55 protein-coding genes, 1 tRNA gene and 1 pseudogene are annotated in these 55,564 nt (G+C 67.3%); 11 read left to right on the plus strand and 46 right to left on the minus strand.

Features of this window, described 5'->3' with window-relative positions; all coding sequences use genetic code 11:
* Positions 1–19 precede the first annotated feature (19 nt).
* The 14 genes from IEY58_RS27725 to IEY58_RS27790 form a co-directional block, all read right to left on the minus strand.
* Positions 20–946 (minus strand): histone deacetylase family protein, encoded by a 927-nt coding sequence (locus tag IEY58_RS27725; protein ID WP_189051409.1) that lies wholly within the window; start codon positions 944–946, stop codon positions 20–22.
* A 52-nt stretch (positions 947–998) separates the two neighbouring features.
* The gene (locus IEY58_RS27730) at positions 999–2,303 is read right to left on the minus strand and encodes a bifunctional folylpolyglutamate synthase/dihydrofolate synthase (RefSeq protein WP_189051410.1); all 1,305 of its coding nucleotides are present in this window, start codon (positions 2,301–2,303) and stop codon (positions 999–1,001) included.
* Positions 2,304–2,466: 163 nt separating this feature from the next.
* A complete protein-coding gene (gene accD / locus IEY58_RS27735; protein ID WP_189051411.1) occupies positions 2,467–3,327 on the minus strand; it encodes an acetyl-CoA carboxylase, carboxyltransferase subunit beta in 861 nt (286 codons plus the stop codon).
* 25 nt (positions 3,328–3,352) lie between these two features.
* Positions 3,353–4,180: a tryptophan synthase subunit alpha gene (trpA, locus tag IEY58_RS27740; protein ID WP_189051412.1), complete on the minus strand. Its 828-nt coding sequence runs from the start codon at positions 4,178–4,180 to the stop codon at positions 3,353–3,355.
* A complete protein-coding gene (gene trpB, locus IEY58_RS27745) occupies positions 4,177–5,394 on the minus strand; it encodes a tryptophan synthase subunit beta (protein WP_189051413.1) in 1,218 nt (405 codons plus the stop codon). The genes trpA and trpB overlap by 4 nt, the downstream gene beginning before the upstream one ends.
* A gap of 126 nt (positions 5,395–5,520) precedes the next feature.
* Complete coding sequence (locus IEY58_RS27750) at positions 5,521–6,168, minus strand: phosphoribosylanthranilate isomerase (RefSeq protein ID WP_189051414.1); 648 nt, start codon at positions 6,166–6,168, stop codon at positions 5,521–5,523.
* Entirely contained in the window at positions 6,165–6,863 is a 699-nt protein-coding gene (gene pyrF, locus IEY58_RS27755) for an orotidine-5'-phosphate decarboxylase (RefSeq protein WP_189051415.1), read from the minus strand. The genes IEY58_RS27750 and pyrF overlap by 4 nt, the downstream gene beginning before the upstream one ends.
* Positions 6,860–7,963 (minus strand): NAD(P)/FAD-dependent oxidoreductase, encoded by a 1,104-nt coding sequence (locus IEY58_RS27760; RefSeq protein ID WP_189051416.1) that lies wholly within the window; start codon positions 7,961–7,963, stop codon positions 6,860–6,862. Before IEY58_RS27760 ends, pyrF begins: the two co-directional genes overlap by 4 nt.
* A 130-nt stretch (positions 7,964–8,093) precedes the next feature.
* A complete protein-coding gene (gene lhpI, locus IEY58_RS27765) occupies positions 8,094–9,038 on the minus strand; it encodes a bifunctional Delta(1)-pyrroline-2-carboxylate/Delta(1)-piperideine-2-carboxylate reductase (protein ID WP_189051492.1) in 945 nt (314 codons plus the stop codon).
* A 48-nt stretch (positions 9,039–9,086) separates the two neighbouring features.
* Entirely contained in the window at positions 9,087–9,449 is a 363-nt protein-coding gene (locus IEY58_RS27770; RefSeq protein WP_189051417.1) for a lipopolysaccharide assembly protein LapA domain-containing protein, read from the minus strand.
* A gap of 120 nt (positions 9,450–9,569) precedes the next feature.
* Positions 9,570–9,857 carry an integration host factor subunit beta gene (gene ihfB, locus IEY58_RS27775; RefSeq protein WP_189051418.1) on the minus strand — a complete coding sequence of 96 codons (288 nt, stop codon included), beginning with the start codon at positions 9,855–9,857 and terminating at the stop codon, positions 9,570–9,572.
* Between the two features lie 215 nt (positions 9,858–10,072).
* Entirely contained in the window at positions 10,073–11,791 is a 1,719-nt protein-coding gene (rpsA, locus tag IEY58_RS27780; protein WP_189051419.1) for a 30S ribosomal protein S1, read from the minus strand.
* Positions 11,792–12,086: 295 nt separating this feature from the next.
* Positions 12,087–12,752 carry a (d)CMP kinase gene (cmk, locus tag IEY58_RS27785; RefSeq protein ID WP_189051420.1) on the minus strand — a complete coding sequence of 222 codons (666 nt, stop codon included), beginning with the start codon at positions 12,750–12,752 and terminating at the stop codon, positions 12,087–12,089.
* On the minus strand, positions 12,752–14,080 hold the full coding sequence (locus tag IEY58_RS27790; protein ID WP_189051421.1) for a 3-phosphoshikimate 1-carboxyvinyltransferase: 1,329 nt from the start codon (positions 14,078–14,080) through the stop codon (positions 12,752–12,754). Before IEY58_RS27790 ends, cmk begins: the two co-directional genes overlap by 1 nt.
* Before the next feature lie 234 nt (positions 14,081–14,314).
* Between IEY58_RS27790 and IEY58_RS27795 the strand changes: the two genes are divergently transcribed.
* Positions 14,315–14,677, plus strand: a complete 363-nt coding sequence (locus tag IEY58_RS27795; protein WP_189051422.1) for a TIGR02300 family protein — start codon at positions 14,315–14,317, stop codon at positions 14,675–14,677.
* A gap of 200 nt (positions 14,678–14,877) precedes the next feature.
* On the opposite strand, the gene IEY58_RS27800 is transcribed toward IEY58_RS27795, so the two are convergent.
* Entirely contained in the window at positions 14,878–15,879 is a 1,002-nt protein-coding gene (locus tag IEY58_RS27800; RefSeq protein WP_189051493.1) for a cysteine synthase A, read from the minus strand.
* Between the two features lie 30 nt (positions 15,880–15,909).
* Positions 15,910–16,353 carry an Lrp/AsnC family transcriptional regulator gene (locus IEY58_RS27805; RefSeq protein ID WP_189051423.1) on the minus strand — a complete coding sequence of 148 codons (444 nt, stop codon included), beginning with the start codon at positions 16,351–16,353 and terminating at the stop codon, positions 15,910–15,912.
* Between the two features lie 114 nt (positions 16,354–16,467).
* Between IEY58_RS27805 and IEY58_RS27810 the strand changes: the two genes are divergently transcribed.
* Both IEY58_RS27810 and IEY58_RS27815 read left to right on the plus strand, forming a co-directional pair.
* Positions 16,468–17,562: a saccharopine dehydrogenase family protein gene (locus IEY58_RS27810; protein WP_189051424.1), complete on the plus strand. Its 1,095-nt coding sequence runs from the start codon at positions 16,468–16,470 to the stop codon at positions 17,560–17,562.
* Positions 17,563–17,748: 186 nt separating this feature from the next.
* Positions 17,749–17,824 (plus strand) — tRNA-Ala (locus IEY58_RS27815).
* A gap of 119 nt (positions 17,825–17,943) precedes the next feature.
* Here IEY58_RS27815 and IEY58_RS27820 read toward each other — a convergent pair.
* The 14 genes from IEY58_RS27820 to IEY58_RS27885 form a co-directional block, all read right to left on the minus strand.
* Positions 17,944–18,462 carry an NADH-quinone oxidoreductase subunit B family protein gene (locus IEY58_RS27820; protein ID WP_189051425.1) on the minus strand — a complete coding sequence of 173 codons (519 nt, stop codon included), beginning with the start codon at positions 18,460–18,462 and terminating at the stop codon, positions 17,944–17,946.
* The gene (locus IEY58_RS27825) at positions 18,463–19,932 is read right to left on the minus strand and encodes a hydrogenase large subunit (protein WP_189051426.1); all 1,470 of its coding nucleotides are present in this window, start codon (positions 19,930–19,932) and stop codon (positions 18,463–18,465) included.
* A gap of 3 nt (positions 19,933–19,935) precedes the next feature.
* Positions 19,936–21,384, minus strand: a complete 1,449-nt coding sequence (locus IEY58_RS27830) for a hydrogenase 4 subunit F (RefSeq protein WP_189051427.1) — start codon at positions 21,382–21,384, stop codon at positions 19,936–19,938.
* Positions 21,381–22,043 carry a hydrogenase-4 component E gene (locus tag IEY58_RS27835; protein WP_189051428.1) on the minus strand — a complete coding sequence of 221 codons (663 nt, stop codon included), beginning with the start codon at positions 22,041–22,043 and terminating at the stop codon, positions 21,381–21,383. Before IEY58_RS27835 ends, IEY58_RS27830 begins: the two co-directional genes overlap by 4 nt.
* Positions 22,043–22,999 carry a respiratory chain complex I subunit 1 family protein gene (locus IEY58_RS27840; RefSeq protein WP_189051429.1) on the minus strand — a complete coding sequence of 319 codons (957 nt, stop codon included), beginning with the start codon at positions 22,997–22,999 and terminating at the stop codon, positions 22,043–22,045. Before IEY58_RS27840 ends, IEY58_RS27835 begins: the two co-directional genes overlap by 1 nt.
* Positions 22,990–25,035: a hydrogenase 4 subunit B gene (hyfB, locus tag IEY58_RS27845; RefSeq protein WP_189051430.1), complete on the minus strand. Its 2,046-nt coding sequence runs from the start codon at positions 25,033–25,035 to the stop codon at positions 22,990–22,992. Before hyfB ends, IEY58_RS27840 begins: the two co-directional genes overlap by 10 nt.
* A gap of 43 nt (positions 25,036–25,078) precedes the next feature.
* On the minus strand, positions 25,079–25,306 hold the full coding sequence (locus IEY58_RS27850; protein ID WP_229743994.1) for a helix-turn-helix domain-containing protein: 228 nt from the start codon (positions 25,304–25,306) through the stop codon (positions 25,079–25,081).
* Between the two features lie 753 nt (positions 25,307–26,059).
* Positions 26,060–26,953 carry a dioxygenase family protein gene (locus IEY58_RS27855; RefSeq protein WP_189051432.1) on the minus strand — a complete coding sequence of 298 codons (894 nt, stop codon included), beginning with the start codon at positions 26,951–26,953 and terminating at the stop codon, positions 26,060–26,062.
* 37 nt (positions 26,954–26,990) lie between these two features.
* On the minus strand, positions 26,991–27,449 hold the full coding sequence (aroQ, locus tag IEY58_RS27860; protein ID WP_189051433.1) for a type II 3-dehydroquinate dehydratase: 459 nt from the start codon (positions 27,447–27,449) through the stop codon (positions 26,991–26,993).
* Between the two features lie 83 nt (positions 27,450–27,532).
* Complete coding sequence (gene aroE / locus IEY58_RS27865; RefSeq protein ID WP_189051434.1) at positions 27,533–28,357, minus strand: shikimate dehydrogenase; 825 nt, start codon at positions 28,355–28,357, stop codon at positions 27,533–27,535.
* Positions 28,354–29,586: a CaiB/BaiF CoA transferase family protein gene (locus IEY58_RS27870; RefSeq protein WP_189051435.1), complete on the minus strand. Its 1,233-nt coding sequence runs from the start codon at positions 29,584–29,586 to the stop codon at positions 28,354–28,356. Before IEY58_RS27870 ends, aroE begins: the two co-directional genes overlap by 4 nt.
* On the minus strand, positions 29,583–30,044 hold the full coding sequence (locus IEY58_RS27875; RefSeq protein ID WP_189051436.1) for a MaoC family dehydratase: 462 nt from the start codon (positions 30,042–30,044) through the stop codon (positions 29,583–29,585). The genes IEY58_RS27870 and IEY58_RS27875 overlap by 4 nt, the downstream gene beginning before the upstream one ends.
* Before the next feature lie 16 nt (positions 30,045–30,060).
* A complete protein-coding gene (locus tag IEY58_RS27880; protein WP_189051437.1) occupies positions 30,061–30,447 on the minus strand; it encodes a VOC family protein in 387 nt (128 codons plus the stop codon).
* 3 nt (positions 30,448–30,450) lie between these two features.
* Positions 30,451–31,395, minus strand: a complete 945-nt coding sequence (locus IEY58_RS27885; RefSeq protein ID WP_189051438.1) for a ketopantoate reductase family protein — start codon at positions 31,393–31,395, stop codon at positions 30,451–30,453.
* A 101-nt stretch (positions 31,396–31,496) separates the two neighbouring features.
* Here IEY58_RS27885 and IEY58_RS27890 point away from each other — a divergent pair, with 101 nt between their 5' ends.
* A complete protein-coding gene (locus IEY58_RS27890; protein ID WP_189051439.1) occupies positions 31,497–32,462 on the plus strand; it encodes a LysR family transcriptional regulator in 966 nt (321 codons plus the stop codon).
* On the opposite strand, the gene IEY58_RS27895 is transcribed toward IEY58_RS27890, so the two are convergent.
* The 3 genes from IEY58_RS27895 to IEY58_RS27905 all read right to left on the minus strand — a co-directional run bounded on the left by IEY58_RS27895 (position 32,437) and on the right by IEY58_RS27905 (position 35,365).
* Positions 32,437–33,339 (minus strand): sugar phosphate isomerase/epimerase family protein, encoded by a 903-nt coding sequence (locus IEY58_RS27895; protein WP_189051440.1) that lies wholly within the window; start codon positions 33,337–33,339, stop codon positions 32,437–32,439. The two genes, IEY58_RS27890 and IEY58_RS27895, sit on opposite strands and share 26 nt — an antisense overlap.
* Complete coding sequence (locus tag IEY58_RS27900; protein WP_189051441.1) at positions 33,282–34,022, minus strand: SDR family NAD(P)-dependent oxidoreductase; 741 nt, start codon at positions 34,020–34,022, stop codon at positions 33,282–33,284. Before IEY58_RS27900 ends, IEY58_RS27895 begins: the two co-directional genes overlap by 58 nt.
* A gap of 74 nt (positions 34,023–34,096) precedes the next feature.
* Positions 34,097–35,365, minus strand: a complete 1,269-nt coding sequence (locus IEY58_RS27905) for an MFS transporter (protein ID WP_229743995.1) — start codon at positions 35,363–35,365, stop codon at positions 34,097–34,099.
* Between the two features lie 376 nt (positions 35,366–35,741).
* Here IEY58_RS27905 and IEY58_RS27910 point away from each other — a divergent pair, with 376 nt between their 5' ends.
* From IEY58_RS27910 to IEY58_RS27920, 3 genes are all read left to right on the plus strand, one after another.
* Positions 35,742–36,410 carry a TetR/AcrR family transcriptional regulator gene (locus IEY58_RS27910; protein ID WP_189051442.1) on the plus strand — a complete coding sequence of 223 codons (669 nt, stop codon included), beginning with the start codon at positions 35,742–35,744 and terminating at the stop codon, positions 36,408–36,410.
* Between the two features lie 196 nt (positions 36,411–36,606).
* A complete protein-coding gene (locus IEY58_RS27915; protein WP_189051443.1) occupies positions 36,607–37,221 on the plus strand; it encodes a TetR/AcrR family transcriptional regulator in 615 nt (204 codons plus the stop codon).
* 54 nt (positions 37,222–37,275) lie between these two features.
* A complete protein-coding gene (locus tag IEY58_RS27920; RefSeq protein WP_229743996.1) occupies positions 37,276–38,202 on the plus strand; it encodes a DMT family transporter in 927 nt (308 codons plus the stop codon).
* A 42-nt stretch (positions 38,203–38,244) separates the two neighbouring features.
* Here the strand turns inward: IEY58_RS27920 and IEY58_RS27925 are convergent, their stop codons facing one another.
* On the minus strand, positions 38,245–39,141 hold the full coding sequence (locus IEY58_RS27925; RefSeq protein ID WP_189051496.1) for an SDR family oxidoreductase: 897 nt from the start codon (positions 39,139–39,141) through the stop codon (positions 38,245–38,247).
* 196 nt (positions 39,142–39,337) lie between these two features.
* Here IEY58_RS27925 and IEY58_RS27930 point away from each other — a divergent pair, with 196 nt between their 5' ends.
* On the plus strand, positions 39,338–40,189 hold the full coding sequence (locus IEY58_RS27930; RefSeq protein ID WP_189051444.1) for a helix-turn-helix transcriptional regulator: 852 nt from the start codon (positions 39,338–39,340) through the stop codon (positions 40,187–40,189).
* Here IEY58_RS27930 and IEY58_RS27935 read toward each other — a convergent pair whose 3' ends face one another.
* On the minus strand, positions 40,190–41,149 hold the full coding sequence (locus IEY58_RS27935) for an AraC family transcriptional regulator (RefSeq protein ID WP_189051445.1): 960 nt from the start codon (positions 41,147–41,149) through the stop codon (positions 40,190–40,192).
* Positions 41,150–41,246: 97 nt separating this feature from the next.
* Here IEY58_RS27935 and IEY58_RS27940 point away from each other — a divergent pair, with 97 nt between their 5' ends.
* Complete coding sequence (locus IEY58_RS27940; protein WP_189051446.1) at positions 41,247–41,990, plus strand: SDR family NAD(P)-dependent oxidoreductase; 744 nt, start codon at positions 41,247–41,249, stop codon at positions 41,988–41,990.
* Positions 41,991–42,107: 117 nt separating this feature from the next.
* Here IEY58_RS27940 and IEY58_RS27945 read toward each other — a convergent pair whose 3' ends face one another.
* From IEY58_RS27945 to IEY58_RS27955, 3 genes are all read right to left on the minus strand, one after another.
* A complete protein-coding gene (locus tag IEY58_RS27945; protein WP_189051447.1) occupies positions 42,108–42,962 on the minus strand; it encodes an aldo/keto reductase in 855 nt (284 codons plus the stop codon).
* A gap of 23 nt (positions 42,963–42,985) precedes the next feature.
* Positions 42,986–43,828 carry a pirin family protein gene (locus IEY58_RS27950; protein WP_189051448.1) on the minus strand — a complete coding sequence of 281 codons (843 nt, stop codon included), beginning with the start codon at positions 43,826–43,828 and terminating at the stop codon, positions 42,986–42,988.
* An 84-nt stretch (positions 43,829–43,912) separates the two neighbouring features.
* The gene (locus IEY58_RS27955) at positions 43,913–44,344 is read right to left on the minus strand and encodes a DoxX family protein (RefSeq protein ID WP_189051449.1); all 432 of its coding nucleotides are present in this window, start codon (positions 44,342–44,344) and stop codon (positions 43,913–43,915) included.
* A gap of 162 nt (positions 44,345–44,506) precedes the next feature.
* Between IEY58_RS27955 and IEY58_RS27960 the strand changes: the two genes are divergently transcribed.
* On the plus strand, positions 44,507–45,403 hold the full coding sequence (locus tag IEY58_RS27960) for a LysR family transcriptional regulator (protein ID WP_189051450.1): 897 nt from the start codon (positions 44,507–44,509) through the stop codon (positions 45,401–45,403).
* Positions 45,404–45,616: 213 nt separating this feature from the next.
* Here IEY58_RS27960 and IEY58_RS27965 read toward each other — a convergent pair.
* From IEY58_RS27965 to IEY58_RS27995, 8 genes and pseudogenes are all read right to left on the minus strand, one after another.
* A pseudogene (locus IEY58_RS27965) lies at positions 45,617–45,712 on the minus strand (IS481 family transposase); the annotation flags it as partial.
* A gap of 175 nt (positions 45,713–45,887) precedes the next feature.
* Positions 45,888–47,897, minus strand: coding sequence for a transketolase family protein (locus IEY58_RS27970; protein WP_189051451.1), 2,010 nt, complete (start codon positions 47,895–47,897; stop codon positions 45,888–45,890).
* Positions 47,898–47,966: 69 nt separating this feature from the next.
* Positions 47,967–49,835 (minus strand): TRAP transporter large permease, encoded by a 1,869-nt coding sequence (locus tag IEY58_RS27975; RefSeq protein WP_229743997.1) that lies wholly within the window; start codon positions 49,833–49,835, stop codon positions 47,967–47,969.
* A gap of 20 nt (positions 49,836–49,855) precedes the next feature.
* Positions 49,856–50,887 (minus strand): TRAP transporter substrate-binding protein, encoded by a 1,032-nt coding sequence (locus IEY58_RS27980; protein WP_189051453.1) that lies wholly within the window; start codon positions 50,885–50,887, stop codon positions 49,856–49,858.
* 67 nt (positions 50,888–50,954) lie between these two features.
* Positions 50,955–51,965, minus strand: a complete 1,011-nt coding sequence (locus IEY58_RS27985) for an NAD(P)-dependent oxidoreductase (protein WP_229744002.1) — start codon at positions 51,963–51,965, stop codon at positions 50,955–50,957.
* Positions 51,860–52,894, minus strand: coding sequence for a transketolase family protein (locus IEY58_RS34490; protein ID WP_229743998.1), 1,035 nt, complete (start codon positions 52,892–52,894; stop codon positions 51,860–51,862). The genes IEY58_RS27985 and IEY58_RS34490 overlap by 106 nt, the downstream gene beginning before the upstream one ends.
* A complete protein-coding gene (locus IEY58_RS27990; protein ID WP_189051454.1) occupies positions 52,891–53,742 on the minus strand; it encodes a transketolase in 852 nt (283 codons plus the stop codon). Before IEY58_RS27990 ends, IEY58_RS34490 begins: the two co-directional genes overlap by 4 nt.
* A gap of 9 nt (positions 53,743–53,751) precedes the next feature.
* A complete protein-coding gene (locus tag IEY58_RS27995) occupies positions 53,752–54,501 on the minus strand; it encodes an SDR family NAD(P)-dependent oxidoreductase (protein ID WP_189051455.1) in 750 nt (249 codons plus the stop codon).
* Positions 54,502–54,592: 91 nt separating this feature from the next.
* Here IEY58_RS27995 and IEY58_RS28000 point away from each other — a divergent pair, with 91 nt between their 5' ends.
* Positions 54,593–55,498, plus strand: coding sequence for a LysR substrate-binding domain-containing protein (locus tag IEY58_RS28000; RefSeq protein WP_229743999.1), 906 nt, complete (start codon positions 54,593–54,595; stop codon positions 55,496–55,498).
* The last annotated feature ends 66 nt before the right edge of the window (positions 55,499–55,564 follow it).

Here is a 55,564-nt window from a genome sequence, read left to right on the forward strand (position 1 = left end):
AACCCAGGACCGCGCGGAATCAGGCCGCCATCAGCGTCCCAACATGGGCGGCGACGGACGCGGCGAGTGCCCCCAGATCGTAGCCGCCCTCGAGCGTCGAGACGAGCCGGCCGCCGCAATAGCGCTCGGCAAAGCCCACGAGCTGCTCCGTCACCCAGACGAAATCCGCCTCCGTGAACATGAGCCCGGCCAGCGGATCGTCCGCGTGGGCGTCGAACCCGGCTGAGACGATGACGAGGTCCGGCGCGAACTGGCCCAGGGCCGGCATGATCCATTCGCCGAACGCCGTACGGAATTCGGCCCCGCCAGATCCGGCGCGCAGCGGCCGGTTGACGATGTTGCCAAGCCCGGTCTCGCGGACCGAACCGGTGCCGGGATAGAGCGGCCATTGGTGCGTCGAGGCGTAGAACAGGTCTGGATCGTGCTCCGCCACCGCCTGGCTGCCGTTGCCGTGATGCACGTCGAAATCGACGATCGCGACCCGGCGCTGGCCATGCGCCGCGCGGGCATGGAGCGCGCCGACCACGGCATTGTTGAACAGGCAGAAGCCCATGGCGGTCGAGGGCTCGGCATGGTGCCCGGGCGGCCTGACCGCACAGAACGCATTCTTCGCCTCGCCGGCCGCGACCGCGTCGACCGCCGCGACAACGGCGCCCGCGGCCCGGAGCGCCGCCTCGCCCGACCCGGGCGAGAGGACCGTGTCCCCGTCGAGCGCCACATAGCCCGCCCCCGGCACCGCGGCCAGCGTGCGGTCGATATAGGCGCGAGGATGGACGCGCTCGAGCGCCTCGATGCTCGCGCGCGGCGCCTCGCGGCGGATCAGGCCGGCGAATTCGGGCGCGTCGAGCGTCGCCCAGATGGCTTCGAGCCGGGCCGGGCATTCCGGATGATGCGGGCCGGGATCATGGCCGATGCAGGCGCGGTGGGTATAGAGCAGCGTCGTCATGGCGGCGTCGTTTCCTCCCTGGGAACGAGCCTAGCCTGTTCCGCCGCCCCGCTCAGCCATTTTCGGCAAGCACCCACCCGGCAAGGTAGAGCGTGCCGCAGATCATGACGCGCACCGGGCCGGCACCTGCTTCCGCAATGATCGCCGCCAGCGCCGCTTCGACCGAGGGTGCCGGTGCTGCCCGGATCCCGACCGCGCGGGCGCCCTCGACGATGGCGTCGGCCGTATGGCTGTTCTCGGCACCCGGGATCGCCACGCCCTGGACCGCAGCGACATGACGGGCGACCGGCCGGAGGAAGTCGGCCGGGTTGCGCGTGTTGAGCGCGCCCACGATGAGATAGGTCGGCCGGTCGGTCCATTGCGCCAGGTGATCGGCCAGCACGGCGCCGCCGCCCTCGTTATGGGCACCGTCGAGCCACAGGTCCCACCCATCCGGCAGGGCGTCGACCAGCGGCCCGTGCGAGAGGCGCTGCAGGCGCGCTGGCCATTCGACGGCACCAAGGCCCCGCGCGATCGCGTCCCGGTCGATGCGGAATTCGTCGAGCCGTTCGAGGCAGGCGACAGCGCCGCCGGCATTGATGATCTGGTGCTGGCCCGGCAAGCGCGAGAGCGGCAGGTCGAACGCCCAGCGCTGGCCCTCGAAGCGCCAACCCCCGAACCGCCCACTCTCCATCGTGGGCTCGGCCCGCCATTCCTCTCCGGCGCGATAGGCGGGTGCTTCGACCATGCGCCACTCCGCCTCCAGCACCGCCATGGCCTCGGCCGGCTGCGGGTCGATCACCACGGGCACGCCGGGCTTGATGATGCCGGCTTTGTCGCCAGCGATCAGCGTCAGCGTATCGCCGAGGTAGTTCATATGATCCATCGAGATCGGCGTGATCACTGTCGCCGCCGGCCTGGGGATGACGTTGGTCGCGTCGCGCCGGCCGCCAAGGCCGGTCTCGAGCAGCACGATGTCCGCCGGCGCGCGCGAAAAGGCAAGGAAGGCCGCCGCCGTCGTGATCTCGAAGAAGGTGATGGGCGTGCCGTCGTTCGTCCGCTCGATCTCGTCGAGCAGCGCCACCAGCGCTTCATCCTCGATGAGCCGGCCGGCCAGGCGGATGCGCTCGTTGAACCGCACCAGATGCGGCGAGGTATAGGCATGGACCCGATAGCCCGCCGCCTCGAGGATCGCGCGCAGCGTGGCCACGGTCGAGCCCTTGCCGTTGGTGCCGGCAATATGGACGACCGGCGGCAGCTGGTCCTGGGGATCACCGAGGCGCGCGAGCAGATGCTTGACCCGGTCGAGCGACAGGTCGATCGCCTTCGGATAGAGCCCGGACAGGCGCGCCAAGACGGCATCGGGGGAGCGTGTCATGGACAATGTCCTGAAGACCGTTCGCTTCTTAGTTCGTCATGCCCGGGCTTGACCCGGGCATCCACGTGCATCCATCTGAAGAAAGCCGGATGCATCGACACCTGGCCCAACCACGTGGATGGCCGGGTCAAGCCCGGCCATGACGGTTGGAGAAAAATGCTCCCTACGCTGCAATCGGCCGGCGCAGCAGGCCGATCAAGCGCCCGATCGTGTCGCGCAGCTCGTGGCGGCGGACGACCAGGTCGACCATGCCGTGGTCGAGGAGGTATTCCGCGCGCTGGAAGCCTTCCGGCAGCTTCTCGCGGATCGTCTCCTCGATGACGCGGGCACCGGCGAAGCCGATGACGGCGCCGGGCTCGGCGATCTGGATGTCGCCCAGCATGGCGAAGGACGCGGTGACGCCGCCGGTCGTGGGGTCGGTCAGGATGGTGAAATAGGGCAGGCCCGCTTCCTTGACCTCTTCGACCGCAATGGTCGTGCGCGGCATCTGCATCAGGCTCAAGATGCCCTCCTGCATGCGCGCGCCACCGGACGCGGGTACCACGATCAGGGCCGCCTGCTGCAGCACGGCAAGCCGGGCTGCAGCCACGATCGCCTCGCCGACCGCGACACCCATGGAGCCGGCCATGAAGCCGAACTCGAACACGGCCACGACCGCATCATTGCCGCCGATCTTGCCATGGGCGACGAGGATCGCGTCACGGTTCGGCCCGTGGCTCGCCTGCGCCTCCTTGAGGCGGTCGACGTAGCGCTTGCTGTCGCGGAATTTGAGCGGGTCCATGACCGGCTTCGGCAGCTCGATGCGCGTGTATTCGCCGTTGTCGAACAGCACGGCCATGCGCTGCTTGGCATCGATGCGCATGTGATGGCCGCAGGCGTGGCACACGTGCAGGTTCTGCTCGAGCTCGCGGTGGAACAGCATCTGGCCGCAGGCCGGACACTTGGTCCAGAGATTGTCCGGCACTTCGCGCTTCGAGACGACCGCGCGGATCTTGGGCAGGACGACGTTGGTAAGCCAGCTCATCGGCGGGTCTCTTCTCTACTCTCTTTCAAGCCTTGCGCGCGGCGCGCACGCCGGCGGCAAGGGCGCTCACCTGGGCGGCGATGGCTTCGACCAGGCCGGGCTTGGCCTTGCCATTGCTGTCCAGATGGCCGGCGATCGTGTCGACGATCGCGGAACCCACGACGGCCGCGTCGGCGATGCGCGCGATGGCGGCCGCCTGGTCCGGTGTCTTGATGCCGAAGCCTACCGCGACCGGCAGGTCCGTATGGCGCCGGAGCCGCGCGACCGCGCGGCCGACGTCGGCCGGATCGGCCGAGCGCGTGCCGGTGATGCCGGCGATCGCGACGTGATAGACGAAGCCGCTCGCTGCGCCTAGCACCCGCGGCAAGCGCGCGTCGTCGGTCGTAGGTGCCGTCAGCTTGATGAAGTCGAGGCCGGCGGCCTTCGCCTGCGGCGCCAGCTCGTCGGATTCCTCGGGCGGCAGGTCGACGATGATGAGCCCGTCGACACCGGCCGCGACCGCGTCCCGGACGAACCGGTCGACGCCGTAGCGGAATACCGGATTGTAATAGCCCATGAGCACGATCGGCGTCTCGGCGTCGCGCTGCCGGAAGCGCGCGACCGCGGCCAGGATCTGGGCGAGCTTGGTGCCGGCCTGAAGCGCGCGCAAGCCGGCCGCCTGGATCGCGGGGCCGTCGGCCATCGGATCGGAGAACGGCATGCCGAGCTCGATCACGTCGGCGCCGGCCTTCGGCAGCCGAGCCAACAGCGCCTCGGACGTGGCGAGATCCGGATCGCCGGCGGTGATGAAGGTGACGAGGCCGGCCCGGCCCTCGGCCTTGAGGGCCGCGAAACGACGGTCGATCCGGCTCACAGCTTCACTCCGAGATGCTGGGCGACCGAGAAGATGTCCTTGTCGCCCCGGCCCGACAGGTTGACGACCATGAGATGATCCTTGGGCAGGCCGGGCGCGATCTTCGCGACATGGGCCAGCGCGTGCGCCGATTCGAGCGCCGGGATGATGCCTTCGAGCCGGGCGCACAGCTGGAAGGACTCCAGCGCCTCATGGTCGGTGATCGAGACATAGTCCACCCGGCCCACGTCGCGGAGCCAGGAGTGCTCCGGCCCGATGCCCGGATAGTCGAGGCCGGCCGAGATCGAATGCGCGTCGGTGATCTGGCCGTCGTCGTCCTGCAGCAGGTAGGTACGGTTGCCGTGCAGCACGCCCGGGGCACCCCCGGTGAGCGAGGCCGCATGCTTGCCGGTCTCGACGCCATGACCGGCCGCCTCGACGCCGACCATCTTGACCGAGGGATCGTCGAGGAATGGATGGAACAGGCCCATGGCGTTGGAGCCGCCGCCGATCGCCGCCACCAGCGTGTCCGGCAGCCGGCCCTCGGCCTCGTGCAGCTGGGCGCGCGTCTCTTCGCCGATCACGTTCTGGAAGTCGCGCACCAGCATCGGATAGGGGTGCGGGCCCGCGACGGTGCCGATGATGTAGAACGTGTCGTCGACGTTGGCGACCCAGTCCCTGAGCGCATCGTTCATCGCGTCCTTGAGCGTGCCGGTGCCCGACGTGACGCTCTTGACCTCGGCGCCCAGGAGCCGCATGCGGAACACGTTCGGCGCCTGCCGTTCGATGTCGGTCTGGCCCATGTAGATGACGCAGGGCAGGCCGAAGAGCGCGCAGACCGTGGCGGTCGCGACGCCATGCTGGCCGGCGCCGGTCTCGGCGATGATGCGCGTCTTGCCCATGCGGCGGGCCAGCAGGATCTGGCCCATGCAGTTGTTGATCTTGTGCGCGCCGGTGTGATTGAGCTCCTCACGCTTCAGATAGATCTTGGCGCCGCCGAACTGCTCGGTCATGCGGCGGGCGTAATAGAGCGGGCTCGGCCGGCCGACGTAGTCCTTGAGGTAATAGTCGAGCTCGGCCTTGAACGCCGGGTCGTTCCTGGCCGCGTCATAGGCTTTCTCGACCTCGAGGATGAGCGGCATCAGTGTCTCGGCGACGAACCGGCCGCCAAAGGCGCCGAAATGGCCGTCCGGGTCGGGGCCAGTGCGATAGCTGTTCGGGATCGGAGGCGTCATGCCGGGATCATCTCAGGTCGAAGCGCGGGGACCCGGACCCTAGCCCCCCGGGCGCGCCGCTTCAAGCCGATCGCGCGTCAGGGCCGCCCTGGGCCTGGATCATGGCGGCTTACCCGGCCTTACCGCTCAGCCGAGCGCTCGCGCCGTCGCGATGAAGTCGCGGATCAGGTGCACGTCCTTGATGCCGGGACTGGTCTCGACGCCCGAGGAAACGTCGAGTGCCGGGGCGCGGGTGATGCGCACGGCGTCGGCGATATTCTCGATCGTGAGGCCGCCGGACAGCATCCAGGGCACGGCCCAGGACCGGTCGGCGAGCAGCGACCAATCGAACGGCTCGCCGTTGCCGCCGGGCAGCGCGTCCGGGCGCCGGGGCGGCTGGGCGTCGAACAGCAGCCGGTCGGCCGCGTCCAGATAGCGCTCGGCGACCGCCACGTCCTCAGCCGTACCGACCTTGATCGCCTTCATGACCGGGCGACGGAACCGCTCGCGGATCTGGGCGACCCGGCCCGGCGCCTCCTTGCCGTGCAGCTGGATCACGTCGAGCCCGGCCGCCGTCAGCACGCGGTCGAGCAGCGCGTCGTCCGGATCGACGAACAGACCGACCTTGGCGACGGTCTTGGGCACACCCTGGACCAGCCGCGCCGCCCGGTCCGCCGTCACGGCACGCGGGCTTGGCGGATAGAACACGAAGCCCACGAGGCCGGCGCCCGCCTCGACCGCGGCGGCGAGCGTCTCCTCGGTCGAAAGCCCGCAGATCTTGACGATGGGGCTCATGCCGCGAGCTCTGCCGCGATGGCGCGGGCCGCGGCCGCGGGATCCGGCGCCTCGGTGATCGGCCGGCCGATGACGAGCCGGCTGGCACCGGCGGCAATCGCGTCGCGCGGGCCCATGACCCGCTTCTGGTCACCGAGTGCCGCGCCCGCCGGGCGGATGCCCGGCACGACCAACTGGAAGTCGGCGCCCAGGTCCGCGCGCAGCGCCGCCACCTCCATCGGCGAGCAGATGACGCCATCGAGCCCGCTTGCCCGCGCCAGCAGCGCCAGGCGCCGGACCTGGTCGGCCGCGGGTCCGCGCTGGCCGACCGCGTCCAGATCGCCGTCGTCGAGGCTGGTCAGCACGGTGACGCCCAGGAGCTTGATACGATGGCCGGTCTGTGCCGCCGCCTCCGCCGCCGCATCGACCGCCGCGCGCATCATGGCGCTGCCGCCCGCCGTGTGGATGGTCAGGAACTCCGGCTTCAAGCCCGCGATCGCGCGGACGCCGCCCGCGACCGTGTTCGGAATGTCGTGCAGCTTGAGGTCGAGGAACAAGGGCGTCGCACCGGCGACCGCGGCCGTGTTCGCGAGCCCCTGGGCCAGAAAGAATTCGAGCCCGAGCTTGAGGCCGCCGACATGGGGTGCCACCGCCGCCGCAAGCCCGCGCGCGCAGTCGAGATCGGTCGTGTCGAGCGCGGCGAAAACGGGGTTCATTGCATGGCTCCGGCCGCCCAGGCGGCGATGTCGCCGGGCTCTCCGGCATTGATCGCCCCGGCCACGGCGCTGCCGAGCAGGGGGCCGAACTTGAAGCCGTGGCCCGAGCATGGGCTCATGACATAGGTCGAGAGGCCCACGGGCTCAATGATGAACTTCTCTTCGGGCTCGACCGTGTAGAAGCAGGCCTGCAGCCGATCGATCCGGTACTCGTCGAACCGCTTCAGGCGTCGGGCGCAGCTGGCGAGCGCTGTCGCAACTTCCGCCTCGGTGCCGGCGCGGTCGCCGTCGGGATCGCCCGAGAGGCTGAAGCGATGGTCGCTGACCTTGAGGCCGGCATCCTCGCGCGGCGGCACGGCGTAGAAGCCTTCGCTCGGATCGATGTCGAGCAGCATCGGCCCAGCTTGCCACAGCGGCATGAGATCGTCCGGCGGGTTCAGGTAGGCCACCACCTGGCGCGACGGCTTGACCCGGCGGCCCAGACCCGGCACCAGGCGCGCGACCCAGGGACCAGCCGCGACGACGAGTGCATCAGCGCCGACAACGGTGCCGTCGGCCAGCGTCACGAAGCCGCGGTCCGGGTCGATCTCGGCGACCGGCGTCTCCGGCCGGATCTCGACCCCGCGCTGGGCCAGCCGCCGGGCGAGCGCCGCCACGATGCGGTCGGCGAACAGCAGGCCGCCGCTTTCGAGGTAATAGGCGGCATCGACTTGGCCAGCGTTGACCAGCGGAAAGCGGCGCACGAGCTCGGCCTCGCTGAGCCGCTCGACCGCGTGGCCGGCCCGCTCGAGCGCCGCGATCGAGGCGCGGTGCCGCTCGGCGCCGGTCCGGGACAGGCAGAGCGTGCCGGTCGGGCGATAGAGCGTCTCGCCCAGGTCGGCCCAGACCTGGTCCCAGATCGCATAGGCGTCGGCGACCATCCGCATGTAGCCCTCGGCGGCACCGTAGGGATAGCGGATGAGACGGTGCCGATCGACCGACGAGCCCTTCGGGTTCGGCACCGGGCCCTGCTCGAACACCGTGACCTGATGCCCCAGCCGTTCCAGCGCCCAGGCGGTGCCGAGCCCCATGATGCCGGCGCCGACGATCGATACTTTCATGCTGCCTCTTGCAAGTTATTGACGTCATTCCCGCGCAGGCGGGAACCCAGGGCAACCGCGACACTGCCTGGAAGAACCTTTGCGGCAACCCTGGATCCCCGCCTCCGCGGGGATGACGGAACTTGTGTCGTCAATTCCGCAAGCTGTCGACCACCAGCTTCGCCGCGGCCAGATCCTCGAGCGCGGTGCCGACCGATTTGAAGAGCGTGATCTGGTCGTAGTAGCGCCGGCCGGCGCGGCTGCCGCGCGTCAGGTCGAACAGGTCGCCCGCGATGTCGTCCTGGGTGAGCCGGCCGTTGGCCAGCGGCTGGACGATGTCGCCCGCCTCCTTGCAGGCGCCTTCGCGCGTGTCGACGAAGACGCGGGCGCGGCTGATGCAATCGTCGTCGGCCTCGCGCATCTCCGGCGTGAAGCCGCCGACGAGATCGAGATGCACGCCCTGCGGCAGCCACTCGCCCTTGATGAGCGGTTCCTTGGAGAGCGTGGCGCAGGTCACGACATGGGCGCCGCGCACGGCGCCGGCCAGGTCGTCGGTTGCGGCGACCTTGAGATTGCGCCGGTCGAGCCGGTGGGCGAGCTTGGCCGCCTTGTCCCGATCGCGGCCCCAGACCAGCACGTTGCGGATCGGGCGGACGCGCGCATGGGCCTCGACCAGTTGCGGGGCGAGCGCGCCGGTGCCGACGACCAGCAGCCGCTCGGCATCAGGCCGTGCCAGATAGGAGGCGGCGAGCGCCGACGCCGCGGCCGTGCGCCGGATGGTGAGCGCCGGCCCGTCCATCATCGCGACCGGCGCGCCGGTCGTGCCGTCGAGCAGCAGATAGGCGCCCATCACCGCCGGCAGCGAACGCTCGCCGTTGCTCGGGAACACGGTGACGATCTTGATGCCGATGTGCCGCCCGGACTGCCAGGCCGGCATCAGCAGCAACGTCGCGTCCTCGCGGCCGCCGCCGGCCGGGACCGTGTGATGGTGGCGCAGCGGCACCGTGCAGCCGCTGCGGAACATCTGCCTGAGCGCCTCGACCAGCTGCTCGTAGTCGAGGGCCGCATGCACCTCGGACGGGCCGATGAGGCGCATGCCAGTGGGACTAGGCGGGCGGCCGCGCAGGGTATCGACCATGGCGGGTCAGCCCGCCGAGACGAGCGGCTTGCCGCCCGTGGATGTGTTGGCGGGTGCCGGGTTGGCGGGCGCCGGGTTAGCGGGCGCCGGGTTGGCGGGCGACGGCCGGCCGAGTTCCCGTTCCAGCTCGGCGATGCGACGGGCCTGCCGCCGGCGCGCGCGCCGGGCCGGCAGGCCGCCAGCCCAGCCGATGAGCCAGCCGACAAGGAAACCGATGAGCAACGCTCCCAGCACGACCAGATAGAGCTGCAGTGACACGGCGAACGGCAGGGGCCAGAACTCGAGATCGACGACCGTGCGGTTCGAGACCGCGAAGCAGGCGATCACGATTGCGACGAAAGCCGTCAGCCCCCAATAGATATAGCGCATCACCCATCCTTCTCCCGCCGCGTTACCGCGCCAGCATGGGCGAGAGATGCCGATCGTTCAACAGGGGACGCCCGGCCGCCCCGTGAAGGCCCATCCGAACGGGGGGCAGCCGGCCGAGGCTCAGGCGTCCTCGGCGTTCAAGCGGTCGCGCAGCTGCTTGCCGGTCTTGAAATAGGGCACGAATTTCTCGTCGACGCGGACGCTGTCGCCGGTCCGCGGATTGCGGCCGACGCGCGCGTCGCGGCGCTTCACCGAAAAGGCGCCGAAGCCGCGCAGCTCAACCCGGTCGCCCCGGGCGAGCGCTTCAGCGATCTCGCCGAAGATCGTCGTCACGATGCGTTCGACATCGCGCTGATAGAGGTGCGGGTTGGATTCGGCAAGACGCAGGATGAGCTCAGACTTGGTCATGGGTCCGACCTTTCCCGGGAAACTCGGCATCACCCTCGCGAGGGTGGGCGGAAAGCCTGCCAAATCGGCCGCATAAGGTCAATAACCCTTTTAGCTCAAAGGGTTTTTTGCTTCGCTCCCAACCCCTCGAGCGGGCACCAGAAAGAGAACGGGCGGCCGAAGCCGCCCGTTCCCATGCTCGTGTGCGAAATCCCGCAGGATCGGTAGCAGAACTCTTACGAGTTCTCCTTCTCCGACTTGGCGCGGTTGAACGCCGCACCCAGGATGTCGCCGAGGCTGGCGCCCGAGTCGGACGAACCGAACTCGGCCATCGCCTTCTTGTCCTCGTCCACTTCGCGCGACTTGATCGAGAGCGTGACCTTGCGGGTCGCGCGGTCGACCGCCGTCACCTTCGCATCGACCTTCTCGCCGACGGCGAAGCGGTCCGGACGCTGCTCGCTGCGCTCACGCGACAGCTCGGCCTTGCGGATGAAGCCCGGCATGCCGTCGGCCGTGGTGACCTCGAGACCGTTCTCGGTGACCTGGGTCACCGTGCAGGTCACGACGTCGCCCTTCTTGAGCTTCGCCATGCTCTCTTCGTACGGATCGTCCGAGAGCTGCTTGATGCCGAGCGAGATGCGCTCCTTCTCGACGTCGACGTCGAGCACCTTGACGCGGACCTGGTCGCCCTTCTTGTAGTCGGCAACCACTTCCTCGCCCGGGCGCGCCCAGTCGAGGTCGGACAGGTGCACCATGCCGTCGATGTCGCCGGGCAGGCCCACGAACAGACCGAACTCGGTGATGTTCTTGACCTCGCCCTCGAGCTCCGTGCCGGCCGGGTACTGCTCGACGAAGCTTTCCCACGGGTTGGCCAGCGTCTGCTTCAGGCCGAGCGAGATGCGGCGCTTCTGCGGATCGACGTCCAGCACCATGACCTCGACCTCCTGAGAGGTCGAGACGATCTTGCCCGGATGCACGTTCTTCTTCGTCCAGGACATTTCCGAGACGTGCACGAGACCCTCGACACCCGGCTCCAGCTCGACGAACGCGCCGTAGTCCGTGATGTTGGTGACGCGACCCTTGTAGCGGGCGCCCGACGGGTACTTGAGCTCGACGCCCTCCCACGGATCCGCCTCGAGCTGCTTCATGCCGAGCGAGATGCGCTGGGTTTCCGGGTTGAAGCGGATGACCTGCACCTTGACCGACTGGCCGATGTGCAGCGCTTCCGACGGATGGTTGATGCGGCGCCACGCGATGTCGGTGACGTGCAGCAGGCCGTCGACGCCGCCCAGGTCCACGAACGCACCGTAGTCGGTGATGTTCTTGACCACGCCGTTGAGGATCTGGCCTTCCTTGAGGTTGGCGACCAGCTCCGAGCGCGCTTCCGCCCGGCTCTCCTCGAGCACGGCCCGGCGCGAGACCACGATGTTGCCGCGCGAGCGGTCCATCTTCAGGATCTGGAACGGCTGCGGCGTGCCGATGAGCGGGGTGATGTCGCGCACCGGACGGATGTCGACCTGGCTGCCCGGCAGGAACGCCACGGCGCCGTTGAGGTCGACAGTGAAGCCGCCCTTGACGCGGCCGAAGATGACGCCGGTCACGCGGTCGTTGGCCGTGAAGCTCTTTTCCAGGAGCGTCCACGCCTCTTCACGGCGGGCCTTCTCACGGCTCAGCTGCGCTTCGCCGTTCTTGTCTTCCATGCGCTCGAGATAGACCTCGACGAGATCGCCGATGGCGAGCTCGGCCGGCTTGCCGGCGTTCGCGAATTCCTTGAGCGGGACGCGACCTTCGGACTTCAGCCCGACGTCGATGAGAACCATGTCGTTCTCGATCCCGATGACGTGGCCCTTGACGACCGTGCCTTCGAGGCTGGACGAGGTGCCGAGCGACGCGTCGAGGAGGGCGGCAAAGCTCTCCTTTTCAAAGGTCTCGGCGTGAGTGGTTGCAGAAGCCATCGGCTCTCCTGTGATCCCGAACAAATGTGAGGCCGGTTCTCGCCGGGGATCGAGGCGAACCGGTCTACCGCCGACTGGATCGGGCGCGGCGGTGAAGACCCGTCTTCAACGAAGCTTGGAGATGGGTCCGGGCCCGGTCGAAGACGCCTGGACCCAAGACGTAAAGGGAGCTTACATCTCGACCCTGCTCGACGCCGGGCCGGACCAAGCTCCCTCGAACATACTCAAAGCGGCGGACTCTATACTCTCGCCCGGGCGCCGAAGCAACCGACTCCACGCCCGGGCGAGACGCAGCTCAGGCCTGCGGCCGGCCGGCTGTGCGCGCCCGCGCCCGCACGATCGCGAGCGCCGCCTCGAACGCCTCGTCGGCGTCGAGTCCGCTCGTGTCAAGAACGACCGCATCATGCGCCGGCCGGAGCGGTGCCGCCGATCGCTTCGTGTCCCGCTCGTCGCGCGCCACCATGTCGGCGAGCACGGCCCCGGCGTCGACCGGACCGCCCGCCGCCTCGAGCTCGCGCACGCGCCGATCGGCGCGCGCCTCGACCGAGGCGGTGACGAACAGCTTCACCGTCGCGTCGGGACAGACGACCGTGCCGACGTCGCGGCCGTCGAGCACGGCGCCTGCGGCGCCGCCCGGCGGCCGGTGGGCGAAGTTGCGCTGATAGTCGAGCAGTGCTGCGCGCACTGACGGATGGGCCGAGACGACCGAGGCGACACGGCCGACGGCCTCGCTGCGGAGCGCCGGGTCGGCGAGGCTCGCCGGATCGAGCTTGGCCGCGATGGCGGCCGCCCCCTCGGCGTCGTTCGGTTCGATACCGGCCGCAAGCACGTCGCGCGCCGTCGCCCGATAGAGCGCGCCGGTGTCGAGATGGGCGAGGCGCAGTTCGGCAGCGAGGCGCCGGGCGAGCGTGCCCTTGCCGGCGGCGGCCGGCCCGTCGACCGCGATGACGAGGGAGGCCATCAGGCCGCCTCCTCGACGAAATTGGCCCCGAGCGTGCGCATCAGGCCTGCGAAGCCCGGCGCCACGGCGTCGAGCGCCGCGCCCTCCTCGACGACAACTGGCTTGTCGGCGCCGAGGCCTAGCATCGCAAGGGCTGCGGCTACGGACGGGTCGGCGCCGGCGGCGATCCGCGCCCCGCCCGGCACATGGGCAGGCGAGCCCTCGATGCGCAGGGCATCGTTCGCGAGGGCCACGCGCACACCGCAAGCCGCGAGGCCCTGGGCCAGCGCCGTCAGCCGGTCGCCACTGTCGGCGGCAGGCAGGATGGTCGTGCCCTCGGCACGCGCAGCGGCGACCGCGAGAAGGGGATAGTCGCCCGCGACGTGCCGCGCCCGCTCGACCGAAAGCGTCATGCCCTTGAGCCGGCTCGCCCGGACGCGCAAGTCGCCGGCCGGTATGCCGCCGTCGGTGTGGGAAGTCAGGATTTCGATCTCGGCACCCATTTCCTTGAAGATGGTGATGAGGTCGGCGCGCAACGGATTGAGCCCGACATTGAGCAGGGTCACGTCCGACCCGCCGGCGCCGGTGAGCGCCGCCACGAGCGGCAGGGCCGCGACGGCCGGGTCGGACGGCAGGTCGAGCGCCACAGGCGCGAGCTCCGGCTGGCCTTCGAGCCGGACCCGCCGGGCGCCGTCTGTGAACGGCTCGACCGTGACGGCGGCGCCGAAGCGGCGCAGCAGGCGTTCGAGATCGTCCGTCGTCGGCGCGGGTTCCATGACGCTGGTGATGCCGGGCGTATTCAGCCCGGCCAGGAGCAGCGCCGCTTTGACGAGCGGTGCTGCCGGCCCCACGTGGTGCTCGATCGGCATCGGCACCGCGGCGCCGACCGCGACGAACGGCAGCAGCGCGCCGCGCCGGCCGATGAACTGCGCGCCGACCTGCTCGAGCGGCTGGAGGAGCCGGGTCAGCGGCCGGTCGCGGAGCGGCGGCGCCGCGGTGAAGACGGCCGTCAGCGGATGGGACGCGATGAGGCCCAGGAGGAGATGCGCCGCCGTCTCGGACCGGCCCAAGTCGACGACTTGCGCGGGTTCGATGAGACCGCCGACACCGACGCCGTCGACCGTCCAGAGTCCGTCGTCATGGCGCGTGACGGGAGCGCCAAGCGCATTCAGGGCCCCGGCCAGCGCCGCGGTTTCGGCACCGTCGAACGCGCCCTTGAGACTCGTCCGTCCGACCGCGAGCGCGCCCAGGACCAGCGCCGCGGCGGTCGAGAATCGGTCGCCCGGCATCCGGACGGTCCCGGCGAGCGGGCCGCCGGAACGGGCGATCAGCGGCTTCGACGGCGGCATGGGACGGTGGCTCTCCTAAGTAGCTGATGCGGGCAGGGCGACCGAACCTTACGGTCGAAAATGATACCCCGCGCACGGGAATTGCGTCGGGCGCACGGATTTTGCTTTTGACAGGTGGCGACGATCATGGCAATTGCCGCCGACCATAGTCGAAAATCCAAACGGGAACGTTCGGCGCCGGCCACCACGACCGGTCCCCATCGATCCCGCTGCATGTAGAGACGGAGTTTCCCGGTGGCAAATCCCGAATGGGGCACCAAGCGCATCTGCCAGTCCTGCAGTGCAAAGTTCTATGACCTGAATCGCGAGCCGATCGTCTGCCCGAAGTGCCATACGGAGTTCGATCCGGAGGCGTTCCTGAAGACCCGCCGGTCGCGGCCGTCGAGCATCGTCGAGAAGGACACCGAGGTGGCACCGGGCGTCGCCGCCGATGCGGACCTCGAGGATGTCGAGGTCGGCGAGGGCGACGACGCGGGCGTGACCGAAGGCGAAGAGGAAGAAGACGAGGACATGATCGAGGACGCGTCCGAGCTGGGCGAGGACGAGGACGATCTGGCCGAAGTCATCGAGAACGTCGACGAGGAAGAGGAGCGCTAAGCGCTCGCCTTTATCCCAAAGCAATAAGGCCCGGCCGTCAGCGGTCGGGCCTTTTGCATTTCATGGCGTGGAATGCGGCGCCACCCTCACCCCGACCCTCTCCCGCACAGCGGGCGAGGGAGCTTCCTTGTTTCCCTCGCCCGCTTGCGGGAGAGGGAGGGACCCGCGAAGCGGGAGGGTGAGGGTACTCGCGGAGGGGCTCACGCCATCCAGTGCGGCACCGGCAGCTGCTTCGAGCGCAGGAAGTCCGGGTTGAACAGCTTCGACTGATAGCGGGCACCGCCGTCGGCGAGGATGGTCACGATCGTGTGGCCGGGCCCCAGCTCGCGCGCGAGCTGGATGGCGCCCGCGACATTGATGCCGCTCGAGCCGCCCAGCACAAGCCCCTCGTGCTCGACCAGGTCGAACACGACCGGCAGCGCCTCCTCGTCGGTCACCTGCAGCGCGCCATCGATCGGGGCGCCTGCGAGATTGGCGGTGATGCGGCTGTTGCCGATGCCTTCGGTGATCGAAGTGCCCTCCGCGACGAGCTCGCCCTTGGTGTAGTGGTTGTAGAAGGCCGAGCCCATCGGATCGGCCAGCAGGACGCGGACCTTGGGATTGCGTTCCTTCAAGGCCATGGCGACGCCGGCGATCGTGCCGCCGGTGCCGGCCGCACAGGTAAAGGCATCGATGCGGCCGCCGGTCTGCTCCCAGATCTCGACGCCGGTCGTGCGCCGATGGCCCTCGCGGTTCGCCACATTGTCGAACTGGTTCGCCCAGATGGCGCCCTTGTCCGACGTCTCCGCAAGCTCGGCCGCGAGCCGTTCCGACGCGCGCACGTAATTGCCCGGGTTCTTGTAGGGCACCGCCGGCACCAGCCTGAGGTCGGCGCCGATCAGGCGCAGGAAGTCCTTCTTCTCCTGGCTCTGGGTCTCCGGCATGACGATGACCGTGCGATAGCCCAGCGCATTGCCGACCAGCGCCAGGCCGATGCCGGTATTGCCGGCCGTGCCCTCGACGATCGTGCCGCCCGGCTTGAGGCGGCCAGCCGCGACCGCATCCTCGATGATGGCAAGCGCCGCGCGGTCCTTGACCGAGCCGCCGGGATTGAGGAACTCGGCCTTGCCCAGGATCTCGCAGCCCGTCGCGTCCGATGCGCGGGCGAGGCGGATCAAGGGCGTGTGGCCGATGGTGTCGATGAAGCCTTTGCGGATGGTCATGGGTGCGATGGTCATCTGTACACTGTCGCCTTATCGGTCGAACTTGGTCGAAAGGATGATCGAGGAGACGGTTCGCTCGATGCCGTCGAGCGCGCCGATCTCATCGATCAGGAAATCCATCTGCTCGACCGAGCCGGCCTCGACCACCGCGATCATATCGTGGGGTCCGCTCACAGAATAAAGGGCCGTGATCTGCGGAATCTTTCGCAGCGCCGTTTCGGCCTTGGCCGCGAACTTCGGGAGCACGGTGATCAGCACATGGGCGCGGATGAGCGCGCCCGCCGCCTCGGGCGAGAGCCGGACGGTATAGCCGGCGATGACGCCCGAGCGTTCGAGCCGTTCCAGGCGGCTCTGCACCGTCGTGCGCGACAGGCCGAGGGCACGGGCGAGATCCGCCGTCGGCCGGCGCGCGTCGGCCCGGAGCAGGCGCAACAGCGCCTCGTCCGTCGGGTCGATCGTCACTATGCCCGTCATTTCGTCGTTCCGCCGAAGGCCGCGACTCGGATCGTCGCTCTGCTGACTACAGACCGACGAGGGCGCGCTGTAAAGCTTATCCGTAACAGGACGCTTTGCCCGAAGAGGAAAATCATGAAGGACGTGCTCGTCGTCGGCGCCGGCAAGATCGGCTCGACCATCGCGGAAATGCTCGATGCGACGGGCGATTATCGGGTCGCGGTCGCCGACCGCGCGGCCGACCAGCTGGCCCGGCTCGAGACCGGCCCGAGCGTGGAAAGGCTTGCCCTCGACATCGCCGACGGGACGGCGCTGAAGCAGGCGCTCGCCGGCCGCTTCGCCGTGCTGAGTGCCGCACCCTATCACCTGACCGGCCGGGTCGCCGAGGGTGCCCGCGCCGCCGGCACGCATTATCTCGACCTGACCGAGGATGTCGCGACGACCCGGCTCGTCAAGCAGCTGGCGGCGGACGCGACGACCGCCTTCATTCCGCAATGCGGCCTCGCCCCCGGCTTCATCTCGATCGTCGCCAATAATCTCGCCGGCCATTTCGACCGGCTCGACACGGTCAAGATGCGCGTCGGCGCCCTGCCGCAATATCCGTCGAACGCACTCAACTATAACCTCACCTGGAGCACCGACGGCGTCATCAACGAATATTGCGAGCCGTGCGAGGCGATCGTGAACGGCAGCTTGCGCGAGGTGCCGCCGCTCGAGGAGCTCGAGGAATTCTCGTTGGACGGTGTCGCCTACGAGGCGTTCAACACGTCGGGCGGCCTCGGCACCCTGTGCGAGAGCCTGGCCGGCAAGGTGCGCAATCTCAACTACCGCACCATCCGCTATCCCGGCCATTGCGCGATCATGAAGGCGCTCTTGAACGACTTGCGCCTACGCGACCGGCGCGACGTGCTGAAGGACATCCTGGAGAATGCCGTGCCGGCGACGCTGCAGGACGTGGTGGTGATCCTGGTCACGGTCAGCGGCTGGCAGGGCGGCCGGTTCGTGCAGGAGACCTATGCCAACAAGGTCTACAGCCGCCCGATCGCCGGCCGGGTGCACAGCGCCATCCAGATCACGACCGCGTCGGGCATCTGCACGGTCCTGGACATGCTGGCCGACGGGCAGCTGGCACCCAAGGGCTTCGTGCGCCAGGAGGACATCCCGTTCGAGGCGTTCATCCGCAACCGCTTCGGCCGGGCCTATGCCCTGGACCTGCGCCAAGCGGCCTGAGAAGGGCAGCTTGAGAAGGGCGGCTTGACGGGCCGGAGCGCTGCTTCGGAGCCATGCCCTAGCGGCAATGCGGACCGGCTTGATCGGGGTGGGCGGCGGGTCTATTTTTTCCTTGCGCCCATCCCGGCACCTGATTAGGTTCCGGGCTCCCAGCGCTGGCGGTATCCGGCGCCGGGCCCGGAATTCGGGGTCATAGCTCAGTTGGTAGAGCGCTACAATGGCATTGTAGAGGTCTGGGGTTCGACTCCCCATGGCTCCACCAGATAGAACAAGGGGTTAGCGAGAGATCGCTGACCCCTTGTTTGTTTCAGCATGCAGACGGATTTGATCCGAACGGCACCAAAGGGACCGAGCCGCGCGCCGCGTCGCGCTGGCCAGTGCCTACCGCTGAGCGGCTTCCAGCAGCGTCAGCAATCCCCTCAGCAATTCGACCGGTCGGGGCGGGCAGCCCTTGATCCGGAGATCGGCCTTGAGGATGGCATCCACCCCGCCGAGGCAGGCCGGGCTTTCCTGGAACAACCCGCCATCGCAGGCGCAATTGCCAGCTGCGACGACCCATTTGGGCGCCGGAACGGCGGTCCAGGTGCGCTCCAGCGCTTCGCGCATATGGCGCGTTACCGGGCCGGTGACCAGCAGCAGATCGGCGTGGCGCGGCGAGGCGACGAAACGGATGCCGAAGCGCTCCAGGTCGTAGAAGGCGTTGCCGAGCGCATGGATCTCCAACTCGCAGCCGTTGCACGATCCGGCATCGACCTCGCGGATCGCGAGGCTGCGGCCGAGCCGCCGACGGGTGGCCCGCTCGAATTCGGGACCGAGCGCCGCCAGCAGCGCGTCGTCAGCGCCCGGCGAGGCTTCGGTGAGCGGCGGCAGGACCAGGCCGGCGAAGAGTTCCTTGCGCATCTATAGGTCGTGCCCCGCATAGGAACAGTTGAAGGACTTATTGCAGAGCGGGAAGTCGGCCAGGATGTTCCCCTCGATCGCGGCCTCCAGCAGCGGCCATTGGAACCAGGAAGGATCACGCAGATGGCAGCGCGCGACCCTCCCCTCGCCGTCGAGGCTGAGCCAGGCGAAGATATCGCCGCGGAAACCCTCGACCAGCGCCACGCCTTCTCGGCCGGTACCGTCGATCGCTGGCAACGAGGTGGCAACGGGCCCGTCGGGCAGGCGCTCCAGGATCCGGTCGATCAGCGCCAGACTCTGCTCGACCTCCAGGATGCGGATCCAGACCCGTGCATTGACATCGCCCTCGCCGCGTACCGGCATCTCGAAGGCGAGCCGGTCATAGGGCGGATAGGGAAGCGCGCGGCGCACATCGAACGCGCGGCACGAGGCGCGGCCGATGAAACCGCCGGCGGCGAAGCGGCGCACCAGGTCAGGCTTCGCGATGCCGGTGCCGACGGTCCGGTCCTGCAGCGAGGCGGTGCGGTCATAGAGCTGTACCAGGCCCGGGAAGTAGCGCCGCACATAGGTGGTGAGGGCGCGAATATGGCGCAGGCCGGCGCCGGTCAGGTCGGTTGCAACCCCGCCGATGGCGATCCGGTCCATCATCAGCCGATGGCCGAACACCTCATCCGCCGTGCGCAGGACGCGCTCGCGCAGGATGCCGCAATGGGCCAACATCAGGGCGAAGGCGGCATCGTTCGCGATGGCGCCGATATCCCCCAGATGATTGGCCAGACGCTCCAGTTCGGCCATGACCGCGCGGATCGACGCGGCGCGGGCCGGCGCCTCGATGCCCAAAGCCGCCTCGGCGGCGCGGGCAAAGGCCAGGGCATAGGCGACAGTGCTGTCGCCGGAGGCTCGGCCGGCCAGCCGGATCGCCCGATCGAGCGGCGCGCCGGCGAGCAGCCCTTCGAGGCCGCGATGGACATAGCCCAGCCGCTCCTCGAGCCGCACCACTGTCTCGCCGTGAACGGTGAAGCGGAAATGGCCGGGCTCGATGATGCCGGCATGGACCGGGCCGACAGGGACCTGGTGCAGGCCCGGGCCCTCGGCGCCGAGGAACCGGTAGGATGCGCCCTGCCCATGATCGAGCCACGGCCGAATATCCGGCGCGCCCGCGGGCTCCAGGCCGAAAAGGTCCCGGATGGTCCGCTCCAGCCGGATGGCCGGCGCATGATGGGCGCCGACGGAAGGGAAATGCCCCTCCGGGCAGGCGAGCGACAGGATCGCGATCTCTGCGGGGCTCGCGGCTTCATCCAGCAGCGCCAGATGGACCTGGCCTGGTTCCGCCCAGAGGCTCACCAGGCTGACCTCGCCCGATGCCAATGTCTGAGCGGCGCGCGACCAGCTCTCCCGATCGACCCGGAAGCGCGGCCACGGCGCCGTCGTGACGGGGTATTGGTCGGCAATGAGGTGGGTGAGCGGCATGGCCTACCCCAGGATCCGGGCGACATGCTGGAACCAGGCGACCAGCATGGGCGGCAGATAGAGGCCGGCCGCGAGCACGAGCGCCAGATGCCCGACCATCGGCAGATGGGATGCCTTGACCGGCGCCGTGCCGCCGGCGGCCGGCCCGAAAGCGAGCCCCTGCAGGCGCAGGAGCAGGGCGCCGAGGGCGATCAGCAGCCCGAGAACCAGGGGCAAGGCCAGGAGCGGCGCCCGGGCGAAGGTCGAGCTCACCACCAGGAACTCGCTGGTGAAGATGCCGAGCGGCGGCATGCCGGCGATGGCGACCACGCCCAGGACCAGGCCCCAGCCGAGGAAGGGGTGGCTTTCGGTGAGGCCCCGGATCTCGGAAAGCTTCTGGGTGCCCTTCACCTGCGCCACATGGCCGACCGCGAAGAAGATCGCCGATTTGGTGAGGCTGTGCATGGTCATGTGCAGCAGGCCGGCGAAATTGGCCAGCGGCCCGCCCATGCCAAAGGCGAAGGTGATGATGCCCATATGCTCGATCGAGGAATAGGCAAAGAGGCGCTTGATGTCGCGCCGCCGATAGAGCATGAGCCCGGCGAACAGGAGCGAAGCGAGGCCCATGGTCACCATCAGCGGGCCGGGTGCGATCGCGGCGCTGTTGGCCGCCAGCAACATCTTGAAGCGCAGGACCGCATAGAGCGCCACGTTGAGCAGGAGGCCGGAGAGCACGGCCGAGATCGGCGTCGGGCCTTCCGCATGGGCATCGGGCAGCCAGGCATGAAGCGGCGCCAGCCCGACCTTGGTGCCGTAGCCCAAGAGCAGGAACACGAAAGCGACATTGAGCAGCGCCGGGTCGAATTCGCCGACCCGTCGGATCAGCACGGTCCAGACCATGCCGTCCAGCCCTTCGCCGACAACCGGCTGGGCCGCCATATAGACCAGAATCGTGCCGAAGAGGGCGAAGGCGATGCCCACGCTGCCCAGGATGAAATATTTCCAGGCCGCCTCGATCGCCTCGTGAGTCCGGTAGATGCCGACCATCAGCACCGTGGTCAGCGTCGCGATCTCCACCGCCACCCACATGAGGCCGATATTGTTGGCGAGCAGCGCCAGGTTCATGGCGAACAGCAGCGCCTGGTACATGGCGTGATAGAAGCGCAGATGCGCGGGCGTCAGGCGCCCGGTCGCCACCTCGTGGCCGATATAGCTGGCGCTGAACAGGCTGGTGGTGAAGCCGACGAAGGTGTTGAGCACCACGAAGACGATATTGAGATCGTCGACCAGCAGGAAGGGCTGCGGCTCCATCCGGGCGCCGAACAAGGAGAGCGCCGCGAGGAAGCTGAGGAGGGCCGCCGCCACATTGAGCCGCGCCGAGAGTCGATAGGCGGGGATGAGCGCCAGAATTCCGGCCGACAGCGCTGGGATGGCAAGAAGGGCCGCGACCGCTTGCGTGGCCGGCAGGATCATCGCTGCTCTCCCCGGAACCGGTCGAGCGCATGGATGTCGACGGTGTCGAACCGCTCGCGGATGCGGAACAGGAAGACCCCGATCACGATGAGCGCGATCAGGACCGAGAAGGCGACGCTGATCTCGACCACCAGCGGCATGCCCTTGGCGCCGGCCGCGGCCAGGATGAGACCGTTCTCCAGAGACATGAAGCCGATCACCTGGCTCACCGCATTGCGCCTGGTCACCATCATGAGCAGCCCCAGCAGCAGGACCGAGAGCGCAAAGGCCAGGTCCTCCCGCGCCAGCGGGTCGGCGCCGGCAGTCACACGGAGCATGACCACCATGGAGAGGCCGACCAGCCCGATGCCGGCCAGCATGGTCGGGCCGATGCCGACCACGGTCTCCACCTCGCGGTGGATGCCCAGGCGCTGGACGATGCGGTAGAGCGCGTAGGGGATCAGGATCGCCTTGAAGACAAGGGCGATCGCGGCGGTCACGTAGAGATGGGGCGCCGACTGGATATAGGCCTGCCAGGCGACCGAGAGCGCCAGGATGAAGGCATGCAACCCATAGACATTGAGCAACGCATTGAGCCGGTCCTGGTAGAGCAGCACGAAGCTCATCAGCACGAGTCCGCCGGCCAGGAGATGGGCGAGGTCGAAGACGATGCCGCTCATCACATCCCCGCCGAGACGAAGCGCAGGAGCGTGGCAAGCAATCCCAACATGAGCGCCGCCCCCAGGAAATCGGGCACCCGGAAGATGCGCATCTTGGCAATGCTGGTTTCGAAGAACGCGAGCAGGAAGCCGCCCAGCGCCAGCTTGCCGAGATAGGCGCCGAATCCCACCAGGTGCGGCACCAGTCCTGCGCCGGGAGCAGCCAGGCCCCAGGGCACGAAAACGCAGGCAATGAGCGAGATGTGGAGCAGCAGCTTCAGATGCCGGGCCAGCTCGACCAGTGCCAGGTGCCGCCCGGAATATTCCAGCACCATGGCCTCGTGGATCATGGTGAGCTCCAGGTGGGTCGCCGGATTGTCGACCGGAATCCGGCCATTCTCGGCGAGCGCCACCAAGACCAGCGCCACGAGCGCGAGGCCCAGCGAGACGCGCACGCCGACGCCGGACGAGAGCATGAGGTCGGCCATGGTCGAGAGCTGGGTCGTGCCGGCGATGAGCGCCAACGTGAAGATCATCATCAGCATGGCCGGCTCGGCCAGAGTCGCTACCATCATCTCGCGGCTGGCGCCCAGCCCGCCGAAGGAGGTCCCCACATCGAGGCCGGCCAAGGCCAGAAAGAAGCGGGCGCTGCCGAGAAGTGCCGCGATGGCGATGAGGTCGGCGGTCCAGCTGAACATGAGGCCGGTACCGAAGGTCGGCACCAGGGCGGCTGCGACCCAGGTGGCGGCGAACATGAGATAGGGCGCCGTGCGGAACAGCCACGAGGCGTTCTGGGCCAGCACCACCTCCTTGCGCAGGAGGCGGAGCAGGTCGCGGTAGGGCTGGATCAGCGACGGGCCGCGCCGGCGCAGCAGCCGCGCCTTGACCTTGCGGACAAAGCCCACGAGCAGCGGCGACAGCAGCAGGACCACCAGCATCTGCGTGCCCTGGACCAGGAAGTCGAGGATCACTGCCATAGCGCCAGCACCAGGAGCAGCGCCACCAGCGCCAGGAAGACCAGGCCCAGATAGCGCCGGATGGTCAGGAATTGCAGGCGGTTCATGCGGGCCGCCAGCTGGTCCACGACTCCGGCGACGGGCTCATAGATCCGTTCCCAGACCGGGTCATGGACGACCCTGTCCAGCCGGGCCGGCGCCAGCTCGCCCGGCGGCGGCATGCGGACCTGTTCCCGGGCGCCGAACAGGCTGCCGGCGAAGACCCGAGCGATCGGCTGGCTGAAGCCGCCGGCGCTGTACTGGGTCGCCGGATCGGCATTGGGAAAGCCGCAATCCCAGGCCGGGCCCCGGCGGATCGCCCGCGAGGCCAGGCGATGGACCGCAAAGGCGGTCAGCATGGCGGAGGCCGCGATGAAGAGCAGCACCAGCAGGCCGTTGTAGGAACTGCGGCTCTCGGCAATGGGAATGAGCGACAGCCAGGGGGCGGCGGCCTGGTTCGGCATCGCTCGTCCGACAAGCCCGGCAACGACCGGCGACAGATGGTCGACCACGAGGCCGGGCAGGATGCCGGCGAGGAGGCAAAGGAGGGCGAGAAGCGCCATGGCGGCGAGCGACCAGCGGTCGGTCTCGCGCGCCGTCTCGGCAGCAAGCCCGCGCGGACGCCCCAGGAAGGCCAGGCCGAACAGCCGGACGAAACAGGCGGCGGCGAGGGCTGCGGAAAGGGCCAGCAGGGCGCCCGCCGCCGGAACCAGCAGCTTTGCCCCCCATTCCGGCATTTGCGGGCTGAGCAGCACCGACTGGAACAGCAGCCATTCGGACGCGAAGCCGTTGAGCGGCGGCAGGGCCGAGATCGCCATAGCGCCGGTGAGGAACAGAAGCGCCGTCGCCTTCATGCGGTGGATGAGCCCGCCCAGCCGGTCGAGGCCCCGTTCACCGGTCGCTCCCAGCACGGCGCCGGCGCCGAGGAACAAAAGGTTCTTGAACAGGCTGTGGTTGAAGGCGTGGAACAGGGCGGCGGTGAGCGCCAGCGCTGCGGCGGCCGGCAGCCCGTTGGCCGAGAAGCAGAGGGCCAGCCCCAGGCCGACAAAGACGATCCCGATATTTTCGATGGTCGAATAGGCGAGGATCCGCTTCACATCCTCCTGCATCAGGGCATAGAGCACACCCAGGACGGCAGTGACGCTGCCGAGCGCCACGATCGGCAGGCCCCACCACCAGATGGGCGGGCCCAGAAGGTCGAAGGCAATGCGGATGAAACCGTAGATCGCGACCTTGGTCATGATGCCGCTCATGAGGGCGGAGACATGGCTGGGGGCGGCCGGGTGGGCGAGCGGCAGCCAGACATGGAGCGGCACCAGCCCCGCCTTGGAGCCGGCGCCGAGCAGGGCAAGCCCGAGCACGAGGGCGGCCAGCGGCGGCGTTGGATGGGCAGTACGGATGGCGGCAAAACTATAGGCGCCGTCCGGCCCGGCCAGAAGGCCGAAGGCCAGCAGCAGGCAGAGCGTGCCGAAACTGGCCATCAGGAGATAGACATAGCCTGCCGTGGCAGTGCCCGCCTCGCGATGGTGCGCCAGAACGAGCGCCCAGGAGGTAAGCGACATGAATTCCCAGCTGGCCAGGAAGCTGAAAGCGTCATCCGCCAGGATCACAAGGTTCATGGCAGCAAGGAAAGCAGGGAAGAAGGGCAGCACGCGGCCGGGTGCCGCCTCGTGACGCCCGTATCCCACCGAATAGAGGCAGGCGACGGCGGCGCCGAGATCGACGATCACCAGGAACAGGGCGGATAGCGCATCGAGCCGGAAGCTGGCACCGGTCCAGGGCAGGCCGATCGGCAGGCGCAGCGTACTGACGGTTCCAGGGCCCGAGACCAGAGGGCCCGAGACCAGATGGCCCGAGACCAGATGGCCGAGCGCTGCGGCGGCCGCGCCGACCGTGACGAGGCCGGCGATGCCATAGACGGCGGCGCCTGCGGTCGTCCCCCGACGGGCGGCCCATATGCCGGCGGGAGCAAGCGCCAAGAGCCCCAGGGCGCATTCGAGAAAGAAGTCGACTGGCATCCTCTTCTTCTACCCGCCGCCAGGCATCGCTTTTCGCCCGGCCCTATCCTTTCAGCCGCACGCCGCGTCCGCCGCTCTGGCTGACGGCGCCTTCGCCGATCAGTTCGATGCCGGCCGCATCCAGCGCCGCCACCAGCTTCATCAGCGAATCCACATTGCCGCGCACGACGCCCTCGCTCGCCTCCATCCGTTGGACGGTCGGCAACGACAAGCCCGACAGTTCGGCGAGCTTGCGCTGGTCGATCGAGAGAAGCGCCCGCGCGGCGCGCATTTGAGCGGCAGTTATCATGTTAAAAACATCACTTGTAAGATTTTATATCGCTCTATTGAGGTGGTGACCAGGAATTCTTGGGGCTGGGATGGGAGGTAATCTGCTTGCTTATATGCACCAGAGAGCCGCAGGAATCCCCCTGCTCTTGCATCCCGCCACCGCCGCCGAGACGCCCCGCGACCGGTTGAGCTTGGAATGGGCACTCGATCACGTGCCGCTCCATCGGGTCGCGCTCCCGTAGCAGGCTGCCCGCTGCGTCGATACGGGCTCGAAATGACAATCGGTCATCAACCTACCGAAATTGCCGCGCGCCGCGGTTCCCGCCGTTGTCCGTCAAACGGACGAGACTGTTGAAAAACCCCGGTTGCCGGCGCCTCTCGGGCGTGCCTCCCTAGGCTATAAAACGAACCCGCGGCGCGGGAGGGCGCGCGGCATGAGGCCGTAGCAGATGAATGGCGCCTGGGTTGAGCGGCCCCGGGCGAGCGCTGAGCATTCCGGCTCCTTTCCATCAGGGGGAGCCGCGCCATGAACCAGCCGCTTTCCATGCCTGCGCGCCGCGATCTTCGCCAGCGGATGATCGAAGACATGAGCGTTCGAGGGTTTCGGGCGAAGACGCAGCACAACTAGGCGTCGGTGATCTCGATCGCTGGAAAGGTGCGGCTCAGTTGCGGGATGGTCTTGCGGTCTCGCTCCGCACCGGCGAGATCCGCGGCGTCCCGCCGGCGCTCCTCACCAGTCAGCATGGGGCTTGCCCTACTTGATAGGCGGCCGCGGTAGCCTGGCGACGCCCGGCTCCAGAGTGAAGACGTAGTCGAGGCTGTACCAGGGCGCCCCCACGTCTGGTTCGGTCGGATGCGGCTCGTCGTGACGCTCGAACCGTCCTACGAGGGCGCGCGTGACGCCGAACTGGGTGTCGCTCTCGAGGTTGGGATCGTCGTCGACATAGACCTGCGACGTCAGGACCTTGAACCCCTCCTTGAAGACGAGGGCGTGGACATGCGCTGGCCGGTAGGGATGGCGATCCTGCGCCTTCAGAAGCCGACCGACGACGCCGCCGGTCGGGATCGGATAGCCGGCGGGCTTGATCGAGCGAAACCAGAAGCGACCGTCGGGATCGGTCACAAACTTCCCACGCAGGTTCATGTCGGCCTGGGCCGGGTCCTGGTTTTCATAGAGACCGACAGGCGAGGCGTGCCAGATATCGACTTCGGCGCCTTCGACCGGGCGACCGGATTGATCCTTGACCGTCATCGACGCGAAGAGCACGGGCCCGGGCGTCGCCGATCGGACGATCGAGCCACCGTTCTCGACCCGTGGCGAATTCAGCCGCCAAAACGGGCCAAGCAGCGACTGCGAGGTCTCGGTCGTACCGTTGTCGCCGTTATTGAGCAGGCAGACGAGCGATGAAACGCCGAACGAGCCCGCCATCAACACCATCTCGTTGTGGGTGTCGGTGGTGAGCTTGCCCATCTCGTTCAAGATCGCTGTCGCTTCCCTGAATTCTTCCTCGGTCAGCCCGGTCTCCCGCACGAACGCGTGCAGGTGGGTGACCAACACCGACATGATCTCGCGCAGCCGCGGGCTCCGGGTCCTCGCCATGACGGCAAGCACCGCACCGGTGAGCTGGTCCTGGGATTGGATGATCATTGTGAGCCTCCCAACGCTAGGCGCCCTCAGCGATTCGTTACTTCTTTGGTCCAGACGCGCTTGCGAGCAGGGTCGCGAGCCGACGAAGACCGAACTGATAACCCTCGGTACCCAGGCCTGCGATCACGCCATCGGCGCGCAACGACACGAACGACCGGTGCCGAAATTCCTCGCGCTTGTGCACATTCGAGATGTGGACCTCGATCACCAGCCCCTCGAAGGTATTGAGCGCATCGAGGATTGCCACCGAGGTATGGGTGAAGGCGGCTGGGTTGATGACGATGGCCTTGGCACTCTCGCGGGCCTCATGCACCCAATCGATGATCTCATATTCGCGATTCGATTGAAGGAACCGAAGTTCGAGGCCGAGCTCCGTCGCGAGCGCGCGGCAGTCGCGCTCGACGTCGGCCAGCGTTTCGTGCCCGTAGATCTCGGGTTGCCGCTTGCCCAGGAGGTTCAGATTGGGGCCGTTGAGAAGATAAACGACGGGACGCATTCCTGCCTCGGTCTCGGTGTTGAAACATCGTGAGATGACGGTGCGGTGTCAGACGGCGTTCGGAAACCTGGCCGCCGGCTTCATCAAACCAGCGGAATGGTGAGTTCGCCGATCACGCCGGAGGTCGGCGGGCGGACGCCGCGCCACCAGGCGAAGGCCTCGGCGGCTTGCTCAACCAACATGCCGACGCCATCAGCGAGCCCGGGCACGGCCTCCTGCTTTGCCGCTCTGAGGAACGGTGTCAGCCCCTTGCCGTAGGCGAGCTCGTACGCCAGCCGGGCACCCCGAAAGGCGGCGCCCGGGATCGGCGGCATCTCGGCGCGCAGGCTCGCTGACGTGGCGTTCACGACGAGGTCGAAACCACCTCGGTCGGCCAATTCCTCGTAGCTGCACACTGTCACCGGCTCGCCGTCCGTCGCTTGCTCGGCCAGGGCGACCGCCTTGGCCACCGTTCTGTTGACCAGCGTCAACTCGGCGGGCCGTTCCCGCAGAAAGGGGAGGAAGGCTCCGCGCGCAGCGCCGCCGGCGCCGAGCAGCAGAACGCGGCGCCCCTTCATCTCGACGCCGAGATTGACCGTGATATCGCGCACCAGCCCGACGCCATCGAAGTTCTGGGCGCTGACGGTGTCGCCATCGAATTTCAGGCAGTTCGCGGCACCGGCGAGTTTTGCGCTCTCGGAGTGTTCGGTCGCATAGGCAAAGGCGTCGAGCTTGAAGGGTGCCGTGATATTCAGCCCCTTGGCTCCCGCGGCGCGGAATTCATCGATCCGCCGGGCGAAGCGGCCGATCTCGCCCTCGATCGCCTGGTAGACGATGTCCTGCCCGGTCATCTCGGCGAACCGGCCGTGGATGAAGGGGGATTTGGAAAATCCGATCGGGTTGCCGATGACGGCATAGAGGTCGCTCATCGCTCTGGCCCTCGCTCCGGCTCGCTGTAGAGAACGCCGTCTACTGCCATCGCGGCGATCTCGGCGGCGGTATAGCCGAGTGCTGCAGCGATGCGCTGATTGTCCTGCCCGAGCAGCGGCGCCGGCGTCCGCACCGTGGTATCGCAATCGGAAAACCGGAACGGCAGGTTCGGCAAGGTCACCTTGCCCAGCACCGGGTGGGTCTGCTCGACCAGCATGCCGCGAGCCCGGATCTGCGGGTCCTTGACCACCTCGTCGATCGTCTGCACCGGTGCTGCGGGGACGCCCGCTTCCTCGAGCGCCGCCAAGCAGGCGTCGCGCGAGGGCTGCGACAGGGTCCAGGTCCGGACGAGCTCGGCCGCTTCGGCATAGTGGGCATTCCGCGAGGCCGGCCGGATGAAGCGCTCATCCCGAGCCAGAGCCTCGCCGCCGATCAGGAGGGCCAGGCGCCGCCAGGCGTCGTCGACCTGGGCCGCGATGACGAGATTGCCATCCTTGGCCGGGAAGACGCCATAGACCGTCGAGTCCGGCTGGGTGCTGCCCGTCTGCTTCGGGAGGTCCGTGCCGCCCGAGAGGAAGTAGCGCTGCACGGCATAGTCATGCATCGAGACCATGCAGTCGTAGAGTGCGAGGTCGATGTGTTGGCCGCGACCAGAGGAGGTCCGGCCGAGCAGCGCCGCATTGATGGCGGCCACGCCATGGATGCCCGTGTACATGTCGGCGAGCGGCATCCGGAGCAGCGGCGGCACCTCGCCGGGATTGCCGAGCTGGGCCATCGCCCCAGACATCGCCTCGGCGATCAAGCCGAAGCCCGGCCGATCGGCATAGGGGCCGGTGTGGCCGTATGCGGAGACGGAGCAATAGACCAGCCGCGGGTTGCGCGCCGACAGGGCCTCGTATCCGAGCCCCAAGCGATTGAGCGCCCCGGGCCGATAGTTTTCGATGAACACGTCGGCAGTGTCGGCGAGCTTCAACATCAGCTCGAGGCCGCGCTTATCCCTGAGGTCGATGCACAGACCCTGCTTCCCCATGTTCTGCTGGAGGAAGTAACCGGATTGGCCGTCCTTGAAGTAGCCGTGCGCGCGGCCGGCGTCGCCCTCCCTCGGGCGCTCGACCTTGATAACCTCCGCGCCCAAGGCCGCCAGGCAGCGGCCCATGAACGGGCCGGCCAGGAAATGGCTGTAGTCGATGACGCGGATGCCAGTGAGCGGCAGATTTTTGGCGCTCATGCTGGTTCTCCCGCCGGCGGCCGCATCGGGATCATGAGCCGATGCTCGCCGGTCTGAACGACCTGCCCATGCTGGTTGATCAGCTCCGACGGCAACACCACGATGCCCCAGCCGGCGCGCTTGGTCCGGCGCATGGAGCCGACGCGAAACTTCACGTGCACCGTATCGCCGAGCTTGATCGGCAGCTTGAAATCCCAGGTCCAGCCGAGCGACATGCCAGGCAGGAAGCGGTACTCGGCTCTCGACTTCAGCCCATCGGCCAGCGAGAGGCCGAAGAGCCCGTGCGCGACGCGGGTCCCGAACGGCGTGGTCTTGGCATATTCCTCATCGACATGCACCGGGGTGAAGTCGCCGGTCAGCTCGGCATAGGCGTTCACCATCGCTTCGGTGACCGTCACGGACGGCGTGATGCATTCGTCGCCAACCTCGGCGTCGTCCCAATAGCGGTCTGCGGTCATGCTAGTTCCTCCCTCGTCAGGCCCGAGGATCGATGGCGAGGGTTGCTTCGACCGCCCCCGCGCTGGCTTGCAGGATTTCGATGTTCAGGCCGTCCGGCAGCACCAGCCAGTTCGGGCCGGCCTGCAGCGCCGTGGCGCCCCAAGCTGCAGCGCGGGCGAGCACGCCGTCATAGTCGTCGACCATGATGCCGAGATGGGCGAGACGGCCCTCGGGTGCCTCGAACGCCGGATCCTCGATGAGCTGCGGCCCGCCGAGCACCCACACCTGTCGGGGGATCTCACCGGCCGCGGGCTTCTCGTCCCGGATGCCTAGTCCGAGGACGTCCTTGAAGAAGCGGACATGCCAGTCGATGTCCCGGACGCGGATGGCGACATGCTCCACATAGGCGCGTGGCAGCGACATGGTTCAGGCCTTTCCTGGATAATCGGTGCGGGCGTATTCGATGCCCTTGACGAGAGCGGCGATCGTGGCGTTGACGGGAGTCGGGACGCCCAGCCTCTGGCCCCAGCGCACGACGGAGCCGTGGATGTAATCGACCTCGGTCGCGTTGCCGGACTGCAGGCTCTGCAGCATCGAGGTCTTGAACTCGGCAGGCAGGCCTGCTCCGGCCAGGTCCCAGGCCCGGCGCGGCTCCGTGATCGAAATCCTCACGCCGGCCTTCTGGGCGACGCCAATCGCCTCACCGATTGCCGCTAAAGCGCATTCCTCAAGGGCAGAGAGCGAATAGAGGCCGCCGTAAGTAAGCCCGGTGACGGCCGTGATCCCGCCGCCGGCGACATTCACGAACAGCTTGTCCCACATCGCGCCCATGATGTTGTCGCTGGCACGTGTGGCGATGCCTGCCTTGGTGAAGGTGGCCGCGATGTGGCGGGCACGATCGGTGTCATGGCCGTCGAGTTCGCCGATGATTGTCTCTTTGCCCGCCACGCCGGCGCGCACGCGGCCGGGAGCGAGCAGGACACCGCCGACATAGGTCTTGCCGGCCATCACTCGTTCGGCACCACACTCTTCTGCCAGGATCTCCTCGTGGCCGAGGCCGTTCTGCAGGGACATCACGACGGTGTCGGGCCCGATGATTGGTGCTGCTGCCCGGATCGCGGCGCGGGTGTGGTAGGACTTCACCAGCACGACCACCAGGTCCGCCGCGGCGCCGACATCAGCGGCCGAGAGGCGGGCACCCACATCGGCCCGGCTTTCCTCGCCGGCCTCCAGCATCTGCAGGCCATGAGCGTTGATCGCGTTGACATGCTGTTCGAAGGGATCGATCAGCCAGACGTCTTCGCCGCCGCGCGCCAGGGTGCCGCCGATCGTCGAACCGAGCGCGCCTGCGCCGATGAAACAGATCCGCATCCCATCCTCCCAAACGCCACTTGTCGTTGGATGATGGGTAGCATCGAGATCATTATTTCGATATGCTATGTATTTTATAGTTTACATTGAGAAACGCAATAATGGTTGACCGCCATCTCGACGCGCATCTGCTCGACCCGCGCCTGTTGCGGCTGTTCGATGCGCTCTTTGCGACGGGCAGCGTCACCAAAGCTGCGGAACTGCTCGGACAAAGTCAGCCGACCGTCTCTATCTGGCTTGCCCGCTTGCGGGCCGAGCTCGACGACCCGCTGTTTGTCCGCACGTCAGCAGGAATGTTGCCGACCCCGCGCGCCGAGGCGCTGATCGGTACCGTCCGGGAAGCATTGGAAGCGCTCCGGCGGCTAATCGGGATCCGCACGCCGTTTGATCCGACAGTCGCCCATCGCCGCTTTAGCATCTCGATGACCGACGCCAGTCATTTGACCCTGCTGCCGGCCATCCTCGCGCATGTTCGGCATATCGCCCCGGGCGTCCGGATCGAGGCCACGCAGATCGGCGAGACCACGTCCGAGATGCTGCAGTCCGGCGAGAGCGACTTGGCAATCGGCTATATCTCAGGCCTCGAGACCGGGCATTTCGAGCAGACGCTGTTCCCGCAGGATTGGGTCTGCCTTGCCAACCGCGACCATCCGCGCGTCCGGGGCGGGCTGTCGAAGGCGCAATTTATCGAGGAGGCGCACGTCCTCATCCGTGGCGGCACAGGGCATCGCCTTTTGGCGGAGGCTTTCGAGGCTCTGGGTATCACCCCCAATATCGCGCTCGAACTCCCAGGTTTTCTCGGGCTTCCAGCGATCATCGGCTCGACGGATCTGATCGTCACTTTGCCGCGCCATATCGGCGAGACCTTGGCCCATTTTTACGGCCTGCGCGTGCTCGCATGTCCCATAGCGATTTCGGGCTTCGCCGTTAAGCAGTATTGGCACGCGCGCTTCCACCATGATCCAGCAATCCAATGGATTCGGGGAGTCTGCGCGACACTGTTTCAGCAGAGAGAGGTGCGTGGTCTTGAACCTGCACCTCTCAAGAGTCTTCCGGAAAATTCGTGATCGTTATGCTGGCTGGTCTGGCTGATCGATCGGTGGCCGCCAGGACATTGCGCATGCCCGCATAGACTCGGGCGAGGCGCGTGTCGGCATCCAGAGCCGGCAGCGGCACCTCGGCGCCAAGCGCCGTGTCGGGCGGTAGTGAGTCCAGCAGCGCGACCAGCGGCAGGGCGCCATCGCCCGGTGGCAACCTGCCGCCTCGTGCCTCGAGAATGGTGTCCTCGTCGGTCGTGGGCAGGACGGCGCCCGCGTCACACAGCTGTGCTGCGCGCACGAGGCCGGCGGGCAGATTGCGCAGGTCCGCCGGTGTGCCTCCGGAGCGACTGAGATGGAGCGCGTCCACAAGGACGGCGCCATTTGGCTTCCCCGCGTCCACCACGATCGAGGCGGCTTGGGCAAGCGTGCCGATCGCTCGCCATCGCATGAACTCCAGATCGACGCGCAGGCCGAACGAAGCGGCGAGATCGCACATGGCGGCGAAATTCTCCGTCAGGCGCCCTGTGACCTTGTCGTCGCCGGACACCGTGACGGCGACCGCACCGAGGTCCGCGCCGGCTTCCAGCATGGCGGCGAATGAGTCGACCACGATCTCTGGGGTCAGCTGGATAAATTCGATGTCATGCAGCGTGACGCCTTCCGCGCGGAGCAAGTCCCGCAGCTCGCTGTGTGCCTTGGTTCCGGTTTGTGTGGGATACGCAGCACCGCCTGCCATCGCCGGATGGAGCCGAAGCCCGACCGACCGGAAACCGGCTTTCGTCGCGGCCCTGACGAAGGCAGGTGGCGGCAGTTCGAGCGCCGTCAGATGCGCGACACCTAGGGGGATCAATATGTCGCCCTCCCACCGCTGAGGTCGAAGACGAAGCCCGTCGTGAAGCTGCATTCGGGGCCGGCGATCCACGAGACCATCGCCGCGACCTCCTCGACTTGAAGGAAGCGACCCATGGGGATCTTGGCCTTGCTGGCTCGGATATGCTCTTCCGACATCTGCTGAAGCAGGTCGGTCTCCACCATGGCCGGCGCCACGCAGTTGATCAGCACGCCGTCCTGCGCCAGCTCCTTGGCCGCGGCCTTGGTGAAGGCGATGACGCCGCCCTTGGCGGCCGAGTAGGCGGAGATGAATTGCACGCCGTCCTTGCCCGCCATGGAGGCGACATTGACGATCCGCCCGTACTTGCGCGCCCGCATGTGCGGGATGGCGGCGCGGCAACAATAGAACACGCCGTTGAGGTCGATCCCGATCACCTTCTCCCAGGCATCGACCGGATAGTCCCAGGACGGTGTCACCGGCCCGTTGATGCCGGCGTTGTTGATCAGGATATCGACCTGGCCGAGCGTCCGGAGGGTCGCGGCGAACGCCTCTTCGACCATCGCGTGCGACGACACGTCGACCCGGTGGATGAGGGCCGGCTCGAAGGGCTCGCCTGCCTCGTCCCAGCCTTTCGTGTCGTAGTCCCACACGGCGATCCTCGCGCCGCGCTGGTGGAGCCTGTGGGCGATGCTGCGACCGATGCCGCGCATTCCGCCGGTTACAATGGCGGTGCGGCCTTCGAGATAGCGTTCCATCTCAGTTCCTTATGCTCTTTGGGCACCCCGCCGCGTCCCTTGACGCAGCGGGAGGGATCGGACAGAAGGTGCGGTTAGTTGAGCTCGATGCGCTTCAGATCGCCGACGACGAAGATGTAGGAGAGCGCGCCGGTCAGCGTGACGACCGAGATGAAGGCGAGCGCGCCGACGAACGAGCCGGTGGCATTGACGATGAGGCCGATCATCAGCGGCGTCACGATGCCGGCCGCATTGGCGAACAGGTTGAAGATGCCGCCGCTCAAGCCGAGCAGCCCCTTCGGCGCGATGTCCGACACGATCATCCAGGCGAGCGCCGACATGCCTTGCGCGAAATAGGCGACGCAGAGGATGGCGATGACCACCGCATCCGACCGCACATAGTTCGCCGTGACGATCACCGAGGCGAGCAGCAGCCCCGTGATCACTGGACCCTTGCGTGCCCAGTTGAGCGACACGCCCCGCCGCAGCAGCGCATCGGAGATCCAGCCGCCGACCAGCGTGCCGACCGAGGCCGCGATGAACGGCAGGACGGCGATCCACCCAACCTTCAGCCATTCCATGTGCCGCTCCTGGGACAGGTAGGTCGGAAACCAGGTCAGGAAGAAGACGTTGGTCGAGTTGCAGGCGAACTGCCCGATGCAGATGCCGGCCATGGCGCGCTGCCGCAGCAGGTACGGGATCTGCGACCACTCGAAGCGTTGCGATGTTTTGGCACCGCTCACGACGCCGCCGCCCGCCTCGATATAGTCGAGCTCGGCCTGGTTGACGGTCTTGGCGGCGTGCGGCTCGCGATACTTGGACCACCAGACGAAGCCATAGGCGATGCCGGCGCCGCCGACGATGGCGAAGAGCATGCGCCAGCCGAATTCGGCCTGGATCCAGAACAGCAGGGGCGTCAGGAACGCGAGACCGATGTACTCGGCGAAGGTGTAGACGCCCGTGGCCCGGGCGCGCTCGTGCTGCGGGAACCACATGGCGACCACCCGGCTGTTCGTCGGGAAGCAGGGCGCCTCGGCGACGCCCATGGAAAGCCGCAGGCCGAGCAGCGAGAAGAAGCCGGTCGCGAGGCACTGCAGGCCGGTGAAGAGCGACCAGAGCGTCAGTGCCGCGTAATAGATCGTCCGCGTGCCGAACCGGTCCAGCAGGATGCCGGCGGGGATCTGGCTCGCCGTATAGGTCCACGAGAAAGCCGAGAAGATGACGCCCATCAGGGCTGCGTTCAGGCCAAGCTCGCGGCTCATGGTGGGCGCCGCGATACCGACCACGCTGCGGTCGAGATAGTTGATCGTCGTGCCAATGGCGATGAGCGCCAGGATCACGAAGCGCGCTCTGCTTCGCGTCATCGTCGCCGCTGCTGTTACCGGCGCCATTGCCGCCGTTGCTTGCTGATCCGTCACCCTAGTCCTCCCGGATATGCGCGCCAGTTTCGTGCGCTCGTTCTCGATGTCGGGTGCCGCCGATTGGGGCGGCGTGATCGCGATTTGGAGGGGGGCGCTCGGCCGCGCGCGTCGATGCGCGCCGCTTGTGCGGCCGTGGCCAACGGAAAGATATGGCGAGTCTTGTCCATGGCGGCTTCCCCCTGTCGGGCCGACTTATTAATCTGTGGATTAATTGAGAGCGTAATTACCCCGCTGGATAATTTCTGTCAACGCGAATTGCAGCCTGCTAAGATGCGGCCGGCACCGCAGCCGTTGCCGAGTGAAGGGGGTGGGCAGCTCGATGGAACCCGCACGCAAGATCGATGAAGCGGAGACCAAGCCCAAGCGCAGCCGCAAGCGCGACCGGGAAAAGACTCGTCAAGAGATCCTGGATATCGCGCTTGAAGAGTTCACCGAGAATGGCTTCGCCGCGGCTAATACTGACGTCATTGCAGCCCGAGCCGGCATTACCAAGCGGCTGATCTTCTATTACTTTAATTCTAAGGAAGAACTTTTCGTGGCGGTGCTTGACGCGGCCTACACGAAAATGCGGCGCGCGGAGGAAGACCTCGGTCTCGACGGCTTGCTGCCCGAGGCGGCGATCCGCACCCTCGCGGCGTTCACCTTTGATTTCGATCAAAACAACCCGGCGTTCGTCCGTCTCGTGTTGATCGAGAACTTGCTCCACGGCCGCCACGTGGCACGTTCATCGAAAGCCAGGGCAATGACCCGGCCGATCATCGATCAGATCCGGCGCGTGCTGGCGCGTGGCGTTGTCGAGGGAGTGATCCGGCCGGGCATCGATCCCGTCGAACTGCACATGACCTTGAGCGCCCTCTGCTTTTTCTCGGTCTCCAACCGGCATACCTTCGAGCCGCAGTTCAGCTACGACATGTCATCGTCCGAAGCGAAGGCACGGCGCAGAGCCGAGATCGCCGACCTGATCTGGCGCTATGTCCGGAAAGAGTGAAACCGGGCCAGCTGCAATCAATTCCTGATGAGCGCCTCAGTCTCCCCCGTGAGGCGCCGCGCCAGATCACGCGAGAGACGCTTCGCTACCGCGACCGGCAAAGCTCACAGTCGTGTCGCATCACATTCCTCGCCTGCTGGGACGCACTCCCGTTCGGTCGGCTTGCATTAACGACCAATTAGTCCATATATGGGAGATGCCCGAGCAAACTTCACCGCGGATGCCGCGCGGCCGGCCCCGAGAGTTCGATACGGACGCCGCCGTCAAGCGCGCCATGGGCGTTTTCTGGTCGTGCGGCTATCACGGCACATCACTCCCTGATCTGCTTGAGGCAACGAACCTCTCGCGCGGCAGCCTCTACGCGGCCTTTGGCGACAAGCACGGGCTCTTTCTGCGCGCCCTCGATCGCTATATCGACGATGCACTGGCGCGGCTCGATAGCGAACTCGATCCACGGAATGATGCCTTGGCGGGTCTGCGAACCTACTTGGCTGGTTATGTCGACCGCACGAGCGGCATTGGCGGCAAGCGCGGATGCCTGGTGGTGGCGACTGCCATGGAATTGGCCGCCCACGACACCGAGGTGGAGCAGCGCATCCGGCGGGTCTTCGAGAGGATGGAGACACGGCTGACAGAGGCGCTGACGCGCGCGCAGGCAGCGGGACAACTGGCCGATGGCGTCGAGCCCGCGACCGCCGCCCGCATGCTGCTCTGCCTGCTCGAAGGCATGCGTGTCGTCGGCAAAACAGACCCGGACCGCACCATGTCGCAAGCCGCGGTCCAAACCCTCATCGACCGCCTCGTAAGGTAGAGATCACATGGCCAGACCATTGTTCAGGCACGTCTATATCTGGACCGTTTGGTCGTGAAAGAAATTCCCATGTCCCCGACCCAAATCGCCTGCGCGGTGCTCGTGCCCCTGTTTTGGGGCTTGCAATTCGTCGTCATCAAGGTTGGCCTGGCGGCGTTTCCTCCGCTGTTCTTCGTCGGTCTCCGCTTCGCCGCCGTCGCGGCGATTCTGCTGCCGTTCGTCGGGCGACCGACCCGGCGCGAACTCGGACCGATGATCGCCATCTCGGTCTTCTTCGGCGGTCTGAACTTCGCGCTGTTTTTCGTCGGGCTCGGGCAAGGGCTCGCGAGTGTGTCGGCCGTCGCCAACCAGCTCTCAACGCCCTTTACGGTTCTCCTCGCTTGGCCATTTCTCGGTGAGCGGCCTTCGACGCGCATTATCATCGGCGTTGCTCTGGCATTCGGAGGCGTGGCGCTGACCGTGGTGGAGCCGAGTGCCTCGGTGAAGATCGTGCCGACCCTGCTGGTCATCGCCGCCGGCTTCGCCTTTGCGATCGGGAGCGTGCTCACGAAACTCTATGGTCCATTCGAGCCGCTGAAACTGATGGCCTGGATGTCGCTCTTCACCGTTCCGCAGGTCATGGCGACCTCCCTCGTGATCGAGCACGGTCAACTCGCATCGCTCCATGCGGCCGGCCTGACGGCTTGGTTGGCCTTCGCCTACACCGTGCTGTTCGGCGCGGTCGCCGGCTGGGGCCTGTGGTTCTGGCTGATCGCCCGGTGCTCGATGGCGCGTGTGGCGCCCTTCGCGCTGTTGCTGACCGTCTTCGCTGTCGCCGCCGGGGTTGTCTTCCTGCACGAACCCCTGACGCCAACGCTCGTCTCGGGCGCCGTCATTTGCATCCTCGGCGTAGCCATCACCCAGAGCCGATCCTTCGCCCGGCATAGCCTGCCGACACCACCCCAGGCACCGGCCGAGCCAATCCAGGGAGAATGCCCGTGAACTCGGAGACGGTCGCTTAGGCCCAGCGGCGACCAGCGGGCTTCAGCCTTGAGGAAGCTCCAACCGTTCGAGATCGGCAATAAGCCCGGGTCCGGTCGGTTCCCATCCGAGCTTCTTGCGGGTCTTGGCACTCGAGGCGGGCACGTCGTGGTCGGCAAACCTGGCAAGCCAGCCGAAATAGGCTTGCGCCTCTTCCGGGGCGACGGATTTGACGGGCAGGTTCAACCGTCGACCGATGGCTTCGGCGATATCGCGCATCGGTACGCCTTCTTCGGCGACAGCGTGATATTTCGCGTCCGGCTCCGCCTTCTCGACCGCCAGCCTGTAGAGGCGGGCGACATCGACAACATAGGCCGCCGGCCAACGATTGAGGCCGTCTCCGATATAGGCGCACACGCCCTTTTCCCGATACATCGCGATGGCCCAAGTGACGAGGCCCTGCGTTACGGGATCGTGGACCTGCGGCAGCCGCACCACCGACACGTTGACGCCTTGGGCGGCGACGGAGGCGGCTGCCTCCTCGGAGGCCGCGCGCGGATGCACGTCGCAGCCGATGATCGCATTGTCTTCCTTGGCCGGCTCGCCGGGCACGGTGTTGGCGAGCCCGGTCCCGGAGGTCACGATCAACGGCCGGTTGGAGCCGGCGAGAACGGAGCCGAGCGCCTGGATCACGCTGCGATCGTCCTCGCAGTTTTGAACGAACCGCGAAAAGTCGTGGTTGAAGGCCAGATGGATGACACCGTCCGATCGGGCGGCGCCTTCCTTCAGGCTTTCCGGTTCAGCGATCGACCCACGATAGACCTCGGCACCCGCGGCCGCGAGCGCCGGGGCCTTGTCGTCCGAACGGCAGAGGCCGATCACCTGATGGCCCGACGCGATCAGGTCTTTGACGACTCTCGAACCGATGTTTCCTGTGGCACCAGTAACAAACACACGCATGAGCAAAGTCTCCGGTTTTGGTTCGGGCCACTTTTGGCCAACACAAGGCGGGCACGACCTTGGCGGCGGATACGCCCTTTCGCGCACGAGTATTGAGCGGCATGCGAAAGCATCTGCTGTCTTGCTGAAGACAAACCTTGGCCCAAAGGCTATTCTGGTAAAGTAGTGAGATCATCATGGTATAGTGGCTAACAGGATGGGTGAGCACCTGGCTACCGAGAACCCGCTCGGATCCTATCTGCGGGACCGGCGCATGAAGCTCGATCCGGCCGCATTCGGCTTTCCCCCGGAGCGCCGACGCACGCCCGGCCTGCGCCGCGAGGAAGTGGCGCAACGCGCCAACATCAGCCCGACTTGGTACACTTGGCTGGAGCAAGGACGCGGCGGTGCGCCCTCGGCCGACGTGCTCGACCGGATCTCGCGCGCCCTGATGCTGACAGAGGTTGAGCGCGAGCACCTCTTCCTCTTGGGCCTCGGGCGCCCGCCCGAGGTGCGCTACCAGGAGAACGAGGGCGTGACACCCCGGCTGCAGCGCGTGCTCGATGCGCTGGACCCGAGCCCTGCCCTCATTCGGACGGCCACCTGGAACGTGGTCGCCTGGAATCGGGCGGCCACCGTCATGCTGGGCGACTATGGCCCCCTGCCGCCGCATCAGCGCAACGTGCTGCGCATCATCTTTCTCGACCCGCGTGCCCGCACTGTGCAGTCCGACTGGGAGAGCATGGCGCGCCACGTGGTGGGCGCGTTCCGGGTAGAGGCCGCGCGTGCTGGGGCCGCAGCGGAAGTGGCGCCTCTCGTCGACGAGCTCTGCCGGCTCAGTCCCGAGTTCAGGACGATGTGGGCGGAGAACGATGTGCGCGGCGGCCAGCACGAAGCCGTCAAGCACATACGCCATCCGGTGCTCGGCCCGCTCGCCTTCGAATACTCGGCCTTTTCGGTCGACGGCCGGACCGATCTCAGCATGGTGGTCTACAATCCGGCGACGCCGGCGGATGCGGAGAAGATCAGAGCGCAGGTCGGCTCGACGCCACGGCGCGAGGAGACATGATCACTGCTCCGGGCGACCGGTGTCGCTGCCTCGGCGTGTCGAGGCCGCAAGCGTCGCCGGCTCCGTCTGCTCCCGCGCATACCGCGCCGGCGGCAGCCCGACATGGCGGGTGAATGCGACGCTGAATGCGCTTGCCGAGCCGTAGCCGACGCGTTCCGCAATTTCGGCGACGCCACTGTCGTTCTGCCGGAGCATGTTCTTCGCCAAGGCCATGCGCCAGGCGAGCAAATACGCCATCGGCGCGACACCCACGGCGCGGCTGAACCGCTCGAAGAACGCGGAACGGGAGAGTGCCGCCTCCTTCGCCATTTGTGCGACCGTCCAGGGTTTGGTCGGGCTCTCGTGCATCCGTCGTAGTGCCACGGCAAGCCGCTCGTCGGCGAGCCCGCGCACGAGGCCGGGCGACGCCGCGGTGCCCGCCGTCGAGCGGAGCGCTTCGATGAGCAGAACCTCGATGAGGTGGGCGAGGATGACCTCGCGCGCCGGACGCCGTTCGCGGAACTCGTCTCTCACGAGCTGCACGAGGGTGGCGAGCCGCGGCTCGCCACGCACATGCACGAGTTGGGGAAGCAGCGACACCAGCAAGCCCGCGTCGGGGGAGCCGAAGCTGCAGTGGCCGACCAGCATGCGCAGGTCGGTCGGGCCGTCCTGGTCGCCGATCCTGAATTCGCCGGTGCCCAGTGCCACGGGCAAGGTTTCGGGCGCCTCCGCCGCGGGAGGTGCCAAGCTGGACATCGCGACCCCGTAAGCTGCAGAGATCAGGATGAAGTCGCCCGAGCGGAGCTCGATCGCATCGTGCCCGTCGACCATGAGGCGGCACCCGCCCTCGAGGACCACACAGTAGAAGGGCTGCCCGGCATCAGAGCGGCGGACGTGCCACGGGCCGGCGCCGACAATGGCCTTCGAGAACCGGGCGCCCGGCTGCAGCAGCGTGACGACCTCCGCGAGCGGGTCAACCATGTCCGGACTCCTACAAACGAAAATTGGACTTTCGATTATAGAAGATCCGGCTGCGGCGACCTACCTCTTGGTACGGGAAATCACTCCAAGGGTCGCCATGAAAACCATCCTGATCACCGGATGCTCGTCCGGCTTCGGACTTGAAACCGCCAAATGCTTTCTCGATCGCGACTGGAAGGTCGTCGCCACGATGCGCACGCCGCGCGAGGACGTGCTGCCTCGTTCCGAGCACCTGCGCGTGCTGGCCCTCGATGTCACCGATCCGGAGAGCATCCGTCGCGCCGTCGAGGCGGCGGGGCCGATCGATGCGCTCGTCAACAACGCCGGCTTCGGCGCGGCGGCGCCGTTCGAGGCCATCCCGATGGCGACGGTGCGCGAGCTCTTCGAGACCAACACCTTCGGCACGATGGCCGTGACGCAGGCGGTGCTGCCGCAGTTCAGGCAGCGCAGGGCCGGCGTCGTCGTGAACGTCACGTCGAGCGTGACCCTGAAATCGATCCCTCTGATCGCTGCGTATGCCGCGAGCAAGGCGGCGGTGAACGCATTTACCCAGTCGATGGCGCTGGAGCTCGAGCCGTTCGGTGTGCGCGCGCGCCTGGTGCTGCCGGGGCGTTCGCCCGAGACCCGCTTCGCGGATAACGCGCACGCCCACATGCAGGGCCTCGACCACGAGGCTTATGCCGACCTGGTGAAGAGCGTCTTTGCCAGCTTTGCGGAGCCGGGACCGATCACGCACGCGCAGGACGTGGCCGAAGCGGTGTGGCGCGCGGTGAACGATCCGTCGAGCCCGATGCGGATCCCCGCCGGTGCTGACGCGGTCAACTGGGCCGCGTCGAGCTGAATCCGGAGACGTCCGGCCTGCATCTCGGCATCAACAAGCGGGTGCGGGCGAGACCAGCGTCCCGCCCGCACCGATTTTCACCGTGAAGGTGCGCTCGACCGGGTCCTGCCGCCGCGGTCAAAGCATGGCGAGCGCGGCCGCCGGAGTGGGATCCCAGGCGGGCGAAAGGCCCGATGGGCTGACGATCCGGCTGTTGGTCTCGGCCAGGCCGTGAATGGCGGCCATCTCCGCTGCGGTGAGCGCAAAGTCGAATACCGCAGCGTTGTTGGCCGTGCGTCCCGGATTGGTCGTCCGGGACAGAGCCACCACACCCTCCTGCTGCAGCAACCAGCGCAGGACGATCTGCGCCACCGTCCTGCGACGAGCCTTGGAAATTTCCTCGAGCACCGGGTCGCTGAACACCCGGCCGACGGCCATGCCGCAATAGGCCGTGACACTCACGCCCAAGCGGCGGCATTCGTCGATCAGCAAGGCCTGGTTCAGATAGGGATGATACTCGAACTGGTTGGTGACGATGGGTGCGGCTGAAAGCTTCACCGCCTCCGCCATCAGGGTTCGATTGAAGTTGCTGACGCCGACATGGCGCACCTTGCCGGCCTGGACCGCAGCATTGAGGCCCTCGATCTGCTCGGCGAGCGGGGTCGCAGTGCTCGGCCAGTGCAGCAGCAGGAGATCGATATAGTCGATGCGCAGTTTGCGCAGGCTGTCATCGACCGACGCCGCGAACGCGCGCTTCGGATAGTTGGCGACCCAGACCTTTGTCGTCAGGAACACATCCTCCCGCCTCAGGCCTGAGGCCGCGACGCATTCCCCGACCTCCGCTTCGTTCCGGTAGATCTGCGCCGTGTCGATGTGCCGGAAGCCCGCGTCGAGGGCCGCCGGGATCATGCGCAGCATGTCGGGCCGCGACATGCCGTAGGTACCAAAGCCGAGCGCGGGGATGTTCGCGCCGTTGGCGGTGACGAATTGCATGGAAATATCTCCGGGCGGCAGGTTCAGAGACGCCCCTCAGCAACCAGGCGGCGGCGGATGTGCTGGATCTGGGCCTCGCCGATCTCGAGCGCCCGCGCCGAGGTGTGAACCGAGTAGTAGCCCAGCACCAGATCGTGGGGATGATGCACCGCCGATCCGAGCACGAACTCGGCGTCGTCCTCAGCGACGAAATCCACCGCGTGGGTTCCCGGCTCGAAGACGACGATCTCACCGTGCCCGAGAAGGGCCGGCGCCCTGACCCCGCCTTTGCCCATTGCCAGCCACAAGACGGCATGGCCCTCGGGCGGCTGGTAGCGCCAATATTCGCCGGCCTTGAGCGTGACGGCCAGGTAGTTGATCGGCGCTGGCGCCGCGATCGCGCTCTTTGCGCCGTCATGCTGCCCCAACAGTACGCGGGCTGGCCCTGCCTCAGGGATCTCCGCGGCACTCTGATAGATGCTCTCCGCGTCACCGAGCTCCAGGTGCGGCGGCAGGGCGATCCAGAGCTGGAAACCACGCGTCAGCCCGGGATCGCCGGCACCACCGGAGTGCCAGACCCCCTTGCCGGCCCGCATCCATTCGACGCCGTCGGCACGGAGGATGCCGGCGGCACCGTTGGTGTCCTCGTAGCTGACACTGCCTTCGGCCACATAGGTCAAGGTCGCGAGGCCGGAGTGCGGATGCATGCCGAAGGTGGGAAACCTGTCACCCTGATTATCGAACAAGTCGAGGAAAACGAACGGCTTGAGGATCTGCCCCAGATCGCCGGGGCTCATGAGCCGGGTGACATAGCCATGAGCAGTCCCCCGGGAGCGATAGACAATACGGCGGACGTGATCAAACGCCGGCGTTGCAGCGACGGACATGATGGATCTCGATCGTGATGGGAGGGAACGGGGGACTGCCGGATGTTCGGGAGAGCCGCCTTCGGCTCGCCCGGGGGGAACAGCTCAATTCGTAGCGGCGACCGGGCGGGTTGACACCGCGACCGAACGATTGAAGCGGCGATCGAGCGAGAAGCCGCCGGCACCGAACACCGCCACCTGAAGCAGCCCGCCCATGATGGCGACATTCTTCATGAAGTGGATCATCTGGTTCTGGTCGGCGAAGTTGTTGTGGAAGAAGACAGCCGTGAGCAGCGTGAAGACCGCCAGGCCGGCGGCGACCAGTCGGGTCTGCAGGCCGGCGATCAGCAGCAGGCCGCCGATGATCTCGACGCCCGTCGCGCCGACATAGGCCGCGACGGGCAGCGGCAAGCCCACCGCGGCGATGTAGCCCTGCGTCGCCGCCGGTGCCGCGAGCTTGCCGAGGCCGCTCATCAGGAAGAGCACGGCGAGGAGAATGCGCCCAACGAGGGCGATCGTGTCGTTTTGCTTCGTCATTTCATGTGATCCCAAAGCTGGGCCCCATGGCTCGATTGCTCCACGCGGCCGGGTTGTGTTCAGCGTCTGCGGCGGAACCGCTTGGCTTCGAGATCAAAGATAGACATTCCAAGTTGACAGAAAACTCGTAAAGTACCGGAGAATATTTTCAGGAAATTTGAAATGTCCGAACCTGGTTTCCCGAGCCTCGATCAGCTGAGAGTGTTCTTGACGGTCGTCGAAACCGGCAGCTTCACCGCAGCGGCAAAGAAGCTCGGCAGAGCGATTTCGGCCGTGAGCTACACCATCGCCAATCTCGAGCAGCAGCTCGGCATCGCCCTGTTCGACCGCGACCAGGCGCGCACGCCGAAGCTGACCGAGGCGGGATCGGCGATCGTATCGAAGGCGAGCGTCGTCGCCGTGGGGATCGATGACCTGCGCGCGAGCGTGCGCGCGCTGCTGAAAGGCCTCGAGGCGGAGGTGACGCTGGTCGTCGACGTGATGTTGCCGAGCGAGCGGCTCGTCGACGCCGTCCAGGCGTTCGAAGCGACCTTCCCGACCGTCAAGTTGCGCCTGCATGTCGAGGCCTTGAGCGCCGTCGCCCAATCGGTTCGCCGGGATGGCGCGATGATCGGCATCGGCGGCGGGTTGCTCGACATCGAGCCGGGCCTGGAGCTGATTCATGTCGGCGATGTGGAGATGATCCCGGTCGCGGCACCGAATCATCCGCTTGCCCAGAGCCGACCGGTGGCACCGGGTGCTGCACGCCGGCATCGGCAGTTGATTCTGACGGTGCGGATGCCGTTCGCCGAGGGACCCGACGTCGGCGTCTTCGCCGCCGAGACCTGGCGTGTCGCCGATCTCGGCGCCAAGCATGCGCTGCTGCTCGCCGGTATCGGCTGGGGCAACATGCCGGAACCGAACATCCGGGCCGACTTGGCGGCCGGCCGGCTCGTGCGCCTGGAGCTGCCCGAGGCGAAGAGCGGCCTCTATCCTTTCCAGGCAATGTACCGGACCGACCAGCCGCCAGGGCCGGCCGCGGCCTGGTTGATCCAACGCTTCGTTGATCAAGCCTGGTGAGCGAGTGACGATCGTCTCGCGCCGGCGTTTCGGGCTATATGGAGCTCGTCAAATTCTCTAGATCTTGAACGTCGCCAAGGTCGAGAGATGGAACAGCTCCTCGACCGTGAGGCGGCGGGGCGACAGGCCCTGGTCGTAGTGATATCCCAGGAACCGGTCGAGCACATGGCGGTTGGGCTCGACGCCGTAGGGCCAGAAATCCTCGCCCATCAGGCGCCGGACGAGCTCCGCGATCGAAGCCTGCGATCGCTGTAGCTCCGCTCGGAGGGCGTGCGTGGTCTTGGCGCTCCCGTGAAGTACCTGTGCCATAGCGTGACACAGGCGAGTTTGGTCACCCAAGCTACGGCAGTTTCACTGCGACCGAGATGCGAACCTCTGCCAGGCCGCTTCCCGATCCTCGAAGCGGCCGTTCCGCTTTCATCGGTCAAACTCGCCCTGATGCGTGGTGGCTGTCGAAGGCCCCGGCAGGCGCAGCCGTCGACCCTCAGTTCTCGCCCAGAAGCTTGATCGTCCGCGAAACGACGGCCTCCGGCGTGATCCCGAACCGGCGATAGAGCGCATCCGCGGGACCGGATGCGCCGAAACCCGACATGCCGACAAGATCGCCGTCCGGGCCGAGCCATTGATCCCAGCCGAACCGGACGGCGGCTTCGATGCCGATGCGGACGCCCGATGGACCCAGCACCATGCGCCGATAATGCTTGTCCTCGGCGCCGAACAGGTCCCAGCACGGCATGGAGACGACCGCCGTCGGGATACCTCGCTCCTGCAGCACGGTGCGCGCTTCGGTCGCGATCGCCACTTCGGAGCCCGTCGCGAGCAAGGTCGCCCGCCGTTCGCCGCCCGTCGCATCGGCCAGCACATAGGCGCCGCGCGCGCTCTTGTTTTCCGCCGTGGCGTCGCGTCGCAACAGCGGAAGCTGCTGCCGGGCAAAGATGAGCGATGTCGGGCCGTCTGTGCGCGACAGCGCGATTTCCCAGGCCTCCGCCGCCTCGATCGCATCGGCCGGGCGGATCACGCGCATATTGGGCATGGCGCGCAGCGCGGCGAGGATCTCGACCGGCTGGTGCGTCGGGCCGTTCTTGCCGATGCCGATCGAATCATGGCTGAACACGAAGACGACCGGCAGCCCCATGAGCGCCGCCATGCGCATCGCCGGCCGCTCGTAGTCGGAGAAGGCGAGATAGGTCACCGCCGCGGGCCTGATGCCGCCGTGGGCGGCCATGCCGTTGGCGAGCGATGCCATGACGTGCTCGCGCACGCCGCAATGGAGATAGCGGCCGGCGCGGTCCGCGCGGGCGAAGGCCGCGAGATGTCGCTTGTGGTTGGTCGGCGCCTCGAGATCGGCGCAGGCGACGAAAATCTCCGGCACTTCGTCGTAAAGCGCGCTTACGATGTCACCGGAGGCCTGGATCGAGAAGCGCGGGCTCGGATCGGCAAGCGCCGCCTGCTTGGCCGCGAGGATCGTCTGGCACCACCCCGCGGGCAGGTCGCCGGCCATCGTGCGCTCGAACACGGCGCGGTCCTCGCTCGAGAGCGCTTCGAGCCGTGCCTTCCATGCGGCATGGCATTGCGCATTGCGCCGGCCTGCAGCACGCCACGCCTCGGTGATCGTGTCCGGGATCTCGAACGGTGTCGCCGCCCAGTCGAACAGGGCGGCCATGTCGGCACGGTCAGTTTCGTAGAGCTTTGCGCTGTGGCCGCCCCGTTGTCCCTGCAGCCGCGGGATGCCGCGCGCGATCGTCGTACGGGCGGCGATGAGCGTTGGGCGAGGATCGGTGCGGGCGGCGGCGAATGCGCCAGCCGCAGCCCTCAGGTCATGGCCGTCGATCTCGACGACATGCCAGCCGGCGACGCGGAACCGGTCGGCGACATTCTCCGAGATCGAGAGCTCGGTCGAGCCGTCGTCGGTGATGCGGTTGTCGTCCCAAACGAAGGCGAGCTTGCCCAGGCCCAGGTGACCGGCGAGCGCGATCGCCTCCTGGCCGACACCTTCCTGCAGGCAGCCATCGCCGACGAAGGCCCAGGTCATGTGGTCGACGATGCCGTCGCCGAAGCGGGCGTTGAGATAGGCTTCGGCGATCGCCATGCCGAGCGCGTTGGCGATGCCCTGGCCAAGCGGGCCGGTCGTCGCCTCGATGCCGGCGGCCGGGTCATATTCCGGATGACCGGCGCAGTGCGAGTCGAGTTCACGGAAGGATTTCACCTGGTCGAGCCCGATCTTGGCATAGCCGCTCAGATGCAGCAGCGCGTAGAGCAGCATCGAGCCGTGGCCGTTCGACAGCACGAAACGGTCCCTGTCCGGCCAGGTCGGGTCGGCCGCGAGGAACTTGAGCTCCCCGGCAAAGAGGGCGGTTGCCAGCTCCGCCATGCCGAGCGGCACGCCCTGATGCCCTTCGCCGGCCTTCAAGATGGCGTCGACCGAGAGAAAGCGGATGGCGTGCGCCATCTGCTGAAGCATTTCCGCAGAGGGCGTGGCTGTGCTCGACGGCATGGCAATGGATCCGTTGTCGGGCGACCTTGGCGTCGCCGCGGATGAGGGAAAGGCGGGACGATTGCGGCGTCAGAGGAAGCCGATCGAGATCCAGGGGACGGCGGCGACGAGCACGAGGCCGATGAACAGGGCCACGAGATATCCCACGATCGGCTTCATGCCTTCGTCCGGATTGACGCCGCCGATTGCCGTCGCGCAGTAGTAGCCGACGCCGAACGGTGGCGCGAACAGGCCGAGGCCCATCGCCAGGATCACGACCATCGCATAGTGCACCTCGTGGATCCCGAGCGAGCGGGCGATCGGGAACAGGAGCGGCCCGAACAGCACGATCGAGGGTATGCCCTCGAGCACGGAGCCCAGGATGGCGAAGGCGACGATCGAGACGAACATGAAGGTGACGGCGCCGCCGGGCAGGCTGCCCATGACGCGGGCGAGATCCTGGCTGAAACCCGACTGGGTCAGCGACCAGGCCATGCCGGTGGCGGCCCCGATGATGAGCAGGATCGCGCCCGACAGGCAGGCGGTCGAAACCAGCATGGTCCCGAGCCGCCGCCACTCGAACTTGCGGTAGATCAGCAGGCCGACGATGGCGGCATAGACGATACCGATCGTCGAGACCTCCGTCGCCGTCGCGATACCCTCCATGACCGCGCCGCGGATGACGAAGGGCAGAAGGATGGCGGGCGAAGCGATGGCGGCCGACCGGCCGATCTCGGCCCAGCTCGCGCGCCGGACGCCTGAGAGATCGTCGCGCCGATAGCGCCAGCGCACGAGAACGCAAAGCGCGATGCCGAGCACGACGCCGGGCAGGAGGCCGCCGGAGAACAGTGCTGCGATCGAGACGCCGGTGACCGAACCGATGGTCAAGAGGACCAGGCTCGGCGGAATGGTCTCGGTCTGCGCGCCGGTTGCCGCCAGGAGGGCCACGAGATCGCCCGGCTTGGCGCCGCGCTTGATCATTTCCGGGAACAGCACGGGCGTCACCGCCGCCATGTCAGCCGCCTTCGAGCCGGAGATGCCCGAGACGAGATACATGGCGCCGATGAGTACGTAGGAGAGCCCGCCGCGGACATGGCCCAGGCAATTGGCGAGGAAGGCGACCATGGCGCGCGCCATGCCCGTCATCTCGATCAGCATGCCGAGGAAGACGAACAGCGGCACGGACAAGAGGATGATGTGGCTCATGCCCTCGTCCATGCGTCCGACGACGACGGCCAGCGGCACGGAGGTCGTGAACGACAGGTAGCCGGTGGTCGCGAGGCCGAAGGAAAACGCGATCGGCACGCCGGCGAACACGCTGAGCGAGACCAGGCCGACGAAGAAGATCAGCAGGTTGGCATTGCCGAGCGGCCGCAGCAGCGGCGCCAGCTCGTGCCCGAGCAGGCCCAAGCAAACGACGCCGAACAGGACAAGGCCGGCGCGGACCGGGGATGCGGTGCGGAGCAGCCGCAGCACCGCGGAGAGCGCCATGAGCCCGGTGCCGACCGGCAGGGCGAGCGCCCGCCAGCTGCTCGGGATATCGAGTGCCGGCAGCGTCACGAAGCCCTCGTCCTCGACGAAATCCAGGCCGGGGCGGACGATCGCCAGCAGGAAGACCAGGGGGGCGGCGACGGCCAGCAGCTCCAGCGTCGCGCGCAGGTCGGGCGACGCCTTGGCGACCAGCGCCGTCATGCGCATGTGCTCGCCGCGCTGAAAGGCGATGACCGCGCCCAGCATGGCGAGCCAGATGAACAGAAGCGAGGCGAGCTCGTCCGACCAGACGATCGGTGCGCGGAAGACGTAGCGCATCGTCACGCCGACGAAGAGCACGATGATTTCGGCGACGACGAGGGCCGCGGCCGGGATTTCGACCATCCGGGCAAGCAGGGTCTCGACCTGCCGCACGGCGCGCCGCCAACCGGACACCTCGGCGGCCTTCATTGCGAGATCCGCCCCCATGGCCGCATCCATCATGACGCTCACCCCAGCTTGCCGACGGCGCCTTCGAGCAGGTCCCAGGCCTCGTCGCCGTATTTCGACTTCCAGTCGGCATAGAAGCTCGTCCTGCCGAGCGCCGCCCGGAAGGCGTCACGGTCGACGTCGAGGAAGCCGATGCCCTTGGCCGTCAGATCGGTGCGCAGCGATTGGCTGAGCGCCGCGATGTCGGCGCGCTGCTTGGCGCCGGCGGCATCGAGCTCGCGCGTGACGATCGCCTGGACGTCGGCCGGCATCGCGGCCCAGGCGCGGCGATTGGCGAGGGTGATGTAGCCGTCCCAGACATGGCCCGTCATGGAGATGTATTTCTGCACCTCGTAGAGCCGGGCCGAATAGATGATCGCGAGCGGGTTTTCCTGGCCCTCGACCACCTTGGTCTGCAGGGCGGAATAGAGCTCGTTGAAATTGATCGGCGTGGGCCCGGCCTCGAGCGTCTTGAACACCGAGGTCAGCATCGGCGCCGGCGGAACGCGGATCTTGAAGCCCTTCAGGTCCTCCGGCGTCTTGATCTCGCGCGTGGACGAGCTGATCTGGCGGAAGCCGTTGTCCCAGAACTTCGCCGGGGCGATGAGCCCGGCCTTGGCGATCTGATCGCGGATATGGTTGCCGAGCGCGCCATCCATCGTCTTCCAGACGACGTCGTAGCTCGGGAAGGCAAAGCCGGTGTTGACGATGCCCGCCACGGGCACGAGCGTCGCCAGGATCGACGTGGCCAGGTTGAAGAATTCGACGCCGCCGTTGCGCACCTGGCCGAGGAGGTCGGTGTCGGATCCCAGTTGGTTGGCCGGGAACAGGTGGAACTCGACCCGGCCCGAGGTCGCCTCGCGGATACGGTCGATCGCCTCTTGGGCGCGGGTATTGACCGGGTGCGTCGGGTCCTGGCCGGTCGCATATTTGTAGGTGAATTCAGCGGCATCGCCGCGACGGGTGATGAGGGTGACGAGCGGCAAGGCCGCAGCGCCGGCAAGGAAGCGGCGGCGCGTCGTCCGGGACTGGACGATGGTCTTCAAGGTCATGACGTTTCTCCCCTCCATGAGCGCCGGTTTTCCGGCTTGTCTCGTTGATGTGCTCAGGTTCACGTACTTAGGTTTCGGGTCGCCCTCCCAAGGCGCGATAGGCGCGAATGACCTGGCTGTCGTCGAGCGCGCCGAAGCCGCGACCGGAGACCGACAGGAAGAGCTGGTGGGCGAGCGCCGCCATCGGCAGCGCCGCCTTCGCGTCGCGCCCGGTCTCGAGCACGATGCCCAGGTCCTTGACGAAGATGTCGACGGCGCTCGTCACCCGCGGTTCAGTCTCGAGCATGCGCGGCCCGCGATCCTTGAGCATCCAGCTCGAGGCGGCCGACCCCGACACGATGTCGAGCATCTGGTCCATGTCGAGACCGAGCCTTTCAGCCAGCGACAGGGCTTCGGCCGCGACGGCCAGATGCACGCCGCACAGCAGCTGATTGACTGCCTTGGCCGTCGCCCCTTGGCCGGGGGTGCGGCCGACGGTGACGGCCTTGGTGCCGAGTGTATCGAGCACAGCGCGCACGCGGGCGATCGGACCGGCCTCGCCCGCCGCCATGATGGTGAGCGTGCCGGCTGCAGCCCCCACGACGCCACCCGAGACGGGCGCATCCACGAAGCCATAGCCGGCGGCTGCGACACGCTCGGCGATGCGGGCGACGCGCTCTGGCGGGGCGGTTGCCATCAGGACCACGACGGCGCCCGGTGCCAGCGCCGACAGCGCGCCAGTCTCGAACAGCACGCTTTCAGCCTGCGCGGCATCGACGACCATGAGCACGGCGGCATCGGCGCCGTCGAACGCGCTGCTTGGGCTTCCGGCCGCAATCCCGCCGGCGGCCGCCAATGCCCCGCGCGCCTCAGGCCGGATATCGTAGCCTCGGACGGCGAAGCCGCGGGCGACCAGATTCTTCGCCATCGGCAGACCCATGGCGCCGAGCCCGACGAAACCGATCGTGCGCTGTGCCTGCGCGGTCTCGGCCGTCATGGCGCCGATCTCCCGAGCCAGTCCCTGGTCCGGGCGACGACGGCCCCGCTCGAGATGCCGTAGCGATCGTGCAGCGTCGGCAGCGCGCCGGCGTCGAGAAATTGATCGGGCAGCGCGATCTGCCGGAACGATGGAAACACGCCCGAGCGCATCAGCAGCCCCGCGATCGCCTCGCCCAGGCCGCCGACGATCGAGTGGTTCTCGGCGACGATCACCAGCCGGCCGGGCTTGCCGGCGGCAGCGAGGATGGCCGCCTCGTCGAGCGGCTTGATCGTCGGCACATGGAGCACCGCCGCATCGATCCTGTCTCCCGCGAGCGCCTTCGCCGCCTCGAGCGTGCGCATCGTCATGAGGCCGGAGGAGATGAACAGCACGTCCGCCCCGTCGCGCAGCAGCGCCGCCTTGCCGAATTGGAAACGGTAGTCGTACTCGTCGAGCACGAGCGGGACCTGCCCGCGCAGCAACCGCATGTAGACCGGGCCGGGATGCGCCGCGATCTGCGGCACGGCCTCGCGGATGTCGAGCGCGTCGCACGGGTCGACGATCGCGAGATTGGGCATGCCGCGGAAGATCGCCAGGTCTTCGGTCGCCTGATGGCTCGGGCCATAGCCCGTCGTGAGGCCAGGCAGCGCGCATATGATCTTCGCCGGCAGGTTCTCTTCGGCGATCGCCATGCAGATGAAATCATAGGCCCGGCGCGACGCGAACACGGCATAGGTCGTTGCGAACGGCACGAAGCCTTCGCGCGCGAACCCGGCGGCCGCCCCCATCAGCAGCTGCTCGGCCATGCCCATCTGATAGAACCGGTCGGGATGGGCGGCGGCGAAGACATGCAGGTCGGTGTATTTGCTCAAGTCGGCCGAGAGCCCGACGATATCGGCGCGCTCCGCGGCGAGCCGGGCCAGCGCATGGCCGAAGGGAGCTGCCTCGGTCTTCTGATCGGGCCCCGCGATCGAGGCGATCATGGCCGAGGTCGTGAGGCGCGGCTTCGACGGGTCCGCCTTGGCGAAGGTCTTCTTCATGAGGCTCATCGGCCCGCTCCCTCGTCGAGCATGGCGAGCGCCTTGTCCCACTCGTCGGCATCGACACGGATGAAGTGGTTCTTGTCGCGGGCCTCGAGGAACGGCACGCCCTTGCCCATGAGCGTGTCGCAGACGATGACGCGCGGCACCGGCTCGCCATGGTTGCGCGCCGCGTCGAAGGCGGCGACGAGTGCCTCGATGTCGTTGCCGTCGATACGCTGGGTGAACCAGCCGAAGGCGCGCCATTTGTCGTCGAGCGGCTCCGAGGACAACACCTTGGAGGACGGCCCGTCGGCCTGCTGGTCGTTGACGTCGACGATGGCGATGAGATTGTCGAGCCGCCAGTGCGCGGCGCCCATCGCCGCTTCCCAGGTGGCGCCCTCGCCGAGCTCGCCGTCGGAAAGCAGGTTGTAGACGAAGGACTTCGAGCCCTTGCGCTTGAGTGCCAAGCCCGTCCCGACCGCGATCGTCAGTCCTTGGCCAAGCGAGCCGCCCGTGATCTCCATGCCCGGCGTATAGGACGCCATGCCGGACATCGGCAGGCGGCTGTCGTCGCCGCCATAGGTTTCGAGCTCGTCCGCCGGCACGATGCCGGCCTCGATGAGGGCCGCATAGAGTGCGATCGCGTAATGGCCGATCGAGAGGTAGAAGCGGTCGCGGCCCTCCCACTCCGGTTCATCGGCGCGGTAGGTCATGGCGTGGAAATAGGCGACCGCCAGGATATCGGCACAGTCGAGCGCCTGGGCGATGTAGCCCTGGCCCTGCACCTTGCCCATCTTGAGCGCGTGACGGCGGATGGCATGGGCCCGCCCGGCGAGCCGGCTGTTGTGCCCGAGGATCGGCGTGGAGGCGTTCATGGGCGGCCCTCAGTGGATCAACATGCCGCCGTTGACGTCGATCGTGTTGCCGGTCAGGTAGGCCGACAGATCGGACGCCAGGAACAGGAAGACGTTGGCCACGTCCTGGGGCACGCCCAGCCGGTTGAGCGGGATGCCGGCGAGGATTTCCGTGCGTTTCTCGTCCGAAATCTTGCCGGCGTTGATGTCGGTCTGGATCAGGCCGGGCGTCACGCAGTTGACCCGGACCCCGTCGCCGCCCAACTCGCGCGCCATCGCCTTGGCGAGGCCGAGGACGCCGGCCTTGGCCGCGGAATAATGCGCGCCGCCGAGGATGCCGCCGCCGCGCTGGGCCGAGACCGAGGACATGCAGGCGATCGAGCCCGACTTCGCTGCGCGCATGTGCGGCATCACCGCCTGGCTCAGGAACAGCACGCCCTTGAGGTTGACGTCCTGGATGCGGTCCCAGTTCGCCTCGTCGATATCCCAGACCTTGATGGCCTGAGTGATGCCGGCGTTGTTGATCAGGATGTCGATGCGGCCGAAGGCGCTGATGACCTGGGCGACGGCGCGCTCGCAATCCGCCTTGTTGGTCACGTTGCAGCCGATGCCGAGATGGTCGGGGCCAAGTTCGGCCGCCGCGCGCCGGGCGCCGTCGGCATCGAGATCGAGGATGGCGACGCGGGCGCCTTGCTCGACGAACGTGCGGGCTGTGGCGAAGCCGATCCCGCGCACGCCGGCGGCACCCGAAATGACGGCGAATTTGCCCTTCAGCAGCACGTCTTCCTCCCAAGGCGGTGTTTATTGGGGCGGGATCTTGCCGAGCGGCAGGACAAACGAAAAACACAAAAATTGCTTCAATCGATGAATTATGTTCATCTGTTGCTCCATGCGAACCCTGCCACTCGGCCCTCTGCAAGCCTTCGAAGCCGCCGCCAGAAACGGCTCTTTCCGTGCCGCGGGCGAAGAACTCGGCGTCTCCCCGAGTGCGGTCAGCCACGCGATTCACAAGCTGGAAGATTGGGTCGGAGGTGAATTATTTGAGCGTGAGGGGCGAGCCGTGCGACTCAATCCCGGCGGCGAGGCGCTGTTCCGGCAGGTGTCGGCCGGCTTCGACGAAATCCGGCACGGGCTCGAGATCGTCGGCTCCCGCTCGGGCAATGTGCTGCGGCTTCACTGTGCCCCGAGCATGGCCGCACAATGGCTCATGCCGCGGCTCAAGCGCCTGATCGCGGAGCAGCCGGGCCTCGAAGTGCGGTTGTCGGCAAGCACCGATTACCCGCGCTTCCTCAATGACGAGTTCGATGCGGACATCTGCTATGGCCCGCCGCGCCAGGAAGGCCTCATCACCCTGCCGCTCGGCGAGGAGACGGTGACGCCGATGTGCGCGCCTGATCTCGCCCGGCGGATTGCCTCGGTCGAGGATCTCCGGGCGCTCGACCTGATCGAGAGCGAGCATAAACGGGTCCGTTGGTCGGCGTGGTTCGCCGCCAACGGGTTGACGCCGCCACCGCCGCGCGGCAGCCGATTCGACCGCAGCTTCATGGCCATTGCCGCTGCCGTTGACGGCATGGGGGTGACGCTGGAATCAACGCGGCTTGCCGAAAGCGAGCTGGCGAGCGGCCGGCTGGTCGCTCCCCTCGCCGGCAAGGCCAATGACGTGAGCTATGTCGGGCACTACCTCGTCTTTCCGCACCTGACAAAGCCCCGCCGCGCCGTCCGTTCGTTCACGGGCTGGATCTCGCGTGAGCTGAACCTGGATTTGCCGGCGGTTTGATTGTCCGGCAGTCCCCGCCTCTTTCGTCAGGATGGATGATTCATCCCGGGTGGCCCGGCATATTCC

Origin of the sequence: Aliidongia dinghuensis (assembly GCF_014643535.1) — a bacterium.
Lineage (GTDB): Bacteria > Pseudomonadota > Alphaproteobacteria > ATCC43930 > CGMCC-115725 > Aliidongia > Aliidongia dinghuensis.

Coding starts and splice junctions, on each gene's coding strand:
- IEY58_RS27725 (WP_189051409.1), bottom strand. CDS start 946: ATGACGACGCTGCTCTATACCCACCGCGCCTGCATCGGCCATGATCCC.
- IEY58_RS27730 (WP_189051410.1), bottom strand. CDS start 2,303: ATGACACGCTCCCCCGATGCCGTCTTGGCGCGCCTGTCCGGGCTCTAT.
- accD (WP_189051411.1), bottom strand. CDS start 3,327: ATGAGCTGGCTTACCAACGTCGTCCTGCCCAAGATCCGCGCGGTCGTC.
- trpB (WP_189051413.1), bottom strand. CDS start 5,394: ATGACGCCTCCGATCCCGAACAGCTATCGCACTGGCCCCGACCCGGAC.
- IEY58_RS27750 (WP_189051414.1), bottom strand. CDS start 6,168: ATGAGCCCCATCGTCAAGATCTGCGGGCTTTCGACCGAGGAGACGCTC.
- pyrF (WP_189051415.1), bottom strand. CDS start 6,863: ATGAACCCCGTTTTCGCCGCGCTCGACACGACCGATCTCGACTGCGCG.
- IEY58_RS27760 (WP_189051416.1), bottom strand. CDS start 7,963: ATGAAAGTATCGATCGTCGGCGCCGGCATCATGGGGCTCGGCACCGCC.
- lhpI (WP_189051492.1), bottom strand. CDS start 9,038: ATGCGCCTCATCGGCCCGTCCGAGGTGCATGCGGCCCTCGACTACGAG.
- IEY58_RS27770 (WP_189051417.1), bottom strand. CDS start 9,449: ATGCGCTATATCTATTGGGGGCTGACGGCTTTCGTCGCAATCGTGATC.
- ihfB (WP_189051418.1), bottom strand. CDS start 9,857: ATGACCAAGTCTGAGCTCATCCTGCGTCTTGCCGAATCCAACCCGCAC.
- rpsA (WP_189051419.1), bottom strand. CDS start 11,791: ATGGCTTCTGCAACCACTCACGCCGAGACCTTTGAAAAGGAGAGCTTT.
- cmk (WP_189051420.1), bottom strand. CDS start 12,752: ATGGCCTCCCTCGTCATCGCGGTCGACGGGCCGGCCGCCGCCGGCAAG.
- IEY58_RS27790 (WP_189051421.1), bottom strand. CDS start 14,080: ATGCCGCCGTCGAAGCCGCTGATCGCCCGTTCCGGCGGCCCGCTCGCC.
- IEY58_RS27800 (WP_189051493.1), bottom strand. CDS start 15,879: ATGACCATCCGCAAAGGCTTCATCGACACCATCGGCCACACGCCCTTG.
- IEY58_RS27805 (WP_189051423.1), bottom strand. CDS start 16,353: ATGACGGGCATAGTGACGATCGACCCGACGGACGAGGCGCTGTTGCGC.
- IEY58_RS27810 (WP_189051424.1), top strand. CDS start 16,468: ATGAAGGACGTGCTCGTCGTCGGCGCCGGCAAGATCGGCTCGACCATC.
- IEY58_RS27820 (WP_189051425.1), bottom strand. CDS start 18,462: ATGCGCAAGGAACTCTTCGCCGGCCTGGTCCTGCCGCCGCTCACCGAA.
- IEY58_RS27825 (WP_189051426.1), bottom strand. CDS start 19,932: ATGCCGCTCACCCACCTCATTGCCGACCAATACCCCGTCACGACGGCG.
- IEY58_RS27830 (WP_189051427.1), bottom strand. CDS start 21,384: ATGATCCTGCCGGCCACGCAAGCGGTCGCGGCCCTTCTTGCCATCCCA.
- IEY58_RS27835 (WP_189051428.1), bottom strand. CDS start 22,043: ATGAGCGGCATCGTCTTCGACCTCGCCCATCTCCTGGCCGGCGGACTC.
- IEY58_RS27840 (WP_189051429.1), bottom strand. CDS start 22,999: ATGGCAGTGATCCTCGACTTCCTGGTCCAGGGCACGCAGATGCTGGTG.
- hyfB (WP_189051430.1), bottom strand. CDS start 25,035: ATGCCAGTCGACTTCTTTCTCGAATGCGCCCTGGGGCTCTTGGCGCTT.
- IEY58_RS27850 (WP_229743994.1), bottom strand. CDS start 25,306: ATGCGCGCCGCGCGGGCGCTTCTCTCGATCGACCAGCGCAAGCTCGCC.
- IEY58_RS27855 (WP_189051432.1), bottom strand. CDS start 26,953: ATGATCATCCAATCCCAGGACCAGCTCACCGGTGCGGTGCTTGCCGTC.
- aroQ (WP_189051433.1), bottom strand. CDS start 27,449: ATGCGTCCCGTCGTTTATCTTCTCAACGGCCCCAATCTGAACCTCCTG.
- aroE (WP_189051434.1), bottom strand. CDS start 28,357: ATGAGCGACCTCTATGCCGTCATCGGCAACCCGATCGGATTTTCCAAA.
- IEY58_RS27870 (WP_189051435.1), bottom strand. CDS start 29,586: ATGAGCGCCAAAAATCTGCCGCTCACTGGCATCCGCGTCATCGACTAC.
- IEY58_RS27875 (WP_189051436.1), bottom strand. CDS start 30,044: ATGACCGCAGACCGCTATTGGGACGACGCCGAGGTTGGCGACGAATGC.
- IEY58_RS27880 (WP_189051437.1), bottom strand. CDS start 30,447: ATGTCGCTGCCACGCGCCTATGTGGAGCATGTCGCCATCCGCGTCCGG.
- IEY58_RS27885 (WP_189051438.1), bottom strand. CDS start 31,395: ATGCGGATCTGTTTCATCGGCGCAGGCGCGCTCGGTTCGACGATCGGC.
- IEY58_RS27890 (WP_189051439.1), top strand. CDS start 31,497: ATGGTTGACCGCCATCTCGACGCGCATCTGCTCGACCCGCGCCTGTTG.
- IEY58_RS27895 (WP_189051440.1), bottom strand. CDS start 33,339: ATGCAGCTTCACGACGGGCTTCGTCTTCGACCTCAGCGGTGGGAGGGC.
- IEY58_RS27900 (WP_189051441.1), bottom strand. CDS start 34,022: ATGGAACGCTATCTCGAAGGCCGCACCGCCATTGTAACCGGCGGAATG.
- IEY58_RS27905 (WP_229743995.1), bottom strand. CDS start 35,365: ATGACGCGAAGCAGAGCGCGCTTCGTGATCCTGGCGCTCATCGCCATT.
- IEY58_RS27910 (WP_189051442.1), top strand. CDS start 35,742: ATGGAACCCGCACGCAAGATCGATGAAGCGGAGACCAAGCCCAAGCGC.
- IEY58_RS27915 (WP_189051443.1), top strand. CDS start 36,607: ATGCCCGAGCAAACTTCACCGCGGATGCCGCGCGGCCGGCCCCGAGAG.
- IEY58_RS27925 (WP_189051496.1), bottom strand. CDS start 39,141: ATGCGTGTGTTTGTTACTGGTGCCACAGGAAACATCGGTTCGAGAGTC.
- IEY58_RS27930 (WP_189051444.1), top strand. CDS start 39,338: ATGGGTGAGCACCTGGCTACCGAGAACCCGCTCGGATCCTATCTGCGG.
- IEY58_RS27935 (WP_189051445.1), bottom strand. CDS start 41,149: ATGGTTGACCCGCTCGCGGAGGTCGTCACGCTGCTGCAGCCGGGCGCC.
- IEY58_RS27940 (WP_189051446.1), top strand. CDS start 41,247: ATGAAAACCATCCTGATCACCGGATGCTCGTCCGGCTTCGGACTTGAA.
- IEY58_RS27945 (WP_189051447.1), bottom strand. CDS start 42,962: ATGCAATTCGTCACCGCCAACGGCGCGAACATCCCCGCGCTCGGCTTT.
- IEY58_RS27950 (WP_189051448.1), bottom strand. CDS start 43,828: ATGTCCGTCGCTGCAACGCCGGCGTTTGATCACGTCCGCCGTATTGTC.
- IEY58_RS27955 (WP_189051449.1), bottom strand. CDS start 44,344: ATGACGAAGCAAAACGACACGATCGCCCTCGTTGGGCGCATTCTCCTC.
- IEY58_RS27960 (WP_189051450.1), top strand. CDS start 44,507: ATGTCCGAACCTGGTTTCCCGAGCCTCGATCAGCTGAGAGTGTTCTTG.
- IEY58_RS27970 (WP_189051451.1), bottom strand. CDS start 47,897: ATGCCGTCGAGCACAGCCACGCCCTCTGCGGAAATGCTTCAGCAGATG.
- IEY58_RS27975 (WP_229743997.1), bottom strand. CDS start 49,835: ATGGGGGCGGATCTCGCAATGAAGGCCGCCGAGGTGTCCGGTTGGCGG.
- IEY58_RS27980 (WP_189051453.1), bottom strand. CDS start 50,887: ATGACCTTGAAGACCATCGTCCAGTCCCGGACGACGCGCCGCCGCTTC.
- IEY58_RS34490 (WP_229743998.1), bottom strand. CDS start 52,894: ATGAGCCTCATGAAGAAGACCTTCGCCAAGGCGGACCCGTCGAAGCCG.
- IEY58_RS27990 (WP_189051454.1), bottom strand. CDS start 53,742: ATGAACGCCTCCACGCCGATCCTCGGGCACAACAGCCGGCTCGCCGGG.
- IEY58_RS28000 (WP_229743999.1), top strand. CDS start 54,593: ATGTTCATCTGTTGCTCCATGCGAACCCTGCCACTCGGCCCTCTGCAA.